Annotated in this window: 61 protein-coding genes, 1 pseudogene and 1 riboswitch (1 of these 63 running past the window's edge); of the genes and pseudogenes, 36 read left to right on the top strand and 26 right to left on the bottom strand. The window is 35.0% G+C overall.

The annotated features are described in order from the left end of the window. A protein-coding gene (locus tag ACNQGH_RS14815; protein WP_417956801.1) for a DUF2892 domain-containing protein crosses the window boundary here: on the bottom strand, nucleotides 1-452 show its 5' portion. 64 nt of this gene lie to the left of the window's left edge; 452 of the gene's 516 nt are visible here — the first part of the coding sequence; it begins with the start codon at nucleotides 450-452; its stop codon lies beyond the left edge, outside the window. Nucleotides 453-615: 163 nt separating this feature from the next. Between ACNQGH_RS14815 and rpmH the strand changes: the two genes are divergently transcribed. Together rpmH and carB are read left to right on the top strand one after the other, a co-directional pair. Next, nucleotides 616-777: a 50S ribosomal protein L34 gene (rpmH, locus tag ACNQGH_RS14810; protein ID WP_007136275.1), complete on the top strand. Its 162-nt coding sequence runs from the start codon at nucleotides 616-618 to the stop codon at nucleotides 775-777. 156 nt (nucleotides 778-933) lie between these two features. Further along, nucleotides 934-3786, top strand: a complete 2853-nt coding sequence (carB, locus tag ACNQGH_RS14805; protein ID WP_417956800.1) for a carbamoyl-phosphate synthase large subunit — start codon at nucleotides 934-936, stop codon at nucleotides 3784-3786. Between the two features lie 150 nt (nucleotides 3787-3936). On the opposite strand, the gene ACNQGH_RS14800 is transcribed toward carB, so the two are convergent. The 6 genes from ACNQGH_RS14800 to ACNQGH_RS14775 all read right to left on the bottom strand — a co-directional run bounded on the left by ACNQGH_RS14800 (nucleotide 3937) and on the right by ACNQGH_RS14775 (nucleotide 8197). Then, nucleotides 3937-4392, bottom strand: a complete 456-nt coding sequence (locus tag ACNQGH_RS14800; protein ID WP_417956799.1) for a DinB family protein — start codon at nucleotides 4390-4392, stop codon at nucleotides 3937-3939. A 52-nt stretch (nucleotides 4393-4444) separates the two neighbouring features. Next, complete coding sequence (locus ACNQGH_RS14795; protein ID WP_417956798.1) at nucleotides 4445-5338, bottom strand: dienelactone hydrolase family protein; 894 nt, start codon at nucleotides 5336-5338, stop codon at nucleotides 4445-4447. A gap of 114 nt (nucleotides 5339-5452) precedes the next feature. Further along, nucleotides 5453-6055 carry a YkgJ family cysteine cluster protein gene (locus ACNQGH_RS14790; RefSeq protein ID WP_417956797.1) on the bottom strand — a complete coding sequence of 201 codons (603 nt, stop codon included), beginning with the start codon at nucleotides 6053-6055 and terminating at the stop codon, nucleotides 5453-5455. A gap of 264 nt (nucleotides 6056-6319) precedes the next feature. After that, the gene (locus ACNQGH_RS14785) at nucleotides 6320-6757 is read right to left on the bottom strand and encodes a VOC family protein (RefSeq protein WP_417956796.1); all 438 of its coding nucleotides are present in this window, start codon (nucleotides 6755-6757) and stop codon (nucleotides 6320-6322) included. Nucleotides 6758-6878: 121 nt separating this feature from the next. Beyond that, nucleotides 6879-7523, bottom strand: a complete 645-nt coding sequence (locus ACNQGH_RS14780) for a dienelactone hydrolase family protein (RefSeq protein WP_417956795.1) — start codon at nucleotides 7521-7523, stop codon at nucleotides 6879-6881. A gap of 44 nt (nucleotides 7524-7567) precedes the next feature. Then, nucleotides 7568-8197, bottom strand: coding sequence for a phosphoribosyltransferase (locus ACNQGH_RS14775; RefSeq protein WP_417956794.1), 630 nt, complete (start codon nucleotides 8195-8197; stop codon nucleotides 7568-7570). Between the two features lie 284 nt (nucleotides 8198-8481). Here ACNQGH_RS14775 and ACNQGH_RS14770 point away from each other — a divergent pair, with 284 nt between their 5' ends. The 7 genes from ACNQGH_RS14770 (at nucleotide 8482) to ACNQGH_RS14740 (ending at nucleotide 15160) form a co-directional block, all read left to right on the top strand. Further along, a complete protein-coding gene (locus tag ACNQGH_RS14770; protein WP_417956793.1) occupies nucleotides 8482-9444 on the top strand; it encodes an ion channel in 963 nt (320 codons plus the stop codon). A gap of 74 nt (nucleotides 9445-9518) precedes the next feature. Further along, on the top strand, nucleotides 9519-10415 hold the full coding sequence (locus ACNQGH_RS14765; RefSeq protein WP_417956792.1) for a MerR family transcriptional regulator: 897 nt from the start codon (nucleotides 9519-9521) through the stop codon (nucleotides 10413-10415). A gap of 35 nt (nucleotides 10416-10450) precedes the next feature. Continuing rightward, nucleotides 10451-11920 carry a phytoene desaturase family protein gene (locus tag ACNQGH_RS14760; protein WP_417956791.1) on the top strand — a complete coding sequence of 490 codons (1470 nt, stop codon included), beginning with the start codon at nucleotides 10451-10453 and terminating at the stop codon, nucleotides 11918-11920. A 2-nt stretch (nucleotides 11921-11922) separates the two neighbouring features. Further along, a complete protein-coding gene (locus ACNQGH_RS14755; protein ID WP_417956790.1) occupies nucleotides 11923-12762 on the top strand; it encodes a phytoene/squalene synthase family protein in 840 nt (279 codons plus the stop codon). A 47-nt stretch (nucleotides 12763-12809) separates the two neighbouring features. Then, on the top strand, nucleotides 12810-13250 hold the full coding sequence (locus tag ACNQGH_RS14750) for a sterol desaturase family protein (protein ID WP_417956789.1): 441 nt from the start codon (nucleotides 12810-12812) through the stop codon (nucleotides 13248-13250). Nucleotides 13251-13403: 153 nt separating this feature from the next. Beyond that, the gene (locus ACNQGH_RS14745) at nucleotides 13404-13865 is read left to right on the top strand and encodes an SRPBCC family protein (RefSeq protein WP_417956788.1); all 462 of its coding nucleotides are present in this window, start codon (nucleotides 13404-13406) and stop codon (nucleotides 13863-13865) included. After that, nucleotides 13865-15160 carry a cryptochrome/photolyase family protein gene (locus tag ACNQGH_RS14740; RefSeq protein WP_417956787.1) on the top strand — a complete coding sequence of 432 codons (1296 nt, stop codon included), beginning with the start codon at nucleotides 13865-13867 and terminating at the stop codon, nucleotides 15158-15160. Before ACNQGH_RS14745 ends, ACNQGH_RS14740 begins: the two co-directional genes overlap by 1 nt. A 182-nt stretch (nucleotides 15161-15342) precedes the next feature. Here ACNQGH_RS14740 and ACNQGH_RS14735 read toward each other — a convergent pair whose 3' ends face one another. Together ACNQGH_RS14735 and ACNQGH_RS14730 are read right to left on the bottom strand one after the other, a co-directional pair. Next, nucleotides 15343-16650, bottom strand: a complete 1308-nt coding sequence (locus ACNQGH_RS14735) for an ABC1 kinase family protein (protein ID WP_417956786.1) — start codon at nucleotides 16648-16650, stop codon at nucleotides 15343-15345. Next, nucleotides 16650-17309, bottom strand: coding sequence for a TetR family transcriptional regulator C-terminal domain-containing protein (locus tag ACNQGH_RS14730; RefSeq protein WP_417956785.1), 660 nt, complete (start codon nucleotides 17307-17309; stop codon nucleotides 16650-16652). Before ACNQGH_RS14730 ends, ACNQGH_RS14735 begins: the two co-directional genes overlap by 1 nt. Before the next feature lie 119 nt (nucleotides 17310-17428). On the opposite strand from ACNQGH_RS14730, the gene ACNQGH_RS14725 reads away from it, so the two are divergent. After that, nucleotides 17429-18343, top strand: coding sequence for a TIGR01777 family oxidoreductase (locus ACNQGH_RS14725; protein ID WP_417956784.1), 915 nt, complete (start codon nucleotides 17429-17431; stop codon nucleotides 18341-18343). Between the two features lie 2 nt (nucleotides 18344-18345). On the opposite strand, the gene ACNQGH_RS14720 is transcribed toward ACNQGH_RS14725, so the two are convergent. The 4 genes from ACNQGH_RS14720 to ACNQGH_RS14705 all read right to left on the bottom strand — a co-directional run bounded on the left by ACNQGH_RS14720 (nucleotide 18346) and on the right by ACNQGH_RS14705 (nucleotide 21367). Beyond that, entirely contained in the window at nucleotides 18346-18885 is a 540-nt protein-coding gene (locus tag ACNQGH_RS14720; RefSeq protein ID WP_417956783.1) for a YceI family protein, read from the bottom strand. Between the two features lie 186 nt (nucleotides 18886-19071). Continuing rightward, nucleotides 19072-19620, bottom strand: coding sequence for an acyl-CoA thioesterase (locus ACNQGH_RS14715; RefSeq protein ID WP_417956782.1), 549 nt, complete (start codon nucleotides 19618-19620; stop codon nucleotides 19072-19074). Nucleotides 19621-19625: 5 nt separating this feature from the next. Further along, the gene (locus tag ACNQGH_RS14710) at nucleotides 19626-19991 is read right to left on the bottom strand and encodes a 6-phosphogluconate dehydrogenase (RefSeq protein ID WP_417956781.1); all 366 of its coding nucleotides are present in this window, start codon (nucleotides 19989-19991) and stop codon (nucleotides 19626-19628) included. Further along, nucleotides 19988-21367, bottom strand: coding sequence for a DNA recombination protein RmuC (locus tag ACNQGH_RS14705; RefSeq protein ID WP_417956780.1), 1380 nt, complete (start codon nucleotides 21365-21367; stop codon nucleotides 19988-19990). Before ACNQGH_RS14705 ends, ACNQGH_RS14710 begins: the two co-directional genes overlap by 4 nt. 207 nt (nucleotides 21368-21574) lie before the next feature. Here ACNQGH_RS14705 and ACNQGH_RS14700 point away from each other — a divergent pair, with 207 nt between their 5' ends. The 3 genes from ACNQGH_RS14700 to ACNQGH_RS14690 all read left to right on the top strand — a co-directional run bounded on the left by ACNQGH_RS14700 (nucleotide 21575) and on the right by ACNQGH_RS14690 (nucleotide 23758). Further along, the gene (locus tag ACNQGH_RS14700) at nucleotides 21575-22453 is read left to right on the top strand and encodes a protease complex subunit PrcB family protein (RefSeq protein WP_417956779.1); all 879 of its coding nucleotides are present in this window, start codon (nucleotides 21575-21577) and stop codon (nucleotides 22451-22453) included. A gap of 11 nt (nucleotides 22454-22464) precedes the next feature. Then, nucleotides 22465-22866, top strand: a complete 402-nt coding sequence (locus ACNQGH_RS14695) for a hypothetical protein (RefSeq protein ID WP_417956778.1) — start codon at nucleotides 22465-22467, stop codon at nucleotides 22864-22866. A 238-nt stretch (nucleotides 22867-23104) separates the two neighbouring features. Continuing rightward, nucleotides 23105-23758, top strand: coding sequence for a Pr6Pr family membrane protein (locus ACNQGH_RS14690; RefSeq protein ID WP_417956777.1), 654 nt, complete (start codon nucleotides 23105-23107; stop codon nucleotides 23756-23758). 66 nt (nucleotides 23759-23824) lie between these two features. Here the strand turns inward: ACNQGH_RS14690 and ACNQGH_RS14685 are convergent, their stop codons facing one another. Continuing rightward, entirely contained in the window at nucleotides 23825-24190 is a 366-nt protein-coding gene (locus ACNQGH_RS14685) for a hypothetical protein (RefSeq protein ID WP_417956776.1), read from the bottom strand. A gap of 170 nt (nucleotides 24191-24360) precedes the next feature. Between ACNQGH_RS14685 and ACNQGH_RS14680 the strand changes: the two genes are divergently transcribed. The 3 genes from ACNQGH_RS14680 (at nucleotide 24361) to ACNQGH_RS14670 (ending at nucleotide 27184) form a co-directional block, all read left to right on the top strand. Then, nucleotides 24361-24936, top strand: a complete 576-nt coding sequence (locus ACNQGH_RS14680) for a pseudouridine synthase (RefSeq protein ID WP_417956775.1) — start codon at nucleotides 24361-24363, stop codon at nucleotides 24934-24936. 76 nt (nucleotides 24937-25012) lie between these two features. Further along, nucleotides 25013-25468, top strand: a complete 456-nt coding sequence (locus ACNQGH_RS14675; protein WP_417956774.1) for a tRNA (cytidine(34)-2'-O)-methyltransferase — start codon at nucleotides 25013-25015, stop codon at nucleotides 25466-25468. Between the two features lie 105 nt (nucleotides 25469-25573). Then, complete coding sequence (locus tag ACNQGH_RS14670) at nucleotides 25574-27184, top strand: class I SAM-dependent methyltransferase (protein ID WP_417956773.1); 1611 nt, start codon at nucleotides 25574-25576, stop codon at nucleotides 27182-27184. 66 nt (nucleotides 27185-27250) lie between these two features. Here the strand turns inward: ACNQGH_RS14670 and ACNQGH_RS14665 are convergent, their stop codons facing one another. The 4 genes from ACNQGH_RS14665 to ACNQGH_RS14650 form a co-directional block, all read right to left on the bottom strand. Continuing rightward, nucleotides 27251-28102, bottom strand: a complete 852-nt coding sequence (locus tag ACNQGH_RS14665) for a DUF5602 domain-containing protein (RefSeq protein ID WP_417956772.1) — start codon at nucleotides 28100-28102, stop codon at nucleotides 27251-27253. Between the two features lie 307 nt (nucleotides 28103-28409). Continuing rightward, on the bottom strand, nucleotides 28410-29192 hold the full coding sequence (locus ACNQGH_RS14660; RefSeq protein WP_417956771.1) for an ABC transporter ATP-binding protein: 783 nt from the start codon (nucleotides 29190-29192) through the stop codon (nucleotides 28410-28412). Next, nucleotides 29192-30223 (bottom strand): iron chelate uptake ABC transporter family permease subunit, encoded by a 1032-nt coding sequence (locus tag ACNQGH_RS14655; RefSeq protein WP_417956770.1) that lies wholly within the window; start codon nucleotides 30221-30223, stop codon nucleotides 29192-29194. Before ACNQGH_RS14655 ends, ACNQGH_RS14660 begins: the two co-directional genes overlap by 1 nt. Nucleotide 30224: 1 nt before the next feature. Further along, complete coding sequence (locus tag ACNQGH_RS14650; RefSeq protein ID WP_417956769.1) at nucleotides 30225-31367, bottom strand: ABC transporter substrate-binding protein; 1143 nt, start codon at nucleotides 31365-31367, stop codon at nucleotides 30225-30227. Between the two features lie 202 nt (nucleotides 31368-31569). Here ACNQGH_RS14650 and ACNQGH_RS14645 point away from each other — a divergent pair, with 202 nt between their 5' ends. From ACNQGH_RS14645 to ACNQGH_RS14610, 8 genes are all read left to right on the top strand, one after another. Further along, nucleotides 31570-32493: an ABC transporter substrate-binding protein gene (locus ACNQGH_RS14645; protein ID WP_417956768.1), complete on the top strand. Its 924-nt coding sequence runs from the start codon at nucleotides 31570-31572 to the stop codon at nucleotides 32491-32493. 2 nt (nucleotides 32494-32495) lie between these two features. Further along, a complete protein-coding gene (locus tag ACNQGH_RS14640) occupies nucleotides 32496-32876 on the top strand; it encodes a DUF5522 domain-containing protein (RefSeq protein ID WP_417956767.1) in 381 nt (126 codons plus the stop codon). Between the two features lie 25 nt (nucleotides 32877-32901). Next, entirely contained in the window at nucleotides 32902-33417 is a 516-nt protein-coding gene (gene cobU / locus ACNQGH_RS14635; protein WP_417956766.1) for a bifunctional adenosylcobinamide kinase/adenosylcobinamide-phosphate guanylyltransferase, read from the top strand. Then, nucleotides 33414-34061 carry a Dph6-related ATP pyrophosphatase gene (locus ACNQGH_RS14630; RefSeq protein ID WP_417956765.1) on the top strand — a complete coding sequence of 216 codons (648 nt, stop codon included), beginning with the start codon at nucleotides 33414-33416 and terminating at the stop codon, nucleotides 34059-34061. Before cobU ends, ACNQGH_RS14630 begins: the two co-directional genes overlap by 4 nt. A gap of 18 nt (nucleotides 34062-34079) precedes the next feature. After that, nucleotides 34080-35762, top strand: a complete 1683-nt coding sequence (gene cobT / locus ACNQGH_RS14625) for a nicotinate-nucleotide--dimethylbenzimidazole phosphoribosyltransferase (protein ID WP_417956764.1) — start codon at nucleotides 34080-34082, stop codon at nucleotides 35760-35762. A gap of 53 nt (nucleotides 35763-35815) precedes the next feature. Further along, nucleotides 35816-36613 carry an adenosylcobinamide-GDP ribazoletransferase gene (locus ACNQGH_RS14620; RefSeq protein ID WP_417956763.1) on the top strand — a complete coding sequence of 266 codons (798 nt, stop codon included), beginning with the start codon at nucleotides 35816-35818 and terminating at the stop codon, nucleotides 36611-36613. Further along, nucleotides 36598-37134: an alpha-ribazole phosphatase gene (cobC, locus tag ACNQGH_RS14615; RefSeq protein WP_417956762.1), complete on the top strand. Its 537-nt coding sequence runs from the start codon at nucleotides 36598-36600 to the stop codon at nucleotides 37132-37134. Before ACNQGH_RS14620 ends, cobC begins: the two co-directional genes overlap by 16 nt. A 40-nt stretch (nucleotides 37135-37174) precedes the next feature. After that, nucleotides 37175-37438: riboswitch (cobalamin riboswitch) on the top strand. A 77-nt stretch (nucleotides 37439-37515) separates the two neighbouring features. Next, entirely contained in the window at nucleotides 37516-39426 is a 1911-nt protein-coding gene (locus ACNQGH_RS14610) for a TonB-dependent receptor plug domain-containing protein (protein ID WP_417956761.1), read from the top strand. A gap of 80 nt (nucleotides 39427-39506) precedes the next feature. On the opposite strand, the gene ACNQGH_RS14605 is transcribed toward ACNQGH_RS14610, so the two are convergent. Together ACNQGH_RS14605 and ACNQGH_RS14600 are read right to left on the bottom strand one after the other, a co-directional pair. Then, nucleotides 39507-40121, bottom strand: a complete 615-nt coding sequence (locus ACNQGH_RS14605; RefSeq protein ID WP_417956760.1) for an N-acetylmuramoyl-L-alanine amidase family protein — start codon at nucleotides 40119-40121, stop codon at nucleotides 39507-39509. Nucleotides 40122-40194: 73 nt separating this feature from the next. Continuing rightward, a complete protein-coding gene (locus ACNQGH_RS14600) occupies nucleotides 40195-41640 on the bottom strand; it encodes a S41 family peptidase (RefSeq protein WP_417956759.1) in 1446 nt (481 codons plus the stop codon). 126 nt (nucleotides 41641-41766) lie between these two features. Here ACNQGH_RS14600 and ACNQGH_RS14595 point away from each other — a divergent pair, with 126 nt between their 5' ends. The 5 genes from ACNQGH_RS14595 (at nucleotide 41767) to ACNQGH_RS14575 (ending at nucleotide 44188) form a co-directional block, all read left to right on the top strand. After that, entirely contained in the window at nucleotides 41767-42276 is a 510-nt protein-coding gene (locus tag ACNQGH_RS14595; RefSeq protein ID WP_417956758.1) for an RNA polymerase sigma factor, read from the top strand. After that, entirely contained in the window at nucleotides 42263-42712 is a 450-nt protein-coding gene (locus ACNQGH_RS14590; protein WP_417956757.1) for a hypothetical protein, read from the top strand. Before ACNQGH_RS14595 ends, ACNQGH_RS14590 begins: the two co-directional genes overlap by 14 nt. 13 nt (nucleotides 42713-42725) lie before the next feature. Next, complete coding sequence (locus ACNQGH_RS14585; RefSeq protein ID WP_417956756.1) at nucleotides 42726-43253, top strand: DUF4252 domain-containing protein; 528 nt, start codon at nucleotides 42726-42728, stop codon at nucleotides 43251-43253. A 1-nt stretch (nucleotide 43254) separates the two neighbouring features. Continuing rightward, on the top strand, nucleotides 43255-43788 hold the full coding sequence (locus tag ACNQGH_RS14580; RefSeq protein ID WP_417956754.1) for a DUF4252 domain-containing protein: 534 nt from the start codon (nucleotides 43255-43257) through the stop codon (nucleotides 43786-43788). A 271-nt stretch (nucleotides 43789-44059) separates the two neighbouring features. Further along, complete coding sequence (locus ACNQGH_RS14575; RefSeq protein ID WP_417956753.1) at nucleotides 44060-44188, top strand: hypothetical protein; 129 nt, start codon at nucleotides 44060-44062, stop codon at nucleotides 44186-44188. Nucleotides 44189-44364: 176 nt separating this feature from the next. Here ACNQGH_RS14575 and ACNQGH_RS14570 read toward each other — a convergent pair whose 3' ends face one another. The 4 genes from ACNQGH_RS14570 to ACNQGH_RS14555 form a co-directional block, all read right to left on the bottom strand. Next, nucleotides 44365-44613, bottom strand: coding sequence for an Ada metal-binding domain-containing protein (locus ACNQGH_RS14570; RefSeq protein ID WP_417956752.1), 249 nt, complete (start codon nucleotides 44611-44613; stop codon nucleotides 44365-44367). 3 nt (nucleotides 44614-44616) lie between these two features. Beyond that, nucleotides 44617-45321 carry a 2OG-Fe(II) oxygenase gene (locus ACNQGH_RS14565; RefSeq protein WP_417956870.1) on the bottom strand — a complete coding sequence of 235 codons (705 nt, stop codon included), beginning with the start codon at nucleotides 45319-45321 and terminating at the stop codon, nucleotides 44617-44619. Nucleotides 45322-45442: 121 nt separating this feature from the next. Then, a complete protein-coding gene (locus tag ACNQGH_RS14560) occupies nucleotides 45443-46291 on the bottom strand; it encodes a bifunctional helix-turn-helix domain-containing protein/methylated-DNA--[protein]-cysteine S-methyltransferase (protein ID WP_417956751.1) in 849 nt (282 codons plus the stop codon). 159 nt (nucleotides 46292-46450) lie between these two features. After that, entirely contained in the window at nucleotides 46451-47284 is an 834-nt protein-coding gene (locus tag ACNQGH_RS14555; protein WP_417956750.1) for an AraC family transcriptional regulator, read from the bottom strand. A gap of 89 nt (nucleotides 47285-47373) precedes the next feature. On the opposite strand from ACNQGH_RS14555, the gene ACNQGH_RS14550 reads away from it, so the two are divergent. From ACNQGH_RS14550 to ACNQGH_RS14525, 6 genes are all read left to right on the top strand, one after another. Further along, on the top strand, nucleotides 47374-48540 hold the full coding sequence (locus ACNQGH_RS14550; protein WP_417956749.1) for an MFS transporter: 1167 nt from the start codon (nucleotides 47374-47376) through the stop codon (nucleotides 48538-48540). A 557-nt stretch (nucleotides 48541-49097) separates the two neighbouring features. Next, a complete protein-coding gene (locus ACNQGH_RS14545) occupies nucleotides 49098-49466 on the top strand; it encodes an alpha/beta fold hydrolase (protein ID WP_417956748.1) in 369 nt (122 codons plus the stop codon). 34 nt (nucleotides 49467-49500) lie between these two features. Further along, nucleotides 49501-50037, top strand: a complete 537-nt coding sequence (locus tag ACNQGH_RS14540) for a hypothetical protein (protein ID WP_417956747.1) — start codon at nucleotides 49501-49503, stop codon at nucleotides 50035-50037. 36 nt (nucleotides 50038-50073) lie between these two features. Continuing rightward, nucleotides 50074-50826, top strand: coding sequence for an SDR family oxidoreductase (locus ACNQGH_RS14535; protein ID WP_417956746.1), 753 nt, complete (start codon nucleotides 50074-50076; stop codon nucleotides 50824-50826). A gap of 68 nt (nucleotides 50827-50894) precedes the next feature. Then, nucleotides 50895-51476: a TetR/AcrR family transcriptional regulator gene (locus ACNQGH_RS14530; protein WP_417956745.1), complete on the top strand. Its 582-nt coding sequence runs from the start codon at nucleotides 50895-50897 to the stop codon at nucleotides 51474-51476. Between the two features lie 551 nt (nucleotides 51477-52027). Next, the gene (locus ACNQGH_RS14525) at nucleotides 52028-52240 is read left to right on the top strand and encodes a hypothetical protein (RefSeq protein WP_417956744.1); all 213 of its coding nucleotides are present in this window, start codon (nucleotides 52028-52030) and stop codon (nucleotides 52238-52240) included. A 411-nt stretch (nucleotides 52241-52651) separates the two neighbouring features. Here the strand turns inward: ACNQGH_RS14525 and ACNQGH_RS14520 are convergent, their stop codons facing one another. Next, a complete protein-coding gene (locus ACNQGH_RS14520; protein WP_417956743.1) occupies nucleotides 52652-53029 on the bottom strand; it encodes a hypothetical protein in 378 nt (125 codons plus the stop codon). Between the two features lie 696 nt (nucleotides 53030-53725). On the opposite strand from ACNQGH_RS14520, the gene ACNQGH_RS14515 reads away from it, so the two are divergent. Continuing rightward, the gene (locus tag ACNQGH_RS14515) at nucleotides 53726-54454 is read left to right on the top strand and encodes a hypothetical protein (protein ID WP_417956742.1); all 729 of its coding nucleotides are present in this window, start codon (nucleotides 53726-53728) and stop codon (nucleotides 54452-54454) included. 586 nt (nucleotides 54455-55040) lie between these two features. On the opposite strand, the pseudogene ACNQGH_RS14510 reads toward ACNQGH_RS14515, so the two are convergent. Next, nucleotides 55041-55571, bottom strand: a pseudogene (locus tag ACNQGH_RS14510) (hypothetical protein); the annotation flags it as partial.

Here is a 55571-nt window from a genome sequence, read left to right as displayed (position 1 = left end):
AATTTTTTAGCTTCATTCAATAGGGAAGTAGCTTCTAATTTTCGGCGACGGGTCATTGCCACTCCTGCTAAATTTAATTTAGCTACAGCCAAATCCATATCCATTGATAAGCCTAACTCAATCGCTTTCTTGAAATATTTTTCTGCCTGATTGATATTCGTTTGTGAAAGCATGATTCCGTGTAAGTAATTAAAGTATCCTTGTTGTTTTCTTACTAAAGCAGTTTCTGGGTTTTTGATGTAAGCCAACCATTTTTTAGCCCCTTCAAAATCCTGTTTTCTTAGTTTTAAGAAGGCAAGTAAGATGAATTCGTTTTTGAAGTAGAGAAAAATAGGAATTGCGGTCAATAAAATAAGGAATATTCCGTTACCGATATTTCCTTCTGTAAATTGCCAAATGCCAGTAGCTATAATAAGTCCGGCGATAATAAGTTTAATATTTCTGTGAAACATAGTGTGTTTATTTTAAGATCACAAATATAGTAAAAGGAATTGAAAATATTTTTACAAAACTGCTTGTGAGAAAAAAAAGTCTTTGTATATTTGCACTCGGTTTTAGAATAACAGTTATTCAAAATAGGAAGACATATAAATAAGATTTTAAAGATACAAAGCAATGAGCAAAAGAACGTTTCAACCATCGAAAAGAAAAAGAAGAAATAAGCACGGATTTATGGACAGAATGGCTTCTGCTAATGGAAGAAAAGTTCTTGCGCGTAGAAGAGCTAAAGGAAGACATAAATTGACTGTTTCTTGTGAACCAAGACACAAAAAATAGTGTTTCTATAAACATCAACAAGGCGTTACTTTCTTTAGTATCGCCTTTTTTTATACCTTATCGTTAAAAAATGTTAAGTTTTAATGCTAAGGGGTTAAAGTTGAGTAACTTTGAACTTTTAAAAAAAATAACTACACAACACAATAATACCATACAATGCCAAAAGATACATCCATAAAATCGGTTTTAATAATAGGTTCAGGCCCAATTGTTATTGGTCAAGCATGCGAATTTGATTATGCAGGATCACAATCTGCACGTTCTATTCGTGAAGAAGGAATTGAAGTGATTCTAATCAACTCCAATCCGGCTACGATTATGACCGACCCAACGATGGCCGATCACGTTTACTTGAAACCATTAACGACCAAATCAATTATTGAAATCCTTAAAGCACATCCTCAAATCGATGCCGTTTTACCTACTATGGGTGGACAAACCGCTTTGAACTTGTGTCTGGAAGCGGATGAAAAAGGAATTTGGTCTGATTTTGGAGTAAAATTAATCGGGGTTGATGTCAATGCCATTAATATTACTGAAGACAGAGAGCAGTTCAAACAATTGCTTGAAAAAATAGGAATTCCTGCTGCACCGGCAAAAACTGCTACTTCTTACCTTGAAGGAAAAGAAATTGCCCAAGAATTTGGTTTTCCACTAGTTATTCGTCCTTCGTTTACACTTGGAGGAACCGGAGCTGCTATTGTTTATAAAAAAGAAGATTTTGACGAACTTTTAACCAGAGGTTTAGAAGCATCACCGATTCACGAAGTTTTAATTGATAAAGCTTTGATGGGTTGGAAAGAATACGAATTGGAACTTTTGAGAGATAAAAACGACAATGTTGTGATTATCTGTTCTATCGAAAATATGGATCCAATGGGAATTCATACCGGAGATTCAATTACTGTTGCGCCTGCAATGACATTATCTGACACCACTTTCCAAAAAATGCGTGATATGGCCATCTTAATGATGCGAAGCATTGGGAATTTTGCTGGAGGTTGTAACGTGCAGTTTGCGGTTTCACCTGATGATAAAGAAGATATCGTTGCGATTGAAATCAATCCTCGTGTGTCCCGTTCATCAGCCTTGGCATCAAAAGCAACGGGTTATCCGATTGCAAAGATTGCTTCCAAACTAGCTTTGGGGTACAATTTAGATGAATTGCAAAATCAAATTACCAAATCAACTTCCGCTTTATTCGAACCTACTTTGGATTATGTGATTGTTAAAATCCCACGTTGGAACTTTGATAAATTTGAAGGAGCTGACAGAACGTTGGGACTTCAAATGAAATCCGTTGGTGAGGTAATGGGAATTGGACGTTCGTTCCAAGAAGCGTTACATAAAGCGACTCAGTCATTGGAAATCAAAAGAAATGGTTTAGGAGCTGACGGAAAAGGATATAAAAACTACGAACAAATTATCGAGAAACTGACTTTTGCGAGTTGGGATCGTGTTTTTGTGATTTATGATGCTATCGCGATGGGAATTCCATTGAGCCGCATTCATGAAATCACTAAAATCGATATGTGGTTCTTGAAACAATACGAAGAATTATATACTTTAGAAAAAGAGATTTCAAACTATAAAGTAGAATCTTTGCCAAGGGAATTGTTATTGGAAGCGAAACAAAAGGGGTTTGCAGACAGACAAATTGCACATATGGTAGGTTGTCTGGAAAGCCAGGTTCACAATTTACGTTCAGAAATGAAAATCAATCGTGTATTCAAACTGGTTGATACTTGTGCTGCTGAGTTCAAAGCAAAAACGCCTTACTATTACTCGACTTTTGAAGCTGAAATAGAAAAAGCAAACGGAGAACGTTATGTTGACAACGAAAGTATTGTTACTGATAAAAAGAAAATAATTGTTCTTGGGTCGGGCCCAAATAGAATTGGGCAAGGAATCGAATTTGATTATTCTTGTGTGCATGGGGTGCTTGCCGCGAAAGAATGTGGTTATGAAACCATCATGATCAACTGTAATCCAGAAACGGTTTCGACTGATTTTGATACAGCCGATAAATTGTATTTCGAACCGGTTTTCTGGGAACATATTTACGATATTATCCAACATGAGAAGCCGGAAGGTGTTATTGTACAATTGGGTGGGCAAACTGCCTTGAAATTGGCCGAAAAACTGTCTAAATACGGAATAAAAATACTTGGAACTAGTTTTGATGCTTTGGATTTAGCCGAAGACAGAGGACGTTTCTCAGAGCTTTTAACTGATTTAAAAATTCCTTTCCCTCAGTTTGGAATTGCTGAAACAGCTGACGAAGCTTCTGCTTTGGCTGATACTTTAGACTTTCCATTATTGATTCGTCCTTCTTATGTGTTGGGTGGTCAGGGAATGAAAATTGTCATCAACAAACAAGAATTAGAAGAACACGTAATCAATTTATTGAAAACGATTCCAGGAAATAAATTGCTTTTAGATCATTATTTGGCTGGTGCAATCGAAGCCGAAGCTGATGCGATCTGTGATGGGGAAAATGTGTATATCATAGGAATCATGGAACATATTGAACCTTGTGGAGTGCATTCTGGAGATAGTAATGCAACTTTGCCACCGTTTAACTTAGGCGAATTCGTAATGCAACAAATTAAAGACCATACCAAAAATATTGCGTTGGCTTTGAGAACGGTTGGTTTAATCAATATTCAGTTTGCGATAAAAGACGATATTGTATACATCATTGAAGCGAATCCAAGAGCATCCCGTACGGTTCCATTTATTGCAAAAGCATACGGAGAGCCTTATGTAAACTATGCTACCAAAGTAATGTTAGGTCACAATAAAGTAACCGACTTTACTTTCAACCCACAGTTGAAAGGATTTGCGATCAAGCAGCCGGTTTTCTCTTTCAGTAAATTTCATAATGTGAATAAAGCATTGGGGCCAGAGATGAAATCAACAGGAGAAAGCATCTTGTTTATTGATGATTTGAAAGACGATCAATTCTACGAATTGTACTCTAGAAGAAAAATGTATTTGAGTAAATAAACACTTAAATTTAGTATAAGTAAAAGCCCCGTTTGGGGCTTTTTTTACGGAGTTAATTTTATTTTTTGGATTTCTTATCACTAATCCGACACAAAACTATTTTTTTTGAATTAAGGTTAAAATTCAAATCGTTGTTAGCGGCTCATTGTTTTAGATAAACTTTCGAATGTTCATTATAAATCCAAGGTGAAGCGCTTCATGATAATTATTATATTCTATTGCCTCTTTTACTGATGATAAATGAAATCCGATTCCTGTTGTAAAGGCATCATAGGAAATGAATTTTTCGTTTTTAAAATCGATTTTTGTTTTTTCAACTAATGAAATTAGCAGTTTTTTGAGTTCGTCAATTTCTATTTGCGTTGTTGTACCTGTTGGTTTTGTTCCGTTTTTGTAACGCTCAAATAATTCTTCAGAAATACATACCGGTACTTTTGATCTTCTGTAAACTAATCCTTGTTGTGATACGACAACGTGACCAATGTTCCAAATTATATTGTTACCAAATCCCTGAGGGATAGTATTTAATTGTTCTAATGAATATTGTTCTAAAAAGGTTAAGAAAATAGTTCTATTTGCAGTCCAAATTTTGAAAGTTGATTCCATTTTTTATTGATTTTATTTTTCCCGCTCTTTATCAAATCGCGCGATTCTGAAATTATTTTTTTTTGAGTTTCTCTTTGAAAAAGTCGATAGTGCGTGTCCAGGATAAAGTAGCGGCTGTTTCGTCGTATCTTGGAGTGGTATTGTTGTGGAAACCATGATTGACTCCGGGATAGAAATAGGCGGTATGTCCTACTTTATTCTTTTTAAGTATTGCTTCAAAAGCGGGCCAGCCCTCGTTTACTTTGGTGTCTAAACCTGCATAGTGCGCCATGATGGGCGTGGTTATTTTTTCGGCTTCTTCAGCAGTGGGTTGTCCTCCGTAATAAGGTACCGCAGCAGCTAAAGTAGGAATCGTAACCGCCATCATATTAGCGATCCAACCTCCAAAACAAAATCCAACAACACCTACCGAGCCATTACAGTCTTTGTGTGATTTTAGGTAGTTATAGGCTGCAATGAAGTCTTCGAGCATTTCTTCACGGCTGCGTTTTTTTTGTAACTCTCTTCCGGCATCATCATTTCCCGGATAACCGCCTAAGGGCGATAATGCATCTGGTGCCAGAGTGATGAATCCTTCGACTGCAGCTCTTCTTCCTACATCTTCAATATAAGGATTCAGCCCGCGGTTCTCATGCACTACAATGATTCCAGGTAATTTTTTTTTGGTTTCGGTTGGTCGGGACAAAAGCGCTTTGATGGTTCCTCCTCCTTTGGGCGATTCGTAAGTGATGTATTCTGATTTTAATCTGGGATCTTCGGGTTTGATTATAATAGAATCCAGGTAGTTAGGCGTCATAAAGCTAAGAAGTGAGGGAAGAGTAACGCTGCCTATAGCAAACAGGGATAACTTTTCAACAAATTGTCTTCTTTCTATTTTATTATGGGCATAGTCGTCATACAAATCAAAAATCTCCTGACTGATATCTTCTTTGGTTAGCTTTTTCATAAAATTTATTTTTATGCAACTAATTTAGGAAAAAAAGTGATTGCTTCAGTAGCAGTAGCAGTAGCAGTAGTATTTGTATTGTTCAATCCGTGCGTGCAGTGCTTTACTTTTATTCTAATTTGCGAGATCTCCGGGAAACGGTCTGTAGGCATAATAATGCAGGACTTCTTCAATGGCCATTTTTAAGGCTTCGTTTATTGGGAGTAAAATAGTGGCTAGCCTATTGTCTATTTGTGTGAGTTGCATATAATAATCAGAAAAAATGGGTACATATAATCCTTTGCGGATGGCCTCTTCAGTATCATTATAGTTTTTTTGTTGTTCTTCTTTTATTATTTTGCAAGTGGCCAATCGTAGTTTGCCATATTTGTCTCTGCTGGCGGCATACCCAAAAAGCCTGCAAATTAATCCGCGATAACGATAGTTACTACAGCTTCCGTTGTTACGGTCCAAAACAGCAAGAGGTCGGTATAAATGGCAGTTTCTGTCGGATTTGTTGTTTAATTGCACTACCATTTCTTCGGCTTTGCCGTTTAAAAATAAATACAAGGCCCACGGCAAAAACTCCAAAGGTGAAGCAACTATGTCTGGGGTGGAACAGCACTTGCCACAGCCAGTACGACAATGTAAAGTAGTTTCTGATTTGAAAGTGGTAATTTCATTTTCAAGACGGCCAAATATTTCTTCAACCAATCGAACCTTATGCGCTATAGACATTAATTTTTGTCTAATGTACGCTATTAAAAAGGGTTAACTGCATAATCCAGTTTTTCTTCAATTTGTGAAGCTGTTTTTATTTCAGAGACTATATCCTATTGATTCAAATCCCAGTTTAAAGAGACAGGTGTTTGTCGAGAGTCACTAATTTGCAAAGCCACACGGTCTGGATTACTACATCATAGTCCCTAAAATAGTTTGCCGCTAAACATAAAAAAGGCCCCTAATTTGGGGCTTTTCTAACGGGATATTTTAAAATTGGTTTTATGCTGCTTTATTTTTTTCAAAATTCACCATCCAATTCACACCAAATTTATCAGTAAATGTTCCAAAATAGCCGCCCCAAAAAGCGTCATCCATTGGCATTCCCACTTTTCCACCTGCGGAAAGCGCATTGAATAGTTTGTCGGCTTCTTCTTTACTTTCTGCAGTGATGGAAAGCGAAAAATTATTCCCATACACGGTTTTAGCTCCAAATGATGAGAAGCTGTCACTTCCCATTATCGCTGTTTCCTTACTGATGGGTAAGGAAATATGCATTATTTTTTCGGCGTCTCCGGGAGGACAGGTTTTACCCTCTACCACGGGCATATCCTTAAATTTTCCCAAATAGGAAAATTCACCGCCAAAGACGGATTTGTAAAAATTGAACGCTTCTTCGCAATTCCCATTGTAGGTGATATACGTATTTACTGTTGCCATAGTACTTGTATTTAAATGTTAGAGTGTTTGTTTTTTAATTGATTTGAATGCTAATAAAATAAATAAACTGATTTTAAATGTTAAATTAAAATTTAAATTGGGGACTTTGAGATGGCAATAATTAGTCCTCTTTTTTTATCAAATGTCTCTTGTACCAGACGATCGCCAGATTGGCGACTTCTTGCAATTTTCCTGGTTCTTCAAACAAATGGGTTGCTCCAGGAATTATTTTCATTTCTTTTACGGATTGCAGTTCGTCATAAGCCATTTTATTCATCCCAATAACCGGAACATCTTCACCGCCGACGATGAGTAGCGTAGGAGCGGTTACTAATGGCAGTTCATTAAGGACTAAATCAGGACGTCCGCCTCTTGAAACTACCGCTTTTATTCTTTTTCCAAAATGGGCTGCCGCCCCCAATGCTGATGCTGCTCCCGTGCTGGCTCCAAAGTAGCCTATGGGTAAGTTTTTAGCGCCTTTATATCCCATTAACCATAAGGTAGTTTCGATTAATCGGTTGGTCAGTAAATCAATATTAAACCTGTTTTCATAAATACGATCTTCTTCTTCGGTAAGTAAGTCAAAGAGGAATGTGCCTATTTTTTGTTGCTGAATCAATTCTGCTACCATTCTGTTCCGGGAACTGAACCGGCTGCTGCCACTTCCGTGTGAAAAGACAACAATCCCAATTGCGTTTTCAGGAATCACTAAATCCCCTTTCAATGTCATAGATGACAAGGGGATATCCAAATCTAATTTCTCCATGATTAATTTTTTAAAATAAACAATAAGTAGATTTGTAGTGCTATTCAGGGGCTTGCAGCACTTAAGATTTTAATTACTTCGTCATCTTCGACTTGATCAAATTCTTCGTAGAATCCACCTACACCTCTAAAAGATTTGGCGGCAATCAAGCAGACAAATTCATCCGTATTTTTCTCAAAGGTGTTTACGGTATCATAGGGTATTACAGGTACTGCAACAATAATTTTTGCAGGATTTTTTTTTCGCAGCATACTTATGGTGACCAGCAGGGTATTTCCAGTTGCTATACCATCGTCTATTATGATTACGTTTTTGCCTTTTATATCAAGAGGTATGCGATTGCCCATATAGCGTTCGTAATTTCTACGTAACAATTTTCGCAGACGCACAATTTCTTCTTCTATATACTCATTGGGAACACCAGGATGTTCGTCAATAATTGTGGAATCTACTGATACGGCACCTATGGCAAATTCCTTATTGTAGGGATGTCCAATCTTTTTGGAGAGGACAATGTCTAAAGGAAGATGTAAACTTTTGGCAATTATAGCTGCCACAGGTACTCCGCCTCTGGGGACAGCAAGAACAACGCTATTGGTATTCTTGTATTTTTGTAATTTTTCTGAAAGCAATAAACCAGCTTCAATTCTATCTTTTAATATCTCGTTATACATAACATTGGGTTTTATATAATAAAAGAAAAATTTAACATAAAGATACTGATTTTCAGTTAGTTTGATTTGTTTTGCAGCATTATTTTTTTATTGAATTTTCAAATTAAATTTGAAAATATTTCCTGCCCTCCTTATAAAATAATCCCTTTAAAAATGGATCCATAAAGCAATAGTTGTGCTATAAAATGATTTTTTTTCGAATTAAAGACGCATTTGAAAGCTAAAGGAGCCCTGTTTTTATAAAAAGATTTTAACTAATTTTACTCACAACTAATTGAAATGAAATGGCCTCTTTGAGAAATATCAATTTAAAAGCTAAAGCAGATAAAAATACTGGCTTTGGAACAAACGCCAACAGTTATGGAGGGCGTTTTGTCAATAAAAACGGAACTGCCAATATAGAGAAACGAGGCCTGTATTTTTTGCATCGGATCAGTTGGTATCATACGATGATTGATATGTCAATATGGAAATTCATGCTTATTATTTTATCTTTCTATGTTGGAATTAATTTTGTGTTTGCTACCATTTATTATGGAATTGGCATAGAACATTTGGACGGCATCAGTCCTTCAGAATCGAATTGGGTACAGTTTGGTCAGGCCTATTTTTTTAGTGCCCAAACTTTTACCACAGTAGGGTATGGGCATATCAGTCCTTCAGGGTTCATGGCAAGTCTCGTCTCTGCTGCTGAAGCGTTAATTGGCTTGTTGAGTTTTGCTATTGCTACGGGTTTATTCTTCGGGCGATTTAGCAAACCCACCGCATTTTTGAAATTTTCCGATAATGCCCTGATTGCACCTTATGGAGAAATCAAGGGTTTAATGATTAGAACCACACCTTTCAAAAACACGAATTTCACTGATGCTGAAGCAAAGATGACTCTTGGAATGAGTATTGAAGAAAATGGTATAATGACTAATAATTTCTACTCTTTAGAGCTGGAATTGGATAAAATAAATGCGTTAACCTTAAGCTGGACTTTGGTGCATCCAATTACCGAAAATAGTCCCCTTTATAACTTTACTAAAGAGGATTTTGAAAATACTCACGGTGAAATTCTTGTATATATCAAAACCTTTGATGATATGTTTAGCAATACGGTTGCAATTCGAACTTCCTATACATTTAATGAGGTTGTTTATGGAGCGAAATTTGAGCCGATGTACGCGCGAAGTACCGATAATTCTAAAACAATCTTGAATTTAGACAAATTGAATGCCTTTGATAATGTCACTTTAGAATAAAACAATAGTTTGCAGCTTATTTCAAATTTATAGGGAAAAATATTTTATATTTGTTTATTAAATTTACATAAACAATGAACAATATAAAAAGCATTTTTAGTATAAAAGATCTTGAAAATCTTTCTGGAATAAAAGCGCATACCATACGAATCTGGGAGAAAAGATACAATATACTGCAACCAATGCGTACCGATACGAACATTCGATTGTATGATTTGGGTAGTTTGCAAAAGCTTTTGAATATTACTTTGTTGCATGATTATGGTTATAAAATATCAAAAATTGCTACGTACCCTCCCGAAAAAATACCCTCCCTTGTAAGAGAGATTATTTCTGCAAAAAACACAAAAAATCATGCTATCAGTGCCTTTAAAATGGCAATGATGAATTTTGATCAGGAGTTGTTTTTTAATACTTACAATTGGTTGATTGCCGACAGATCTTTCAGGGAAATGTTTCATGAGGTTTTTATTCCTTTGATGAATGAGTTGGGATTGTTGTGGCAAACCGATACGATTACTCCGGCACATGAACACTTTATCAGTTATCTGGTGAAGCAAAAGTTATTGGTTAATACCGAAAAGCTTCAGGTTTTGAAACAAACCAAATTTGATAAGGTATTTGTCTTATCACTTCCAATGAATGAAATACATGAACTAGGTCTGATGTATTTGAATTATGAAATCCTTTTGCAGGGATATAAAACGATTTACCTGGGGGAGAGTATGCCAATTGAAAATTTGAAAGATTTAAAAAAATATTTTAATCCTATTGTTTTCATATCCTACCTGACAGTTCAGCCTGAGCGCGATTCCGTAAATGAATATGTCGCGGAAATGACCGCTGAATTGGTAGACGATAACACGGAGTTGTGGTTTGCCGGCAGATTGGTCGAATGTATTAATAAGGAAGGCCTATCTAATAAAGTTTCAGTTTTCGATTCCATTTCGGAATTAATTGATCAAATTTAATTTTTGTTTAATATTTTAGTATATTTGTTGAACAAATGAAAAAGAAAATTACAATTATAGGTTCGGGATTTTCAGCTTTGGCAGCATCTTGTTATTTGGCTAAAAGTGGTCATGACGTGGCTGTTTTTGAAAAAAATACCACTATTGGCGGAAGAGCCCGGCAATTAAAAAGCGATGGATTCACTTTTGATATGGGACCGAGCTGGTATTGGATGCCAGATGTATTTGATCGTTTTTTTGCTGATTTTGATAAAAAAACAACAGATTACTATGAGCTCATAAAATTATCGCCTGGGTATCGAGTCTACTATGGTATTGCTGATTTTATCACCATTGCAGATAATTTACCGGATATTACAATCGCTTTTGAAGCCATTGAAAAGGGCAGCGGTACAATATTAAATGAATTTATCGCGGAAGCCAAACGCAATTATGATATTGCCATTAAAGATTTAGTATATCGTCCGGGACTTTCACCATTGGAATTGGTAACGGTGGAAACGGCTAAAAAAGTGGGGCAGTTTTTTAGTAACATCAGTAAAGATGTGCATAAGAAATTTAAGAATGAAAGACTAATTCAAATATTGGAATTTCCAGTATTATTTCTTGGAGCGAAGCCGTCTGACACACCGTCTTTTTATAGTTTTATGAATTATGCCGATTTTGGTCTTGGAACCTGGTATCCTAAAACGGGGATGTACGACGTAGTTCGTGCGATCGAAAGTTTAGCAAAGGAATTAGGAGTTGCGTTTCACACGAATTCAACTATTGAAAAAATAATTGTTGCCGATAAAGTGGCAAAAGCGATAGTTGTAAATGGTGAAACGATTGCGTCCGATTTGATTTTAAGCGGAGCGGATTACCATCACACCGAAACGTTGCTGGATAAGGAATATCGGGCGTATTCAGAGCAATATTGGGACAGCCGTGTTTTTGCTCCGTCATCACTATTGTTTTATTTGGGTTTTGATAAAAAAATAGAAAACATGTCCCATCACGCATTATTTTTTGATGTTGATTTTTATCGGCATGCAAAGGATATTTATGATGAACCGCAGTGGCCAAAGGAACCTTTGTTTTATGCAAATTTTCCTTCGTTGACCGATAATACGGCTGCTCCTGAAGGAATGGAAACCGGATTTTTTCTTGTTCCGTTAGCGCCTGGGATTACAGATACCGAAGAATTGCGAGAGCAATATTTCAATATTATAATAGATCGTTTTGAAACTTTAACGCAACAAAGCGTAAAAAACAACATTGTATTTAAGCAATCGTTCTGTAAAAATGATTTTGTTTCGGAATACAATTCGTATAAAGGAAATGCCTATGGAATGGCGAACACCTTATTACAAACCGCTTTTTTAAGACCGAAATTAAAAAGTAAAAAAATAAAGAATCTATATTTTACGGGGCAATTAACCGTTCCTGGACCGGGTGTTCCGCCGGCATTAATCTCGGGAAAACTGGTGTCGGAGTTAATAAATAAGCAATTTTTAGCACAATAGCCATGAAGCAATTATTTGATGACGTATCTTTCAAATGCAGTAAACTGGTTACCAAAAACTACAGTACTTCATTTTCATTGGCGGTTTATATGCTGGCACCAATCATTAGAGATGCCATATACAGTATTTATGGGTTTGTTCGTTTTGCTGATGAAATTGTAGATTCATTTCACGGTTTCGACAAAGAAAATTTGATTAATGATTTCGAAAAAGAATATTACAAATCGTATCATTCCGGGATAAGTATGAACCCGATTTTGAATTCTTTTCAGCAAACCGTGAAGCAATACAATATTACTGATGACTTGATTCAGGCTTTTTTGAAAAGTATGAAATTGGACCTGGTGAAATCAGATTACAATAGCAGAGCGGAATATGAAGCCTATATTTATGGCTCTGCAGATGTAGTTGGGTTGATGTGCCTTAAAGTATTTGTAGCCGGAAAAGAACAAAAATACGAACAGTTGAAAGACGAAGCCATGCGATTGGGTTCCGCTTTTCAAAAGGTCAATTTTTTGAGAGATTTAAGGGACGATAATCTAATTTTGAACCGGAATTATTTTCCAGGTGTCGATTTGAATTCATTCGATGAAAAGACGAAGCAGATTATTATAAAGGAAATACAAGAAGATTTTAATGTGGCATATAAGGGGATTTTAAAACTGCCGATTGAGGCTAAATTTGGGGTTTACACGGCATTTGTCTATTATAAAAAATTGTTGAAAAAACTAGAAAACACGCCTTGCCATGAAATTGGGAATTCGAGAATTCGGGTTTCTAATTATACTAAAGCGGGCCTGTTGGCTCAATCTTTTGTGACCTATAAATTAAAATTAGTGTGAACGTTCAGTTGTTTTGAAAAAGTATAGTTTAATTAAATAAAAAAATAATGGTTTCTTTTTTAATCTTTTTCGGAGTTTTCCTTTTTATGGAATGTGTGACCTGGCTTACGCATAAGTATGTTATGCACGGTCTGATGTGGTATTTTCATGCCGATCATCACCAGCCTAAATACACTGCTGTTTTTGAACGAAATGATGTGTTCTTTGTGATTTTCGCGATCCCCAGCATCGTTCTTTTTTACTATGGTGCAGCAGCCGGAATGAATTATCTCTTTTTCATTGGACTCGGAATAACATTGTATGGATTTTGCTATTTCATGATTCACGATGTTTTGATTCACCAACGATTTAAGTGGTTCAAAAACACAAATAATAAGTATCTGATTGGATTGCGCAAAGCACATAAAGTGCATCACAAACATTTGGGTAAGCAACATGGAGAATGTTTTGGGATGCTGTTTGTACCTTTCAAATATTATAAAATTTAGAAATTCTATTGGGATCTGATCGCTAAAAAAGGGGTTTGAGCACTATATTCCTTTTATCTTATCCCTGGCAAAAAAAGCAAGACTTTATAAGGGTTCGGTCATGCCTCACGCGAGTCCAGCGTCTACTATTTCAATTTAAAATTATTAGAACTAATGAAACTTTATAAAAAAGAAACCATTCAGCATATAAATGCAAGTATAGAAGAATGCTGGGCTTTTTTTTCCAGTCCAGGAAATCTTCAGAAAATTACGCCAAAGACAATGGGTTTCGAAATTACCGATTTCGATAATAAATCCATGTATGAAGGACAGATTATTCAATACAAAGTGGCACCTCTTTTCGGACTTAAATTGCCTTGGGTAACCGAAATTACATTCGCGAAGGAAAATAGTTATTTTATTGACGAACAGCGTTTTGGGCCTTATGCGCTGTGGCACCACAAACACTTTTTTGAAGCTACTGAAAACGGTACTACAATGACCGATTTAGTTCACTATGCTTTGCCTTTCGGTTTTATCGGCCGTATCATCAATACTTTGGTGGTGAAAAATAAATTGAAAGCCATTTTTGATCACAGACGCATCATGGTGGATCAACTGTTTAATTCTAAATAATGAGCAAACAAGAAATAACTTTTTTTTGGTTCAGACGGGATTTACGTCTGGAAGATAATGTGGGATTATTCCATGCTTTACAATCCGAATATCCTGTTGTTCCTTTGTTTATTTTTGATGATTCCATCTTGGACAGTTTGCCAAAAAACGATGTCAGAGTAGGTTTTATCCATGAGAATCTTGCGATAATAAATACGCGGCTGAAAGAAATAGGAACTTCATTTTTGGTAAGAAAAGGCAATGCCAGTGCTGTTTGGCAAGCACTCCTTCAGGAATTTGACGTTAAGAAAGTCTTTTTCAATAAAGATTACGAGCCGTATGCAATAAAACGGGATGCTGCAATTTGTGAATTATTGCAGGCAAACAATACAACCTGTGATTCTTTTAAGGACCAGGTTATTTTCGAAGAGAAAGAAATCACAAAAGCCGATGGACTGCCTTATACTGTTTATACTCCTTATAAAAATAAATGGCTGGAGCAATACAAATCCATAACGCCGATTCCGGAATATAAAACAACCCCTGTGTTTTCTAATTTCCATAAGAGTGACTTTCTTTTTCCAACTTTAGCGCAGATAGGATTTGCCGAAAGTCCTGTGAAAGTCAAGTCTTACAACTTAGAATGGATTGGTAATTATCAGGATATAAGAGATTTTCCAGCGTTGGACAAAACATCTTATCTTTCACCACATCTGCGTTTTGGTACAGTAAGTGTCCGAAAAGTAGTGAATTGGGCCTTTGATAAAAACGACGTTTTTTTGAGTGAACTCATTTGGAGAGAATTTTTTATGCAAATACTATTTAGCTTTCCAAAAGTAGTTACCCAAAACTTCAAATCGGCTTATGATGGGATTCAATGGCTGAATAACGAAGAAGATTTCAAACGCTGGTGTACCGGAACTACCGGATATCCGATGGTTGACGCCGGAATGCGTCAGCTCAATGAAACAGGATACATGCACAATAGAGTCCGAATGGTTGTGGCAAGCTTTCTATGCAAACATTTATTGATCCAATGGCAATGGGGTGAAGCCTATTTTGCAGAAAAATTATTGGATTATGAATTGTCTGCCAATGTAGGGAACTGGCAATGGGCTGCAGGAACGGGTTGTGATGCAGCGCCTTATTTCAGAGTTTTCAATCCTGAAATTCAGCAAAAAAAATTCGATGAAAAAGGAAGCTACATCCGTAAATGGATTAAAGAGTTTGATTTTGGATATGGAGCGCCTATGATTGATCACGCTATGGCCAGAGATCGGGCGATTGCAACTTATAAAGCGGGAATTTTGAAATAAAACAGTACTTTTCTCTGGTGTTTTGGCATTTTAAAAGTCACGATTTCATAATCCATTCATAATCCATTCATAGTCCGTTTCAAAATCATTTCAAAGATCAAGGTCAGGATGTATCGTGCGTACGCTTAAATCTGAAATCACCGCAACCTGTCTTTTAAAATCTTGGCCCTTCTTTTTTTTTACTATTGGTATTTTTGAAAATGATTCACTACAATTTTTGCTTTCAAATCAAACATCAGATTGTACAATCCAAAAAAGGTTCTGTTCATATAGATAAAATGTTTAGAACCCCGATTGCCATTCATTTTTCTAAGATTGGTGTCTTTCGAAAATCGTTCGCCCAATTGTGCTATACTTTCAAAAAAGGTTTCATCAGAGAAATCGAAGGTCTGCCCCTGAAATGGTTTCGTGAACAACGATAGTAAATCATGAAACATTTCGGTGAAGTAGTTCACTTCTTCTTCGGAATCGTCTTTTCTGAGGATTTCTAATTCAAATAGTTTGGCATTAAATAGTTTGGAATCATTAATGACCTTTTTATCAATCAATTCAAAATAGGGGATGTAAAAATCATTTGGAATTTGTTTCATACAGCCAAAATCCAATGCAACCAATTGGTTTTCCTTATTGATTAGGAAATTTCCCGGATGCGGATCAGCGTGTACTTTTCTCAAAGTATGAATTTGGTACATATAGAAATCCCACAGTGCCTGACCAATTTTGTTGGCGATTACCTGATCTGTATTTTTATCCGTAAACTCCGAAAGATGGATTCCCGTCATCCAATCCATCGTTATGATCTTCTGTGAAGAATAATCAGAATAGTAATTGGGGAAAACCAGATTGTCTATTTTTTTACAGGCTTCAACTACCTCCTGGCTTTGTTTCAGTTCTAATAAATAGTTGGTTTCTTCTATCAGTTTGTCTTCTACTTCCTTGAAATACTTATCGGAATCTTTTCCTTTAAGGTTAAACATTCGTATGGCAATTGGTTTAACCAAGGCCAAATCAGACGAAATACTATTGGCTACGCCAGGATATTGAATTTTTACAGCCAGTTTTTTTCCATCTTTTACGGCGACATGAACTTGTCCAATACTTGCCGCATTAACAGAGGTAGCATTGAACTGATCAAAAATCTCATAAGGCGTTTTGCCAAAATTTGTTTTGAACGTTTTCAATACCAATGGAGCTGAAAGTGGTGGGACAGAGAATTGTGACAGGGAGAATTTCTCTACATAGGCCTGAGGCAAAAAGCTTTTGTCCATACTTAGCATTTGTGCAACTTTTAGTGCGCTTCCTTTCAAACTTTTTAGCGCGTCATATATATCCTCCGCATTATCTTCATTCAGTTTGTCTCGGGTCAAATCGGAATTAACCATTTTTTCACCATAATATTTGAGATAATTAACGCCAACTTTTGCTCCGGTGTGAACCAATTTAGTCGCCCTTTCAATTTTTGATGTAGGGATGTAGTCTATGGTTTTCATTATTTTTTGTATATTTTTTCTTTGAAAATAAACTTTCCAAAATCGATTAAGCTGTCAATTGGTGTAATATCCATTAATTCAAAAGTCGCTTTTACTGATTTCTCAATGTAGAGGTCTGTTTTTTCAAATGCAGGCGAGGAGTCCTCCAGCCAAAACTTGATTGTAAATAAAAGTTGTATCCATGACATTTCCTGAATTGCTTTCTCCTGAAAATTTTGAAATTTTTCCAGTTTGATTCGGTATTCATCTGAGATAATCGCCGCGACATAGTTTTTAAAACTGTTTCTTAAACTGGAAAGTTGCATTAAATTTTTCAGTTCATTTCGGTGTTGTTTCAAACTTAGGGTCACATAACTTCGATTTGCAGCCAATAGTTCGAAGAAAGTAAAGTAAAAACTGAGTATTTTACTTTTCATATCGTACGTTGCATAGTCTTGATCTTTCTGAAGTAATTCAACGGTTTTTTCCAGAAATATTTTGAAGATTTCTTGCTCCACACTTTCCATGGTTCCAAAATAAATGTAAAATTCAGCTTCCGAAAAGTGATTCATCTTTGCGAAATGATACACCGATTTAGGTTTGTCATTATTTTCCAATGCATAATTCATATACATAGAAACTATTTTCTCTTTTGTTATTGTTGATTTTTTAGTAGCCATTTCTAGTGCATTTGTAATTAGTCCATAAAGATAATGAATGTTTAAACATAATTTAATAATGTTAAACAAAAATTAATGTTAATGTTTTTATCACTCAAAATGACTAGATTTGTTTTGTTATGAAAAAAAATATACTAATAAGCGGAGGTTCAGGATTTATCGGTAAACACTTGACTGATTTATTAATTGAGAAAGGATTTTCAGTTTCTATATTGAGTCGTAGTGATAAAAAAAATACGGACAATATTTCTTATTTTAAGTGGGATGTTTTGAATCATGTTATTGAGGAAGCGGCGGTATTGAATGCTGATTACATAATCCATTTAGCGGGTGAAAATATCGCAGCAAAAAGATGGAAGGCAAAACGTAAAGCCCTAATTGTTGATAGCAGGGTACAATCAGCACAACTGCTTTATTCTGTTTTAAAAAAAAATAATAAAAAACTGGATGCCTTTATTTCAGCTTCTGCTGTAGGTATTTATGGTGCTGTAAACGGAGAAGAAATTTGTACTGAAGAAACAGCTCCTGCCCATGATTTTGTGGGTTCTGTTTGTCAGAAATGGGAAGGTGCAATCGATTTTATTGAAAATTTGCATATTCGCACCGTGAAAATCCGCACGGGGATGGTATTAGGAAAAAATGACGGTTTTTTGAAGAAACTGATTCCTGTATTTAAATATCGATTGGGTTCAGTATTAGGTTCGGGGAAACAATATATGCCATGGATACATATCGATGATTTGTGTAGGGTGTACCTTGAGGCAGTTGTAAATGAAGAGATGAATGGTCCTTATAATGCGGCTGTCAATGATAATAGCACTAATGCTGTTTTTTCCAAAACGCTGGCCCGTCTTTTGGGCTACTCTATATGGTTACCACACGTTCCTGCTTTTGTGTTAAAATTGGCAATGGGTGAAATGTCCAAAATAGTATTGAACGGGCGAAGAGTTTCCTCAGAAAAACTTGAAAAACGGGGATTTCAGTTTAAATATAAAAATTTGGAAGAGGCTCTTAGGAATTGTTTAACTAATTAGCTTTAATGTAAAACACAATAAAGCTGAGTATTCACGTTTTTGGATATTTTGCTGCGGACTATAAAAGGAATTTCGATTTTGAAATCGTCGGTATTTAACGGAAAATTAGAAATTAATTCGATTCCTTGATCTCCCTTTCTGATCATACCCATTACTATAATTTTTTTTGATTTTCCATGCATCGTAATTTTCCCCCTAATTTGATATTCATTTGCATTTGAATCTATGTTTTTCAGATTAAATTTCTCAATTATGCCTTTGAAAATGGCTTTGGGAAAGCGATGACTCTGCATGTAATTTTGATTAAAATGTTCCTCCATCAAACTTCTTTCAAATTGAAAATTTTTGATAATGGCAAAACAGGTAATCTCCCCGGTTTTGGTAATCAAAACACAGGACGCTTTTTTATTTATTGCTTTTACTTCTTCGAAAAAAGGTACTGAAGCCTCAAAATTTATAATTCCTTTATCAGTCGTCATTTTTTCTTGCGCAATACCGTTATTAGCAATAAAAATCAGGAAAAGGAGTGTAATTATTTTCATAGCCTTTTATGAATTAAACTACTTAAAGTTACGAAATTTTAAGGAAATATTTTTACGATTACGGATTAAATAATCGTATTAATATAAATTTTTAAAGATTTTTTTTTGACCAAAAGTTATCATTAAGTTTTGATTTTTTAAATCTTAAATCGATTGCTTTAAGCTGAAAAATCCAACTGAAATAAGCTAGGGTAAGTCGAGCTGCACCTTATATTTTTCTAGGCTGGCGAGCGATTCAGGAGAACTGTAATCAAACGCTTCTTCATGCAGGTCTTTTTCCTTTTTTAAGGCAATTTGCTTGATGCAATTACAAAAACGGCGCACTTCATTAAGGCTGGACAGGATTAAGCCGGGAACCAGAACGCTTTTGCCTTCCTTGTCTTTTGCAACCATAGTAAAGTAAGAGGAATTGCAATGTTTTATTTTTCCTGTTTGGATATTTTCAGCCTCAACTCGAATGCCTATAATCATGGAACTATTACCGACATAGTTCACACAGGCTTTCATCGTTACCAATTCACCCACTTCAATTGGTTTAAGGAAATTTACTGTGTCCACTGAGGCAGTCACACAATAATTTCCTGAAAATTTTGAAGCGCAAGCGAAGGCGATTTGATCGAGTAAAGATAAAATATAACCACCGTGAATTTTTCCGCTAAAATTAGTGTGAGAGGGTAACATCAATTCTGAAATACTGATATTCGATGAAGCGACCGTTTTAAAAGTAGTGTTCATAAAAATTATTTTTGATTAAAAGGGGACGTTTCTTTTTGAACGGAGGTGACAAAATATCTCGTTTCTCCCCACCAGGGAAATGTTCTGTACCTTTCTATATAAGTCAATTTAACATAATTCCCCTGAAGCCCTTTCAAATCATCAATCACTTTTTTATCGCTGTCCAAAACGGAAAAACTAAAAATCTGGGCTCCGGAAATTCCCTGGCTTAATTCGCCCTCCCATGTTTTTATAGCCATTCCTTTATGACTCAGTTTGATTAGTTCACCAGAACGAATACCTTCGCTGTAAGGAACGTAATAGAGAAATGCAAAATAGCAAATCAGGACAAGCGTACCGACTCCTAAAATAATTCCTAAAATTCGTTTCATTTTGTTTCGTTTAATAATTGATTTTCGTCTTTCTCTGCTCGGTTTAATATGCTTTCTGGAAGCGCTTTCTTCGCTTTAGCTCCCATTTTTTTCAATTTCTCTACGCTTACAATAAGATTTCCTTTTCCTTCTACGAGTTTATTCATTGCGCCACTGTATTCAATTTTGCTTTCATCGATCTTCTTTCCAATTTTGATTAAATCACCTACAAAACCTTCAAATTTATCATATAAGGCACCAGCTTGTCTCGCAATTTCCAGCGCATTTTCCTGTTGCTTTTGATTGGTCCACATGCTGTCAATAGTTCGTAAAGTAGCCAGAAGCGTAGCTGGTGTAACAATAACAATGTTTTTCTCGAATGCTTTGTTGTATAAAGTAGTATCCTCGTTAAGCGCCATAGCAAAAGCGGGTTCAATAGGGATAAATAACAATACAAAATCAGGGCTTTCTATTTGATATAAATCCTGGTAATTTTTATTCCCTAATTGCTCAACGTGACGTTTGATGGAGTTAACATGTTCTTTTAAAAATCCAACTTTTACATCATCATCGTCTTCATTGATGTATTTTTCATAAGCGGTCAAAGAAACTTTAGAATCGACAATCATCTTTTTGCCGTCAGGAAGGTTAATGACAACGTCAGGAAAAACGCGATTTCCGTCTTCAGTGGTGAAAGCTTGTTGCACTTCATATTCACGGCCTTTCTCTAATCCTGATTTTTCTAGAACGCGCTCCAATACAAGCTCACCCCAATTTCCCTGCATTTTGCTATCTCCCTTCAAAGCTTTGGTCAGGTTAATAGTTTCCTTGCTCATTTGAATATTCATTTCTCGTAAGCCTAGAATTTGTTGGCGCAAAGCGGCATGATAGTCAATGCTTTCTTTGTGCGTATCTTCTACTTTCTTTTCGAACAAATGAATTTTATCCTGTAAAGGTGTCAGGATGTTCTTCATGTTTTCTTTGTTCTGTTCTGTAAATTTATTGGACTTTTCTTCTAATATTTTGTTGGCGAGATTCTCAAATTCCTTGGTGAATTTTTCTTGCAGTTTCTCGACTTCTTCTTTTTGTTCTTTGTTGCGCTCCCAAAGATTCTCGAAATCAACTTCTTTTTTAGAAAGCTGAATGGCCAGACTGTCTTTTTCGCTTCGAATGCTTTCTTTCTCAGTATTGGTGTTTTCTAATTGCTTTTCAAAGGCTATTTTATCAACAACAATTTGCTCTTTCAGTTGATTGAATTGGGAGGAAAATGCAATCAGCTTTTCTTCTAAACTAATTTTTTCCGACTGAAATCTGGCAGAGAAAATGAGTTTTCCAATGAAAATACCAATAGCGAGAGCGACGATAAAAATCAATAAAAACGGGAGCATATTTGACATAGAAAAGTATTGTTTTTGTAAAAAGTAAAAGTAAACATAAATACCTAGCACTTAAATTTAAAATATAAATTTCATTAATTATTCTTAATCATTTGATAAACAGACAGACTAATTTTAGTTGCCCCCGGAAAAAAAAAACAGGGACGCAACCATTTTAAAACAATAACATCTATTAAATGTAACCTTTTAAAAAAAAATGTACCAATTATGAAAAAATTAATAGTAAGCTTAATTATTGCCTTTGGCTTTAGTGCGTGTTCTCTCAATGCTGGGAGGGATACTGTTTCATGCGGGAGCACCACCAACGTCGATTTTACGGGTTTTCCGCTGAATTGTAATTATAGTGTAAAAAATGCAGCGGATAAGCCAGTTGCAATTGTACTAAATACACAGGAGAAAATGGACTCCTATTTTATAAAACATGAAAATACTTGTTCAGCTCCAAATCCAATTATCGATTTTAATAAAAAATTTCTTGTTGGGATATTCTCGGGTGCTAAGCCTACTGGTGGCTACAGTATAAAAATTATGTCTATTGTTGAGAATAGTTGTGAAATGGTGGTGAATTTTTATGAAAAAACACCTCTTCCCGATGAAATGGTAACAGAAGCAATAACCTATCCTTCTGATTTTATTTTGATCCCTAAAACAGATAAGCCAATCTATTTTAACAAGGTAAATCAAAGTCCTGACACGATTATTATTGGAGGTTTTTATGGTCATTGTACGGGCAGCGACTGCCTGAATTTTTATCAGATAAATGATTATAATGTACTTGGTTTTTTAAACGTTAATTATGGAAATTATGATTTTAGTCAATACAGTTATAATGCATTACCCAAAAAAGGAGAATATACGTTGTTTTTAAAGAATGTTCCTGTTGAAATTTTAAATTTGAAAGGACAAACAAAAACGTATGGTAACCCTGATTCGCACGATCAAGGTGGAGTGTATTTTGAACTTCATCAAGGAATAAATACGACCAGAATTTATTTAGACAACGATAACACGACCGATCAAAGTTCAGAAATTTTACTTTTCAAAAAAGCAATTCAAGATAGAATTCTAGGATTTAAAACAAGTTAATAGCTGAAATCATGAAAAAAATATTCTTTATTCTTATTGCAGTTAGCCTGCTGTCTATCTCCTGTTCAGAATCGTCACCTTGCAATGATTCCTATTCGAATCTTATAGGTACTTGGATTTGGGAAAGTTCTTCAGGCGGAATTGCAGGAGTAACCGAAACACCCGCAAGTACCGGAGGCCATAAAAAACTGGTATTTATCAAAGAAGGAAGAATGATCTCCTACAATAATAATGTCGAGACTGGAAATTATTCTTATGAAATAAGAGTTGGTAAAAGTATTTATGACGGATCTAATCATTATTTAATTTATGCAGAAAACGAGTTTAGTTATGTGGTTTTAGCAGTAGATCCCAGCAATTTGAAAATAGGTGATAATAATTATGATGGTCTTGTTTCATCTTATAAAAAATAAAAAGTATCCTATTTAAGATCGTAAGTTTACTTTACTTCTATTTAGAAACACCTATAAGAAAAGACACTAATGATGAAAATCACTGAAAAACGAAAGCCTATTTGATGTCGAATTTCTTTTTATATGTTTGTAAAAAGAAAGAAAAGTTTCCTTGTTTCTTAATGGAAATCAAAATGTTGTCTCAAATTTCAGTAATTGTAAATTTAGTTACCAATTAATTTTTATACTTTTAATTAATATGAAGGATAAATCTGTAAAATTAAATTCTCTTTTTATAGTTATAGCTGTTGTCGGTTGGTTTGCTGTTGTATTGCAATTGTATCTTATTATTTTGAATCGTATGGCTTCACTTTCGGAAACGATTGTTCGATTTTTTAGTTTTTTTACCATTCAATCTAATATTTTGGTGGCAATATGTTTTTCTTTTCTTTGGTTAAAGCCAAAATCCAAATGGGGATTGTTCTTTTTGAAACCTAAAAATGCAACTGCAATTACTTTATACATTACAATTGTTGGAGTTGTTTACAATGCGATTCTTCGGTTTTTATGGGCACCGACGGGTACGCAAAAAATAGTGGATGAGTTATTACATTCGGTCATTCCAATATTGGTTTTTGTGTTTTGGATCGTATTTGTTCCTAAAAAAGAATTGGAATTCAAAAATATCTTTCTATGGTTGATTTTTCCTTCTGTATATTTGGGTTGTACTTTAATTCGAGGCGCCTTTTTCGGTTTTTACCCTTATCCGTTTCTCGATGTAAATTTTTTAGGATACAGCAAGGTGTTTGTCAATAGTTTTTATATGTTGCTGGCTTTTCTTTTTATTGGAGCGTTGTTGATCAGTTTTGGGAGAATTAGAACTGGAAAATCGAATGAAAATCAGGTGATTTAATTTTGTTATATAAAAAAGCCAATAAGAAACGATGCACTTATTGGCTTTTTAAAAACGGATGAATTCCTATTCGTCCAGTTTTATATTTCCTCTGTCTTCCTGATTATCCGGATGTTCATTAGGATATCTGTTTGGGATTATATCAGAGTTATGATCTTTATTTTCCACCATTTTTTTAGCTTGTTCCTCGGAAACAATCCCTGCATCAGAACTTGGATTTTCATTGCTGACGGCATCATTTTGATCCGGTATCCCATCTACATTACGAGCTCTTTGAACAATTTTTTGATTTCCATGCGCATCCGTTTCTACTTCTGCTTTAAGATTTGATGCGGCAGGATTATAATCTTCAGGTAAGTTTTCTCCGCTGAAACCTTCGTTTACATTTTGCTTATTGTTTGTCTTTTTTGATCCTAAATCATTGCTTTCCATAATCTTTAATTTAAAGTTAATACCATTAACTTCTATAATAGTACGTCTTTTATAGTAAGGAATTCAATCATTTAACATAGCTTTTGGTTTGTTTGGGTAAATGTATCATGCTCTATTTTAAATCTTGCTAAAACAAAACTATCTTTGCAATCATTAAAAAACAGAACAAAATGACTCATTCCCATTTCATCATTCACAAGCCTTACGGTTATCTGAGTCAGTTTATTTACGAATTGAAAAGGAAAAAGAAATTACTGGGAGAATTGTACGCTTTCCCCAAAGGAACGATGGCAATTGGTCGTCTAGATGAAGATTCCGAAGGATTATTATTGTTGACCACGGACGGAATGATGAGCGAAATTATTAGAAGTAAAAAAGTCGATAAAGAATATTATGTGCAAGTCGATGGAATTATTCATCAGGAAGCTATTGAGCAACTAAAAAAAGGTGTTGAAATAGGTTTCAATGGCACTAAATACATTACCAAACCTTGCAAAGCATTTTTGATAAATGAAATTCCTGCTTTTGGAACGAGAGGAAAAAAGATACGGGATGAGCGGCATGGTCCAACTTCCTGGGCTTCCATTACTGTAAATGAGGGGAAGTTTCGTCAAGTCAGGAAAATGACTGCCGCTGTTGGTTTCCCCACTTTACGCTTGGTTCGTGTTCGAATAGGAAACGTATATCTCAATAATTTGCAGGCTGGAGAAGTCTTGGAAGTTGCCACTTTCGAAATAGAAAAGTAATGAATTCTGAATATCAAAACGCAAAACGCAAAACGCAAAACCCAAAACGCAAAACCCAAAACCCAAAACTTCAAATATGTTAAACATCGTTTTAGTAGAACCTGAAATCCCAAACAATACTGGAAATATTGGCCGATTGTGCGTGGGTACCGAAAGCCGCCTGCATTTAATTCATCCTTTTGGTTTTGTCATCAATGATAAAAATCTGAAACGTTCCGGTTTGGATTATTGGGTGCATCTTGAGGTTACGGAATATCAAAATGTAGGGGAATGGAAAGCACAGGTTCCGGATTTGTCACGCGTTTTTCTGATGAGTTCCCACGCGGAAAAATCGTATTTAGAGAATGATTTTCAAGATGGGGACTGGTTGGTTTTTGGGAAAGAAAGTAAAGGTTTGAGCGTAGCTGTTTTAAGCGAATTTCCCAACCATTTGACAATTCCGATGTCACCACTAATTAGAAGTTTTAATATTGCTAATGCTGTTGCGTTTGTCATTGGCGAAGCAAAGAGGCAAATAAGCAATCAATTGTAAGTTGTTAATTGTAAAAAGTAAGGTGTTATTGTGGTTGAAATTTCATATATTTGAGAAGGTCATTCCGGTTCTAATTGTTTTTTTTCTTCTTTAAAACTTACTTTTATGATTGACAAAGTTATCCTTAGAAGTACCATTTTTAAGCATTTGGATGGTTTGGTTACCGCTCCTGTGGCCTATGTTTTGCTTGAAAAAGGAGTGCTGTCTTATATAGTCGAGAAAAAAGAAGTTACACTTGCGGAATTGAGCTCCCATTTCAAAGCCAATGAAGGTTATCTCAATGTGGGTTTGCGTGTTTTGTGCTCTCAGGGATTTCTAAACTATCACATTAATCATACCACAGACCAAATTAAATTTAGCATAAACGATAAAAGTGCGATTGCTTTTTCGATGTTCTACCTGTACGAAGACGTGCTTGATTTACTACATTTTTCGATGCAATTTCGCACGCGATTATTAGACGATATTCCATTTATCCGGTTGGGTTTAATTTTCGAATTATATAAAAATAATTATGGAATTTCATTTTCGGACGATACGCTGACCAATGAAATTCAACATCAGATTTTAACGCATATTGAAGGTTCTTTGGTGGGACCGCTATTAGTGAGGTTGGGCATGAGTGGGATGTTTCATAAGTACTTTATGGAGATTTCCTTCCGTCCTGAAGAATTTCATAAATCGCCTGATCATTTTAAAATCGTACTGGATTTTTTTGTGGATTTAGGTTGGTTTACTCGAAAAAAAGACAACTATCAATTTACTGAAAAAGGTTTGTTTTTTGCCAAAAGAGCGGCTGCATACGGGGTGACAGTTTCTTATTTACCGACTTTCAGTAAAATAGGGGATTTGCTTTTTGGGAACCCTGATATACTTAGAACGGTTGCTGAAGGGGAAGATGAAATTCATGTGGATCGAGAAATGAACGTATGGGGAAGCGGAGGTGCACATGATACTTATTTTAAAGTCGTAGATGAGATTATTATTAAATTGTTTAATTTACCAATAGGAGACCAACCCAAAGGAATTCTCGACATGGGTTGTGGCAATGGAGCATTTATAGAACATATTTATACTGTAATCGAAAGGCAGACTTTGCGAGGAAAAATGTTGGATGATCATCCTTTATTCCTTGTAGGTGCCGACTATAACCAGGCGGCGTTGAAAGTAACCCGCGCCAATTTAATTAAAGCCGATATTTGGGCCAAGGTAATATGGGGAGATATTGGTCAACCAGATTTGTTAGCCAATGATTTATTAGAAAATTACACCATTGATTTGAAAGATTTGCTCAATGTGAGAACTTTTTTGGATCATAACCGAATTTGGGAAATGCCTAAACAGATCACCAAAGACAGAGTAAGTCACTCAACAGGAGCATTTGCGCATAGAGGAGAGCGAATCCGCAATAGTTTAGTAGAGGATAATCTCTTGGAACATTTTAATAAATGGTCGCCTTATGTTCGGAAATTTGGATTGTTAATGATTGAATTGCATACAATTGCTCCAAATTTGACTGCTGCTAATTTAGGGAAAACGGCAGCTACTGCCTATGATGCCACACATGGTTTTTCGGACCAATATATAGTAGAAATTCCTGTTTTACACAAAATTGCAGCTGAAGCGGGATTGTATCCAGATACTAATTTCTTTAGGAGATTTCCGGATTCTCCTATTGCAACAGTGAGTATAAATTTATTGAAAGGAAATGGGTGATATGATTTCGCACTGAAAAATAAAAAAATGAAAATGAGGAAGTCCATTCGACTCCCTCATTTAGTTTTAATTTCTGGCTACAAAATCACTTAAGGTAACATACGTATTTCCACTTATCGCGTCGTGATAAATGTTATATTTCGTTGGATAATTTCCCGCTTTTTCAAAATGTTCCGGTTGGGAATAGCTGGCACTAAAATCAACATTGGAAAGCAGGTATTCTAAAGTGATCATTGGTTCAACAAAAGTAAATTTACCATTATAGGAACCGTAAATCATAATTTTAGAAAATGGAAGGTAAGCTCCTAAATTTATAGGTAGCCAGTGTTTTCCCATTTGGGGTTCGGCAGTTGCCGGGCCAGGAGGAGTGAAATAATCGGCAGGCATGTAACCTATAGGGGGATAATTATTAAAAGAAGCGTCCGTTTCAGGAGACCATGCAGGAATTGCCAATTGTTCTTCAGCAGGAATCATGTAAAAATGAATATCAAAATGGGGTACATCAAATACGCCAACAGGTTCGTGACCATGAGGATTCCAGTTAAGTCCGATGTGATCGAAAGGAGTTAATTCTGTTGCTTTTAATTGTAAGGGTACGACAATAGTTTCACCTTCAGGAAGAAGTGTTTTACTGTTAGTTGTTAGATTATTAAAGGCTTCAGGAGTGATTTCAATTCCTATTTCGGTAGGATGGCCGTTTGAATCCACACTTATCCAGGAACGAACTTTTCCGTATCCCAAGGCGACCTGGGGTCCTTTAAATACAGTAAGTTTGGTGGCACTCGTTTTAGCACTAAGCATTTGTACCGAATTTTGGAGTAAATCACCACTAATCATTTCATCCTGACTACAAGAAAAAAGAAAAAATAATGATACCAAACCAATAATTTTTTTTTGAAATGTAAACAAATTTTCCATAATTAAAATTTTAAAAGATTGTTTTTAATGATGTAGATAAGTAGCGCTTTTGGGGGGGAAATAAAATGAATAACAAAAATACAATATTTATTGTAATTGACTGGTATTCAGTATTGTATTTGTTTTTATTGATGCAATGATCTGTATTGTTTTGCGATGGGAATGGCTTTCAATACCGTGAATTTATAGATAGGAAAGACGTTCGTTTTTTTATAGCAGATTCATAAAGAAGAATTGCTGCTAAAAAAAATGTTACTCTTAACCGGTGGTACTAAAATGAATTGACTTTGTAGTAAAATTGCAAAAACTATACAATGATGAATTTTCCTTTATCAGCGTCAAAAACAATATGCTCGTCTTTGAATAAGGTATTGAAACTTCCTTTTGAAATAAAATTGCAAGGCTCGTCCTGAAGGACGGTTTCAGGTGTCATGATAATCATTTCGTCACTCAATTGTATCGCCATATCAATATCATGAGTGGAAAATAAAATGCACTTTCCGGTTTCATGAGTGAGTTTTTTTAAAAGTTTGAATAAGGCAACTTTATGTAATAGATCCAAATGGGTTGTCGGTTCATCCAAAATTATTAATGGAGTATCTTGTGCCAAAGCTCTTGCAATAAGTACTTTTTGTAATTGGCCATCACTAATCTCATAATATTTTTTTGCTGCCAAATGACTGACTTGGGTCAATACCATAGCCTCATTAACTTTAACAAGATCAACATCAGATAAAGTCCCAATCCAATTGGTGTAGGGTTGTCTTCCTAAAGCAATGAGTTCAAAAACGGTTAAATTACTTGGAGGCAATTTTTCAGTTAAAACCATACTTAGGTGTTGGGCTAAGTCCAAAGGTGCATAAGAAGTGATTTTCCTTCCATTCAAAAAAACATCTCCGAACAGCGGTTTCTGGATTCCGGTTATTGTTTTTAAAAGCGTTGATTTTCCTATACCATTTGCGCCGATCAAAGCGATGAGTTTTCCTTTTTTTAAGGCAATGGAGATATTTGAAGCCACTAGGGTTTTCTCTTTTTTATGAGCATAACCGATGCTAATTTGTGAAGCTTGTAAGATGATTTTGTTTTCCATTAGGCAATCATTTTTCGTTTTTTGACCAATAGCCAGATTACCACAGGAGCACCAATTATTGAAGTCACAGCATTGATTGGTAAAGTGATCTCTAGTGCTGGTAATTCTGAAATCACATCACAAATAAGCATAATCGAAGCGCCTAAAAGTAAAGTACTCCAATACAAAACCGAATGGTTGCTGGTCTGAAATACTAATTTTGCTATATGAGGAACTGCCAGTCCTATAAAGGCAATTGGACCAGCGTAAGCGGTGATACTTCCTGCTAAAATACTTGTTGCAAAAATGATAATTAATCGTGTTTTTTTGAAATTTAAGCCTAAACTGCGTGCATAATTTTCACCCAGCAGCAGTGCATTAAGCGGTTTGATGCTAAAGAGACTTAATAACAAACCAATCGCCACACAAACAGCTAGAATTAATATAGCGGACCACGACAAGTTACCTAAGTTGCCCATGGACCAAAAAGTGAATTTTTGCAATTGTTCTGCCGAACTAAAATAGGTAAGGACTCCCACGATTGCACTGGTAAAACTACCAAACATTAATCCTACAATTAAGATGGCCATTGTATCGCGTAACTGTTGAGAAACCATTAAAACGGCGAGCAATACTACGGAACTTCCCAAGGTAGAGGCTAAAACCACTCCATAAGATGATAACAAAATTGTACTTAAAAAGGGGGGGAGTAAGCTCGCTCCCAATATTACAAAAGCAACACCTAAACTGGCACCGGAACTCAGTCCTAAAACATAAGGCCCCGCTAATGGATTTCGAAATAAAGTCTGCATCAGTAAACCACTTATAGAAAGTCCCATTCCAACGAGAATAGCTGTAATGGCTTTGGGCAAACGATAATTGATGATGATATATTCCCAAGTGGATTTACTGGCTTGACCACCAGTTAAACTCCTGTAAACTTCTTTAAAAGGAATCGTAATGGAGCCAAAACTAATGTTTACAAAAAACAAAAGAACGAGCACCAAAGCAAGCAGGAAAAATAGAATCGTATTTCGTTTTTGATTGGCCAATTTAATTTAGTTTTTGTGCAAAGGTAAAAGTATAGTTCGGAAGTAATTCGGGATGGAAGATCTTAATGTAATCTTTCAGAACCAAGTCTGGTCTGCTTGGTGCCAATTCATAATAAATGGTTCCTCCCGTACTGCCTAATTTGCTTTCAAAAGTGTACACATTTTTAGATTTTAAGGCATCAAACTGACTGTAATGCGGGTTGCTGTTTTCGAATTCAGCGATACTTTTAAAAGAACCTGTTGCAATCCAGTATTGAGCAGTTTTTGCTTTCTCTAACGTTTTTTCAAAAGATAAACTTAGACTTCCCGTCCCTTCCACATCAGCCCACAAATAATTCGCTTTGGCATCTTTCATAAATTGGGCTACCCAGCTATTTCCTCTTGCCACATACCATTGATCTTGATACATCGATCCGTACAAAACGGTAGCTGTTGGTTTTTGGCTTGCAACCAATTTTATAGCGTCATTGTAATTTGTAACGATTTTATTAAAAAGCGTTTTGGCTTCTTTTTCTTTTCCAAATAACGCACCATAAAGCTTGATCCATTCTGCTTTGCCCAATGGCGTTTGTTCCATCCAGTCGGCTTGAATGAGCACTTTAAGGCCGCTTTTTTGTAAATTATCAATCATTGGATTGTTGTTGTCAACTCCAAAGGACACAATTAAGTCAGGTGCCAATTCAATGAGTTGCTCCATATTTAATTTTTCGTTTTGTCCGATGTTTTTAACAGTACCGGCGTCAATTAGTTTTCTGGTTTTTTCAGAAGAAACATAATCGGTATGAGGGAAACCCACCAATGATTTTTCAACTCCAAGCATTTCCAAAAAAGGAATATTGGTAGTTGAGGTAACTACAATCGATTCCAGGGGAACTGGAATTGTTGTATATTTTTGCAGACTATCAGGAATGCTGCCTTTTTTTTCTTTTAGTATATAGGTGAAGCTTTTATTGGCTTCAGGCCAAGGATTTGAAACTTTTACCACCGAATATCCATCGTACTTAAAGATGGCTAGGCTTTTTGAATAGGTTATGGAATTCCCAATCGCCTCGTTTTTCTTGATTGTAGCCTGCTCGTTTTTTTTGCATCCAATTAGCATCAAAAACAATATAAAATAAGATAATTTCAGAATGTTTACTTTCATATTTTTTTGCAAATTTGAAGACAAAGGTAAATTATAATTTTTTTATAATAAGAATCAAATTTTTAAATTGACTTGGGTAGTGTAAAACATAAAATAAGATTTATACTAATAGTTAGCTGCATACCTTTATATTTGTATTTCGTATTTTTTCTGTTTTTATTAAAAAAAGCAAGCAAAAACAGCCTCTAAATTGATAACTACAATGATGAAAATTTGTTCTTTCCTGCCGGCGGCTACTTCTATGATTTACGAAATGGGATTAGAAAATCAATTGGTTGGTGTTACTTTTGAATGCCAATCGGATAAACCAAAAGTAGTTCGTTCCTATCTGGAAGGCACCAGTCACACGAGCAAAGAAATAGATCAAATGGTCTCCCAATCCAAGGCTCAGGGAAAAAGCCTGTATTATATTGATGATGCTTTATTGGAATCAATTGCTCCGGATATTATTTTTACCCAGGATGTTTGTGATGTATGTCAGATAGATACCAGTCATGTGGCTCGTTCTATTTACAAATTATCGAAAGTTCCCGAATTAATTCCACTTATTCCCAGGAATTTAGAGGATATTTATCACAATGCGATAACTATCGCGAAGGCCTTCTATAAGGAAGAGCGCGCCTCCGAATTACTTGCAAAACTTAAAAAACGAACCGATTTTATTTTGGATACGCTTCGCCAAAATAACGCTCCGTTAAAAAGGGTTATGGTTATGGAATGGCTGGACCCTATTTACAATTGCGGGCACTGGATACCGTATCAAATCTCGCAGGCTGGAGGAGTTGATATGCTTTCGAATCCATCGGGCTATTCTATTGTTACAGACTGGGAACGTATTTTACGTTACAATCCGGAAGTGCTGGTGGTGGCACCGTGTGGTTTTAATGTCAGCCGTTCAGGCCAAGAACTGGAAGCATTGAAAAAATTAGAAGGGTGGGATACCTTGAAAGCAGTTCAGGATAATGCTGTTTTTCTTGCTGATGCCGATCTGTTTACACAACCCAGCACGACTGTTGTGGACGGAATAGAATTGCTAGCAGCCTTATTTCATCCTGATCTTTTTGAAGTTTCCAGTAAATTAAAGCAGAAATATTTGTCTTTTCATTCTAATGAAAAAGTGAAATAATAATGACGGATAATTTTTCAAACAGTATTCGAATAAAAAACTGTTCTACTTGCGGAGCTCCTTTTAATTGTGGAGATACCCTGGAAGGGAGTAGCTGCTGGTGCAATGATTTTCCGCCAATTTTTGCACCATCAGAGTCAGTTGATTGCCTTTGTCCAAGTTGTTTCGCAACAGCTTGTTCTGTGAAAATAGAAGCGTATGTGGAGACTGTAACTCCCGAAACCGCAACAGTTAATAAAGCCAAAGAGTTGCCAAAAACTACTAATCCGATGGAAGGAATTGACTATTATTTAGAAAATGGGAATTATGTCTTCAAGGCTTGGTTTCATCTTAAAAGGGGATATTGTTGTACCAATGGATGTCGGCATTGTCCCTATAAATAAGTAATAATTTACAATTAATATTACAATGATATACCTAATAACAGGAGGCGAACGCTCTGGAAAGAGTAGCTATGCCGAAAATTTAGCAAAAGAATTGTCGGATAAACCGATGTATGTGGCTACAGCCAGAAAATGGGATGATGATTTCCAAAAGAGAATCGATCGCCATCAAAAAGACCGTGATGAACGATGGATTAATATCGAAAAAGAAAAAAATTTAAGCGAAATTGATTTTTCGGGAAAAGTTGCTATTGTTGATTGTGTAACACTTTGGTTAACGAATTTTTTCGTCGATACTAAAAATGATGTTCCCTTATGCTTAGAACAGGCTAAAGCCGAATTTGATGCTATTGCCAAACAAAAAAAGGCAACAATTATAATCGTAACCAATGAAATAGGGATGGGTATTCATGCCGAAACTCCCATTGGTAGAAAATTCACCGAACTTCAGGGCTGGATGAATCAATATATTGCCAGAAATGCCGATACCGTTGTGCTGATGGTTTCTGGGATTCCTGTAACCATAAAAGAAAAAATATGAATTTTGTAACTTCTTGGAGTGGCGGAAAAGACAGTTGCTACGCAATGATGCAAGCAATTCAACAAGGATTTATTCCAAAGGCGTTACTTAATATGATGAATGAAAATGGAAAAGTCTCCCGTTCTCACGGATTGCCTTTGTCTATTTTGAATAAACAGGCGCAAAAAATGGAATTACCTATAGCAGCAATTCCTGCTACTTGGGGAGATTATGAAGAAAAGTTTATTAGCGTTTTAAAAATGCTGAAAAGCAAGTATGATTTAGAGGCAGCTGTCTTTGGGGATATCGATTTGCATGCGCATAAAGATTGGGAAGACAAAGTATGTAAAGCAGCTTCACTAAAAGCAATTTTGCCTTTGTGGCAACAAAACCGAATTCATTTAGTAAACCAAATGCTTGAAAACGGGATTGCAACGATGATTGTTTCTTGTAATATAATGATGGGAGAAAGTTATCTGGGTAAAATTTTGACCAAAGAGTTAGCACAGGAATTACTCGAGAAAGGGATAGATCCTTGTGGTGAAAATGGTGAATTTCATACTTTGGTAATCAATTGTCCATTGTTTTCAGAAGCGATTGCGCTGCCTGGATTTACTAAAATCACCTATGAGAATTATTGCTTCATTGTTTGGGAGGCCGCATAATAATAAAATCGTTTTAAGATGACTTATTTAGATGAAATTTTAAAATCCCGTCGCGACACGCGTCATTTTACGGATGATCAAATACCGGAAGGTGTTCTTGAAAAAGCGCTGCAGGCAGGACATTGGGCACCGTCAGTAGGTTTGACTGATGCTACAAAATATTATCTTGTAAGAACCGCTGAAGTCAAAAAAGCCATTAAAGATTTGTTTTTGGATTACGATAAAAAAGCAATTTCACTAACGGATAATGAACGACAAAAACAAGAATACAAAGCCCTTAAGCTAGAGGCAATAGAAGAAGCGCCACTCGGATTAGTCATTTGCTATGATCGTTCGGTTTTGAATAATTTTACGATTGGAACTGTCGGAAGTAATGAAGCGGTAAAGTTTAGTACGGTTTGTGCGGCACAAAATATTTGGCTGTCATTAACCGAGCAGGGTTATTCTATGGGATGGGTTTCAATATTAAACTATTATCAGTTCAAGCAATTATTAGGTTTGCCTGAAAATATGGAGCCGTTGGGGTATTTTTGTGTGGGAAAACCAGCTACTAATTATGGTAATCAACCCATGTTGCAACAACTGAATTGGAAGCAAAAACAAGAAATTCCATTAGTTGAGGAAATTACTATTTTGCATGAAAGTAAAGTGGGGAAAGGTCTTTTTGCTATTGAAAAGGAAAGCGATTCTGGTGCTTTTGCACATGCGCTGCAGCATAAAATAGATCAAAAAACCAAACCAACCGGTTCTCTGGGGATTTTAGAGGTACTCGCCAAACAAATCGGTATGGTCTTTCAGACGTTGGAACCTAAAATCACAAAACCTAATATGGTTGTTTTTGCGGCTGATCACGGAATTGCAAATCATGGAGTAAGTGCCTATCCGCAAGATGTAACCAGACAAATGGTGAATAATTTTTTGGCAGGAGGAGCAGCAATCAATGTGTTTTGTAACCAAAACAAGATCCAATTAGCTATTGTGGATGCGGGTGTGAATTATGATTTTCCTATGAATACAGATTTAATTTCGGCTAAAATAGGGAAGGGAACGCACTCTTTTTTACATGGAGCCGCAATGAGTAAAACGGAAGTTGAATTGTGTTTTATAAAAGGAAGCGAAATTGTTGCAACTATTGCAAAAAAGGGTAGTAATTGTATTGGTTTTGGTGAAATGGGCATTGGCAACACAGCGACAGCTTCGGTTTTAATGAGTATTATTTTAGAATTACCAATTCAAGATTGTGTTGGAAAAGGAACTGGAATAAATGATGAAAAGTTAAGTCAAAAAATTAATATCCTTAAAAGATGTCTTGATAATTACCATGGCTCAGATGATTTAGAAAGCAAATTAGCCTATTTCGGGGGATTTGAAATTATGCAGATCGTAGGTGGAATGCTTCAGGCAAAAGAAGAGAATATGCTGATTCTTGTTGACGGCTTTATTTGCACTATCGCTTTTTTAATTGCCTTTAAAAAGAATCCATCCATTACTGAAAATGCTATTTTTTGCCATTCTTCCACTGAGCAGGGACACCAAAAAATATTAGATTACCTTGGAGTTCGTTCCTTGTTGCAACTCGATTTGCGATTGGGTGAAGGTACAGGTTGTGCTATTGCTTTTCCTATAATTGAGTCGGCTGTAGCTTTCTTAAATGATATGGCCAGTTTTGAATCAGCAGGAGTGAATGGCCGTGCGCTTTAACAATGCGACTATTAATGAGTAGATGAATTGGCCTTAGCCAAAATAATATAAAAATGAAAAAAGAACTCCATATATTTTTTACGGCACTAATGTTTTATACCAGGATTCCCTGTCCTAAAAATATCGATCATAATCCGGATTATTTAAATAAAGCGTCCCGTTATTTTCCATTAATTGGTTGGATTGTAGGTAGCGTGGCTTTTGGAGTATATTGCGTTTTTAATTATTTAGTTGCTCCTGAAATTGCAGTAATCTTCTCTATGATTGCCTCCGTTTTAGTTACAGGAGCTTTTCATGAAGATGGTTTTGCCGATGTTTGTGATGGTTTTGGCGGCGGTTGGACCAAAGAGAAAATCCTGATGATTATGAAAGACAGTGCTATTGGTGCTTATGGAGCGATCGGTATTGTTTTACTGTTGTTAGTAAAGTTAATGTCCACAAACATGCTTTTTCGAAATGTGCAAAATACGAACCTTAATGTGTATTTTCTTTGTTTCTTACTGCTTGTTTCAGCGCATGCTATAAGTCGATTAGCGGCCATTTCCATAGTGTTTACACATGAATATTCTCGAGAGGATGCTTCGAGTAAAAGCAAACCCATTGCACAAACCCATTCTTGGAGGGAAGTGCTTGGCGCATTATTTTTTGGATTACTTCCATTAGGTATTTTGTGTTGTTTTGTGTGGCAGGTATTTTTGGTTTTAATACCTGTTTTTCTGACTCGTTTTTTTTTAGTGCGTTATTTTCAGAAATGGATTCACGGGTATACTGGGGATTGTTTGGGCGCTACCCAACAGGTTTGTGAAGTGGTTTTTTATATATCAGTTATTGCATTATGGAAGTTTATTTAGTACGGCACACGGAAACGGTTTGCGAAAAAGGAATTTGTTACGGACAATCTGATGTAAAAATAGCAGCGCCTTATGATGCTGTTTTTAAGTCTGTTTTGAATCAATTGCCTAAAGAAGCAATGTTATATTCCAGCCCGCTACTTCGCTGTGTCCTTTTGGCAAATTATATAAAAGAAAATTCAGAAATTGCTACGGTAAATAAAGATTGTCGTTTAATGGAAATGAATTTTGGAGATTGGGAAATGAAAAAATGGGATCAAATTGAAGCGGAAGAACTAAATCTTTGGATGACTGATTTTGTAAATGTTCGTGTTTCCAACGGAGAATCATTTACTGATTTATATGGCCGGGTAGTTGATTTTATAAATAATGAACTTCAGACAGTTGATTCCAAACCAGTAATTATTGTTGCACACGCTGGAGTGATACGTAGTTTTTTATGTAAAATTTCAGATTTGCCTCTTGCAGATGCTTTTCAGAATAAAGTTGATTTTGGAGCGGTAATTAAAATTCAATTATAAAATTCGCAATAGTATAGGTTGTTTTCTTAATATAATTTTATCTTTGCGGCCGTATTGAGGTTGAGGTTTGTTTTTTCAAACCACATTAAAAGGGAATCAGGTGAAAGATTTCAAGTTTTAGATTTCAGATTTTAGGTTTAAATCCTAAATCATGAATCCTAATCTTAAATCATGAATCCTGAGCTGTACCCGCAACTGTAAGCTATCAAGCTTGTTGTTATCCACAAACCACTGTTCGCTTTCGCGAATGGGAAGGTAAACAACAAGACGCAAGCCAGGAGACCTGCCTATTACGTCGAGTATCAAACTTTCGGGAAAAAAGGTTTGGGTATGGGTCATTCTGTGCTTTTCTCCCACTTTATTAAATTTTACATTTTTAAAATGAACAAAAAATTCATTCGCTTTAGCGCGATTGCATTATTATTTGCAATGAACACTTATGCACAAGACCAAGAGCCGGAACAGCTTAATGAGGTTGTAGTTTCTGACTCTAAATTTGCGTTGCCAAAGGAGAAATCAGGGAAAATTATCGTGAAAATTACTGCTGAAGATTTAAAGAGAAAATCAGGACAATCAGTGGCTGCGATTTTAAGTACGGTAGCAGGTGTTGAAATAAACGGGAATCAGAGTCGCAATGGTAAAGATTTGGGCCTTTATGTTCGGGGAGGAAGAAATCATCAACTTTTAATCTTGATTGATGGGATCCCGGTAACGGATGCTTCTGGAATTAGCTTATCGTATGATTTGAGATTGCTTCCGGTGGAACAAATTGAAAGTATTGAGATTATGAAAGGGGCTTCAAGTACTTTGTACGGTTCTGGAGCAGCAACAGGTGTTATTAATATTACACTAAAAAAAGCGGGCAAAAAAGCTATTGCAGGAAATGCATATATGAACATCGGTACGCAAACAATTGCTAAAAAAGCAAATTATAGCATACAGGATTACAATCAGGGTTTTGCTGTAAATGGTGGTTTTGAAAAAGTAAATTATTTTGCTTCTTTAAATAGTACTGAAACTACAGGAATTTCCGAAGCAAAACCATTAAGTTCAAATACTAAATTTGAAAACGATGATTTTTCAAGAGTAAATTCAGTAGTGAAAATTGGCTTTACTCCAACTAAAAAATTAACGTTGAATTTCTTTGCTAATTATGATCGAATGAAAAATGATTTTGATGCAGGTTCGTTTGCAGATGACCTCGAAAATTATAGTCTTTCGGAGCAATATAGAGTTGGTTTTTCTTCAAAATACAAATACAAAAAAGGGGAATTGGTAATTAATACCGGTGCAAACGTAATTAATCGAGATATCTTTAGTTATGGATCTTTATTCCAAGCGAAGTCAAGAAGTGTCGATGTTGATGCTTTTAATAAATACGAACTTTCATCGCAGTTTTTTATAGTGACCGGAGCACAATTTCAATTTCACGAAATGGCTAACGAGAGTCAGTATGATGTTATTACAAACGAAGTGGCAAAATTCAATATGATTGATCCTTATGTTACTGCCGTTTATAATTCTGGCTTTGGATTAAATTTAAATGTCGGTTCGAGGTATAATATTCATAGTAAATACGGGAATAATTTAGTTTATAATATTAATCCATCCTATAGCTTTTCAGAATCATTAAAAGTATTGGCTTCTTATAGTACCGCTTTTATTACTCCAAGTTTGTACCAATTATACTCTCCATACGGTGATTTGAATTTATCTCCAGAGAAAGACGCGACAGCTGAAGCTGGTTTTGAAGTAAGTCTGGTAAATAAAAAAGTGGTTTTAAATACAGTTGTTTTTCAAAGGGAAGAGCAAGATGCTATCGGATTTGATTTGATGACGTATAAATACTATAATGTTAGTGGTAAAAATAAAGCAAAAGGTCTTGAAACAATGATTTCTTATGCTTTTAATGATAAAGTAAAATTCAATGCAAATTATACCTTCACTGAATTAGAAAAACAATCTCGTATTTTAAATCCAAAACATAAAGTCAATGCTTCGATGGACTTACAGGCAACAACACGCCTTGCTTTTAACCTGGCGTATCAATTTGTGTCGGATAGATATTTTGAGTATACCACTTATCCTGCGCCTACGTATGATCCTGTTTTAAACTCAGAAGTTTTGAAAGATTACCAATTGGTTAATGCGAATGTGCGTTATGAATTAATCAAAAAAAGAGTAAATATTTTTGCTGCGGCAGATAATATTCTGGATAAAGATTTTGTTGAAACCAGAGGATATAGTACCAGAGGAAGAAATTTTAAAATAGGTTTAAATTTCTTATTCTAAAAAAAATAAAAAAAAATATTTTAGTTTTAGTCTTAATTCCCGTTCCCCAGTTTGGAACGGGTTTTTTGTACCCGTTATTTTTATTTCATTTCTGAAATGAATTCTGAAATGGATTTAGCCATTTTGTTTTGTTCTTTGTCGTCAATTAAATATTTTTTGTCATCCTCATTGGTTAAATAGCCAAGTTCAATAATTACTGCAGGGACCTCTGATTTTTTAAGAATGTAAAAAGGACCGGTTTTTACACCTAGTGTTTTTAATTTGGTATTCTCTGAAAATTTATCATTTAATCTTCCTGCAATTTCATTTGATTTTTCAAAAAATTCGGTCTCTTTTGCTACATAAAATTCCAGCCCCGATGTTTTATTATTTAAACTTGAATTCACATGCAGCGATAAAACTAAATCCGGTTTAATTCTATTGATAAAATCAGTTCTTTCTTCAAGGGATAAAAATTTATCTTCATATCTGGTAAGATGAATCACGACATTACTATTCGAAGATTTTATTTTGTTAGTGATTTGCTCTACAATTTGCTTTTCAGTAATGGAATTAGAAGTGACTCCAAAATCATTTCCGCCATGACCGGGATCAATAACTATATTTATTTTCTTTGGTTCTAATCGGTTAGGCCTTATAAAGGAAAATGAAACAAGTATAATCAAGAATAGGAATGCTTTAGTTATATTTTTCATGCGCTTTATGTTTAAAGTATTGACTATTAGGTATTAACTTGAAAAACGTTGTTTTAGTATGTAACTTTTCAAGTTATTTCAAAGCTTTCAAAAGGCCTTCCGGTGCTTTCTCAATATACATTTGGTTTTGCAGCCCATTTATAGATTTTGTGTCTTTAAAAAATTCAAAACCTTTTTCAGTATTCTGTTTCAGCATTTTGGCAGTTCCTGTGATTTTACCAATTGCAGTACTCAGTAACGGTTCTGAAGTGTCTCCAAGAATACCAAAAGTAGTCACAGTTTCTTTTAACAGGTAATCCGGTTGTAATCCATTAAAGTAATCACCGAAACCAACCGAATTTACTATTTTTAATACAATTGGTTGCATTGCATATCTGTGATTTGGGTTTCTGTTTTCAGCGCCAAAAGTAGGTGAATCATATAGTGTGACTGATCCGACATTTTTTCCGGTTGTCACATCGCCAATTTGTACAACCGTAATATGAGGTTTCAATCCGTTAATCACCAATTCACTTGCTGATGCAGTGCTTTTGGTTGTTAGAATATAAACTTTGGTCAAATTCAAACTGTTGATAGCCGTTGTTCCAATTTTATCAGTGAAGTTGTTTTTTAAAGATTCAGGACTATTCGTTTCAAAATAGCTGTTTATTTTAGCATTCCATTGTTGCTTTGCAAATATCTGCCCTGTAAATTGTCCTGTTATCATACTCGCCAATCGTGTTGCTGTAAGAACAGAACCACCACCATTGTAGCGTAAATCTAAAACCAAATCAGTAATTCCTTGTGATTTTAGAGAAGCAAAAGCATCATTCAATTGAGTATCATAATTAGCATAAAAACCGTTGTACATTAAATATCCTATCTTATGTGAACCGGAAACTATTACTTTGTTGATTAATATGGGATTTTCGGCTAAGACTGTTTTTGTCAATTCCACTAATTTTCCATTGGAAACAATCGTCGTTCCATTGTAGTCAGCCATATTTAAGGTATAACTGTCAGCCGCTAATAGTGATTGGTAATTGCTGATGGTAAGTTGTGTCCCGTTTACGGCAGTAAAAAAATCGCCACGCTTGATGCTTTTAGTCGAAGCATCTGAATTGGCAATAATATAGCGCACATATCCAAATATTTCGGTAGTGCTTCCTGGTTTGTAACTTAAGCCAAAATCGACACCATCATTTTTTGTAGTACCCTGAAGCGCTCCCTCTAGTTCTAAATAATCATTTACAATCCAACTGAATCTATCAATGGTTTTATCGACTCTCAAAGCATTAAATAGATTTTCGGGAACAGGATATGCTTTCAAGAAATTATTTAATTCTGTTTGATTTGCAAATCGGTCATCCGCTAAGTTGGGCACATCCGCTTGCCATAAATAATATTGATTTAATCCTTTCCATATGAAATCCTGAACGTCTAAGTTTACAGGTGCCGCTACGTCATCATTGTCTTGACAACTTTGAAATGTAAAAATGGATAGCAGCAATAAAAGCGAAAGTAGGTATGTTTTTTTCATGTTTGGGGATGCGATATCTTTTATGAACGTAAAAATACTAACTTTAGTTTTTATTTTAAGTTTTTTTTGTAACAAAAAGAAACATGAATCGTCTTGATTGTATAACCGCTTTAATAAATACTCTTTATGAACCAAAATGAGTTTGTGCAGCTAATCTTACCATTCAAGGACAAAGTCTTTCGGCTGGCAAAGCGACTGCTCATAAGTACGGAAGAGGCAGAAGATGCGACACAGGAAGTTTGGGTTAAGTTATGGAGTAAAAATAAAAATTTAAATGGCTTCAATAGTGTCGAAGCTTTTGCAATGACAATGACAAAAAATTATTGTTTGGATCAGTTGAAATCTAAAAGAGCAGGGAATATCAAAATCGTGCACAATAATTTTACGGATAGCCAAGCTAGTTTGGATAAAAAAGTAGAAGACATCGATAGTTTGAATTGGGTTGAAAAAATAATAAACCAGTTACCGGAACAGCAGCGGTTGTTAATACAAATGCGGGACATCGAACAATATGAATTTGCAGTAATCGCGGAAATAACAGATATGAATGAAACCGCAATCCGCGTGGCACTTTCAAGAGCGAGGAAAACGATACGGGAAAGCATGACAAAAACACACAGCTATGGAATTAAATAAAATAGAAATACTTTTAGAAAAATACTTTCAGGGAGAAACCAGTATTGCCGAAGAAAATGAATTGCATAATTATTTTTCTTCACAGGATGTTGCGCAGCATTTAGAACAATACAAGCCTATGTTTGGTTATTTTACTCTCGCAAAGGAGCAAATGTTGAAGCAAGAAATTCCACTCCAATCTAAGAAGCGGTATGTAGCGTGGTTATCTATTGCGGCTTCGGTAGTTGTTTTGCTGGGAATTGGGACGTACGTATTTTATAATTATGGTAAGGCAAATGAGAAACAGGATTTAGGAACTTATGATGATCCTGAAGTTGCCCTGAGAGAAACTCAAAAAGCATTGGCATTATTATCGAATCATGTAAACGTTGGCATAGAAAGTGTATATTACATTAAGGAATACCAGGATTCAAAAGAATTAATTTTTAAACAATAATAATAAAAAAAAAATGAAAAAATTTTTAATAACAGTAGTGGCAGTATTAGTTTCAAGTCCATTTTTTGCGCAGTCGGCCTTCGATAAATTCGACGGGCAGGATGATGTTACTTCAATCATTGTTAACAAAAAAATGTTTGACCTGATGAGTAAAGTAAAAGTGGATACTTCCGATAAAGAAACACAACAGTACCTGAATTTGATAAAAAAATTAGACAACTTAAAGGTCTTTACCACTAAAAGTACCAGAGTAGAAGGCGAAATGAAAGTGGCCGCTGATAAGTACATTAAAACAGCAGGTCTTGAAGAATTGATGCGTGTAAGTGACAGCGGAAAAAACATCAAAATTTTAGTAAAATCAGGAGCGAAGGATTCTCAAATAAGGGAGTTGCTGATGTTTATTGAAGGCGCTAAAAATGACGATACGGTTTTAATGTCGTTAACAGGGGATTTTGATTTAAGTGAGATTTCGATTCTTACGGATAAAATGCGGATTCCTGGAGGTGATGATTTGAAGAAAGCAACAAAAGGTAAAAAATAAAATGAAATCTGTTTATAGTATTGCACTGCTTTTTAGTTTGTTTTTATTCAGTTGCAATTCAGAGCCAACATTACAGAAATACTTTGTTGAAAATACAGAAAACAAAAATTTTATAGCATTAGATGTTTCTCCGGAAATATTGAATGTGGATAAAACAAAATTGTCATTGGAGCAAAAAACAGCTTTGCAATCTTTTGATAAGATGAATGTTCTGGCTTTTAAATTAGATGATAAAAATAAAGCGCAATTTGAAGTAGAACGCGCTAAAGTCAATTTGATTCTCAAGGATAAAAAGTACCAGCAACTGATGAAGTTTGGATCCGGAAAAGAAGGTGCTTCGGTAAGTTATGTCGGTTCCGATGAGCACATTGAAGAGTTTGTTTTTTTTGCCAATAAGAAAGAAACTGGTTTTGCCATTGTTCGTGTTTTGGGAAAAGATATGAATCCAACCAATATCATGACCATGATAAGCGTTTTGCAAAAATCAAATATTGATTTACAGCAGCTCAAACCCTTGCAGCAATTATTGAAATAAGCAGATTTATATTGAAAAAAAGCGTCTTGATGTAGTGTCAAGACGCTTTTTTTATGATCAAAGTAATTTTAAGGCTGTTTAATTGATTAATTTCTCTTACTTGTCTCCTTAAATTATTTAAAGGAGAAAATCACTAAATGTTGGTATTGTCAAAGCGAGTGAATACTTGTTACTTTGATATAAAAAATGCCTCCAGTATGAAAATGTTTATAAAATTGAATACAGTAAAAAGAATAGTTAAACTGAGTAAAGAAATTAAAAGAACAAACTAATGAAAAAAGAAGATAAACAAAGTACGCTATTTTTCTATTTGGGAGCTTTTTTTATTATGGCAGCGAGTTTGTCGATAGGAGTTCTGATAGTATTGTGGTTTTTAATTAAACTCGGAGGTCCTTTTTAAAATGGCAGCAAATCAAAATAAATCAAGATTTGAATTTACATAACGGGGTTTGATTTGCATTTTTTTTATTTCTGTTGTTGCTTTATCGCCTAACTGGCTGTATAGGTGTACTATAATGATACGTTGAAAAAAGGCTAATTTATACCTTACGTTTTTTATAAAATTATTTTGGACATCTATTTCGGTGTTAAAGAAATCCATTTTTTATATTCTGTTTTCATACAATGCCCACAAGGTCGAAAGCCGTTTTTAACAGCTTCGTTTTCCGATGTAAAGAAAACTCTGTTCTCACGTTTCATTCGTTTACCAGAGTTACATTGAAGTGTTCCGTATATGTTTAGTTTCAGATTTCCACCGAAGCAAATTTCTTTTCGTCTAATTATATTTCTTAAATCGCGGTCGTTTATTTTAAGATGTTTTATCATTTTCTAACTCAAAGCATCGTGAAAGATAATTCCCAAAGTATGTCGTTCGCCACTTTGAATTTCGCTCACGCCGTGTTTCATATTTACGCGATAGTAACCTTTAGTGCCTTTAACTGGTCGAAAGTTGGTTGTGAAAATTAACAGGTCTCCTTTCTTAGGTTTTAATACAATTGCTTTTGATTGCGCTCGTGGCGTTTGTTGAGTTAACACAAATTCGCCACCTGTAAAATCTTGGTCTTGTTCGTTTAGAAATAAAACAGTCTGAATTGGAAAATACACATCTCCATATAGGTCTTGGTGCAAGGTATTGTGTCCGCCTTTCCCATATTTCAAAATCAAAACGGTTGCCTTTTGTTGATTATTTTCAATATACTGTTTCAGAAAGTCTTGATGTGACTCAGGAAAGGTAGTGGGAATATTTAGCACTTTCATCCAGGCGTTGGCAATCGGAGCAAGTTTTGGATATACACCTTCTCTAATGCTTTGAATAAGATTTGGTAGTGGATAATTGAAATATTTATATTCTCCCAAACCAAAACGGTAGCGTTCCATTACTACCGTTTTTCGGTAAAGATTAGGATTGCCGTAGCATTTTATCAATTCGGTGCATTGTTCATTTGTTATAAGTTTTGAAATTATAGCAAATCCCTTTTCGTGCATTTCTTTATCTATGTTTTGCCAATTTATTGATGCTGTGGCAAACCCCATTCCGTTTGTTCCTCCCGTAATTGAGGCAACTTTGTTTTTACATTTTTGCATTTTTATTGGTTTTAAATTTGATGCAAAGATTCACAAAGGTGATTAGAGATAAAACCCGAAACTTGCTAACTTAAAATTCGGAATGTATTTTTGTTCCCTCCCAACCAATAATCGCTGTTTTTCTTGTGTCACCCCACATATAGCCTCCAAATATTCCTGTTGACAGAATAACGCGATGACAAGGAATTAAAAAAGCAACTGGATTGCTTCCAATAGCGGTACCTACTGCTCTTGAAGCATTCGGGTTTTCAATTTTATTAGCAATAGCTCCGTAGGTCGTAAGCTGTCCCAACGGAATTTTTAGAAGTGTTTGCCACACTTTTAGTTGAAAATCTGTTCCTTTTAAATGAAGTTTTATTTGGTTGAGTTTTGTCCAATCGTTAGTAAAAATTGAAATTGCATTTTTCTGAATTAAATCTACCATTTGTCTGAAATGAGCATTTGGAAAATGGTTTTGCATTGTTAAAAATGAAACAGACTCATCGTCAGTAAATGCCATATAACAAATTCCTTTTTCTGTCGACGCCACCAGAATGTTTCCAAATGGACTTGCTGCGAAACTGTAATTGATAATCAAGTCTTTCCCTCCATTTTTGTATTCGGCAGGCGTCATTCCTTCTATGCTGATAAACAGGTCATGCAATCGGCCTGTGCCTGAAAGTCCTGTTTCGTGGGCAGTTTCAAACAGTGTTGCTTGATTTTCTTTTAATAATGTCTTGGCATATTCTACGGTGGTGTATTGCAGTAATTTTTTTGGGCTAGTTCCTGCCCATTCGCTAAAAAGGCGCTGAAAATGAAAAGGACTTAAATTAACTTTCTTTGCTACTTCGTCAAGATTTGGTTGGTCTTTAAAGTTTGTTTTGATATACTCGATTGCCTCTGCAATTCGTTTATAATTGATATTTTGTTGTTCGTTCATTATATTCAAATTTTATAAGGCAAAGGTCGAAAGAAATTTGTCGTCATAAAATCCGAAACTTGCTAATGTTCAGTTGTGCTGAATGCTTGGGCTGTTGCCATTATTTGTCGATGAGATCTCCGGCACTTGTCGAGGTTGCAGATATGGAAAGACTAAAGGTTATAGCTTCTTAAATTGACTTGGGCTGCTGTTTTTTTTCTTTTTAAAGTAATTAGATAAATGACTGTCATCAGAAAAACCAAATTCATAAGCAATCTGTTTGATTGGCATTTGGTTGTTTGAAATTCTTTTTTCAATCAATTTGATTCGTAAATTATTGATGTAATCTCGATACGTAATCGAAAAATTTCTCTTGAAATAAGCGCTAAAATAGGTTTGGGCAATGTTAAAATGGTTTGAAATCGACTTAATCTGAATCAACTTCGGATCGTAAATATTTTGATGAATATAAGATATAATCTGTTTGTTATCAATATAATTCCCTTTGATTTGTAAGTTCATACAGCGCATTGTTTCTTTGATTAATCCAAAGATGGAAAGAATTTGATAAAACACAATTGGAGAAGTGGAGATGTCAGTTTCACAGTTGTAAGTCGTTATATTTTCAATCGTATTTTTTAAAATTGTCTTACAAGGATCGTCTAATTTCAAAACTGTTTCCTTAAGTAATTTATCGCGCATAAAATTTTCGGGCGTATTCAGCAAAAACTCATCGCAGGAAAGTTTTTTATTGGAATTAAAATAATTGTCAGTGAATTTTATAAAGACAAATCGCGTATTTTTTCTTATGTCAAAATAATGCTCATCATCTGGTGAAATCACAAATAAATCACCTGCTTTGTAGTGAAGCAGGTTGCTGTTTATATGGTGAATTCCATTGCCTTTTATGATATAAATAATTTCATAATAGGTATGGCTGTGAGCCGGCAGATGAAATTTCTCTTCTTCAAATTCATCAATGACAAGCGTTTCAAACTGATTTAACGTAGACATGTATTATAATTACAATTATATATCACAAAAATACAACTTTTTAGAATTTGTTAGTAATAAATTTGTACCATAAATTTTTACAAATTAAAATGAAAAAAAGTCTCTTTGCGCTCGCTTTAGGTGGTTTAACAATAGGAATTACTGAATTTGTGATGATGGGTTTACTACCAGACATCGCTTCTGATTTAAAAGTATCAATTCCGGTCGCAGGATATTTAATTTCTGCATATGCTTTAGGGGTTGTAATTGGCGCTCCATTATTGGTGGTTATAGGCAGAAATTCTCCTCCAAAAAAAATACTTTTGATTTTGGCGGTGATGCTTACTGTTTTCAATGCGTTATCGATTATTGCACCAACATATAAAATTTTATTTGCCTCGCGCTTGCTTTCGGGTTTGCCTCACGGCGCATTTTTTGGAGTTGGAGCCGTTGTAGCAAGTCGGTTAGCCGATAAAGGAAAGGAGGCACGAGCCGTTTCCATAATGTTTGGGGGTTTGACTTTAGCGAACCTAATTGGAGTTCCTATAGGAACTTATATTGGGCATTACTTCTCATGGAGGTATACTTTCATTTTGATAACGATAGTCGGTTTGTTTACGCTTGTTTTTCTTTATTTATGGATGCCGAATTTGGAAGCAAAAGGCAATGAAAGTATGAAAATTCAATTAAAATTTTTTAAGAAAACGGAGGCTTGGCTGATTATTGCAATCACGGCAATTGGTTCTGGGGGATTGTTTGCATGGATAAGCTACATCGCCCCTTTGCTTACGGAAGTTTCCAAATTCTCTGCAAAAAATGTTTCTTATATATTAATTCTAGCTGGTTTAGGTATGGTGGTAGGGAATTTTGCAGGAGGTAAATTAGCCGATAAATTCTCGCCGGAAAAAACAGTGATGATCTTACTTTTGTTTATGGGAATCGATTTGCTTTTGGTTTTTTTCTTTTCATCAAATCAATATGTTTCGTTGCTCTTGGTCTTCCTAACAGGTTGTACTTCCTTTTCGATTGTGGCGCCAATCCAGATGTTGATGATTCAGACCGCGAAGGGTGCAGAAATGATAGCTTCGGCTGCCATTCAGGCAAGTTTTAATATTGGAAATGCATTGGGAGCATTCTTGGGGGGACTGCCTTTAGTGGCAGGCTACAGTTATGCATCGCCAAATTTGGTTGGAGTTATCATGACTATTTTCGGAGTAATTTTCACATTGGTTTTTATACGAAAAAGGAAGAATAGTTTAAAATATTCCTTTGCATAATTCTTGAAAAGCTATGGTTGAATTAGTGAGCAAGGTATTGGCTCAACAAAGTGAGATGGTGTTTGATTGATAGCACTGAATAGATGAATAGGATGGTAGCCTGTTTAAAGTATGAACAGATTAGCTGATAAAAAAATAAATTCAAACATTCCAAATTATCAAAGTACTATTTAAGGAAAGGAAAAATTTAATCTTTCCGCTTTTTTAGCGACTCGGATACATGATCTGAAAAGATTTGGAATTAATATAGTATCGCAACCATATAGATAGTTCTTTCTTTAAGGATTTTGCAATAATTTGGACGGGAAAGGTCTAAGTTCCTTCTTTTGCCTGGTTCCTATTTACTTCTATTTTTAATTTTTTGTATCGATTCAAAGCGAGTAACTCGGGAGTTAATTAGCCCATTTTGATTGCGTAAATTGTTTTGTTGTTTCCTGTTCGGAATCAATCAATTGACATGCAAATCTTAAGGTTGAATAATTAACTAAAGATTAACAATAATAATAACGGAACGTTCGTTCCGTTATTATATCTTTGTCGAATAAATAAATATACTGATGAAAAAATTAATTAAAAAAGTTTCATTGCTATCACTGGTGGTTCTGTTTGGGATTTCTTCTGAAGCGCAAAGTCAAAAAGTTAAAGCTGCTAATCCACCATCCAACTTTAAGCATGAGATTGTGAATGTCAATGGTGTGGACATTCATTATGTAATAGGCGGAAAGGGAGAGCCATTAGTATTGGTTCATGGATTTAGTCAAAACTGGTATATGTGGAACAGACTGTTACCGGAACTTTCGAAACATTTTACAGTTATTGCGCCTGATTTGAGAGGAGTGGGTGAGTCGGGTAAACCGGTTGGAGGGTATGACAAAAAAACTATGGCTACCGATATCCACGAGCTGGTAAAAAAATTAGGGGTATAAAAGCATTAATCTGGCAGGACATGATATTGGGTTGATGGTTGCTTATGCTTATGCGGCGCAGTACCCAGGTGAGGTTAAGAAACTTGCCTTAATGGATGCTTTACTTCCAGGAATTGAGCCAGTTTGGTCTCAGGTCTCAGCCTCTGCATGGTGGTTTGGCTTTTTTGGATGGTCTGCTTCTGGTGATATTGTAGTTGGTAAGGAAAAGGAATTTTTGACTAATTTTTGGCCTGTAGTTGCTTATGTAAAAGATTCTTTCACAAAAGAAGAAACGGCTGAATTTATTCGCGCTTATTCCGTAAAGGGAGCAACGACTGGAAGTTTTCATTGGTTTGGTGCTTTCCCGCAGGATGGAAAAGACAATGTTGAATTGATGAAACAAAAACTGAATATGCCTGTATTAACTATGGGAGGCCAGTACTTTGCTGCTTCATTTTTAAAAGAGCACACTAAACTTGTAGCGAATGATGTGAGCGAAACCAACATATCTGATTCAGGTCACTGGTTAGTTCAAGAAAATACACCTGCCGTTCAAAAAGGATTGTTAGATTTCTTTTTAGAAAAAAAATAATTTAAAATAATTAATTAGAATTTAAAAAATAATAAGATGACTAAGTTAGAAAATAAAGTTGCCCTGGTTACAGGGGGAAATAGCGGAATTGGTTATGCAGCTGCCGCAGAATTAGTCGCACAAGGCGCTACCGTTATTGTTACAGGAAGAAATAAAGAAGCTTTGACAAATGCTGAAAATGAATTGAACATAACTGGAATTGTTGCTGATCAAGCAGATTTAAAATCGATCGACAATTTAGTAAATGAAGTAAAATCTAAATTTGGTAAATTAGATATTGTTTTCCTTAATGCAGGTATAGCGTCTTTTGCTCCAGTAGAGTCCGCTTCCGAAGAACATTACGACAGCATAATGAACGTTAATGTAAAAGGGGTTTATTTTACGGTTCAAAAATTGCTTCCCATTTTGAATGATGGTGCTTCCATAATCTTTAATACCTCTATTAATGCTAGTATTGGAATGCCGAATTCAAGTGTTTACGCTGCCAGTAAAGGTGCGGTTTTGTCTTTCAACAGGGTATTTGCAACTGAACTTGCACCGAGAAAAATTAGAGTTAATGCAGTTTCTCCTGGTCCTGTTGAAACGCCGCTTTATGGGAAACTAGGACTGAGTAAAGAAGAAGTAGAAGGTTTTGGGGCTGTTTTAGGGGGCAAAATTCTTTTGAAACGTTTTGCCCAGCCTTCTGAGATAGCAAAAACAGTAAGCTTCTTAGCTTCGGATGACTCTTCATTTATAACAGGAACTGAAATTGTTGTAGATGGTGGACTTACCGTAAACTCAGTAGTTTAATTTTTGTTATAATTTCGGAATGAATGTTCTCGTGCATTACCTTTACAAAAATATAATAATGGGTTTTTATGGCAAGATTACGAGAGTTTAAAGAAGAGGATGTTTTAGATAAAGCAATAGAAATTTTCTGGCATAAAGGATACAATGGAACTTCTGCACAAGATTTAGTAACGCATTTAGGTTTAAGTCGCTCCAGTCTCTATGATACATTTGGTGATAAACGGTCCTTGTTTATTAAAGCTTTGCAACGGTATCAAAAACAATCATTGGATGAGGTCAGCAGTATTCTGGAAAAATCAGATAACATAAAAGAAGCCATAAAGCAAATCTTTGCACAAGCAATTATTGAAAGTCTTCAGGATAAGATTACCAAAGGATGTTTTGTAGTTAATACAACTGTTGAATTGGCGATGCACGATAAGGAAATTGCAAAAATAGTAAATGAAAACAGAAAAAGTATAGAAGATGTTTTTTATATGGCCGTTAAAAGGGGACAGGATTTAGGTCAAATTTCGACATCAAATGATGCGCGATTATTAGCTCGATTTATATTTAATAATTACTCGGGTATAAGAGTTTTAGCTCGTTCTGGCGAAACTGAAAAGGAAGTTTTTGACGATGTGGTGAAAGTTGTATTATCCGTTTTTTAGTATTTCCATACTATTGCAAAAACCACTCTTACATTAGGAGTGGTTTTTTGCAATAATACGGTTTGGGGAAATAATATGAGATCTTTTGTCTCTTCAGTGGCTTCTTATTGCCTTTTATTTTCTGGTGCCCTTTTGCTGGGATAAAGAATCTGTTAATAGAAGTTTACCACTAGAATTTCATCGTTTTTAGATGTAGATAACGTTTAAGTCAAATTTATTATAATTCATTTAAATCTAAATATCATTTACATCCGATATCATAGTACCTTTAATTAACTTTCTCCAATTGAAAAGATTTTTTTATACTATATGCAGCAATAAATACACTGATCATCATAAGAGTTGCTCAAAGAACATGTTGTTTTGTTACTTGCATTATATCAACATGGAGAGGAAGTTTTTGCGACAAGTGAGAATTTTGATAAATGGTTAATTTCTCCCAATTTTATTTATATAATAAAGCCCCTAAAGATTATTTAGGGACAATCACAGGAATTAAAATAATTGACGATCGTCTAACTGCTATAGAATTTGGCGATAACATTTAGACTATGAATGTATATAGAATAAGTAGCGCTAAATATTCGAAAAAATTGACTGCATCAGGAACAGAAAACAGATGGAATAAGGAAAATGAATATGTAATTTATACAGGTTGCAGTCGTTCGTTATCAACACTTGCGCTTGTCGTTCATAGGGCAGCAATAGAAATCACAATACCTATAAGCTTATGGTTATTTCTATTGCAGATGAAGCAGGATTAATAAAAGAAGTCAGGGAAAGTAATTTGCCTAGCGATTGGAGAAAGGCTGCTGCTTATAGCGTTCTTTAAGAACTAGGATCAAAATGGTATCAAGAAAAAGAAACCTTAGTTTTTAAAAATACCATCAGCATTAATTCCACAAGAAAGTAATTATGTAATAAACACAAATCATCGCTTATTCTCTTCCAAAGTTATTTTACTAGAACAAGAGGATTATATTTGGGATGGCAGAGTCTTGTAAAAAAGTTTTACTTAACCTAGTTGTCAATTTGCATACGTTATATAAATCTAAATAAGATAGGTAATAGTTGATCCAAAATATTCTAATTATAAGTGCTGGAATATTGATCTTAAAAAAAAGACCTTAAAAAATAATCTAAGGTCTTAATAATATTACGATTTTTGAAAATATCTAATTAAAATATTTCGTAATGTATGCTACAAGATTTTCATCATCCATTTTATTAGACGTACTTTCAGTTGATACTGCGTTTTTATATTGTGGACTTTCAGTTAAAAAATTGATAAACTGTTCTTGGATTTGTCCCGTTCCGGTTATATGAATTTGATCAATGTTAGGCATCTTACTTGCAATCTCTTTAAAAAATTTGTGCGTTAAGCTAATTTCTTGATTGTTTGAAGTTTTTTCATTCGAATTATTATCTGGTCCTGCATTTTTTACATGTCCGAGTATAACAAATTCTCCATTATCAATATTTTCTTTTCCTACGATTGTTGCGTTCTGTGAATCCATCCAAACTCCGAACGACTTTTTGTTTTTATCTGACATATTTTTATATTTTCATAAAGATAACCTTCTGTGAACCAAAACATCAGTTTTTGTGTAAAGATTATGATTTACTGCAATATTGGTAAGTAAAAAAAAATGCTTCCCCACAGGTTTTCGTATTGATCCTATTATTTAGTAATTTTCAATTTGGATTGAAAATAAAATAGAAAAAAAAGATAGAAACTTTATGAAAAGTTCTATCCTTTTTTGTGACCCTGATGGGACAATTTTCGAACCATTTTATGGATGATTTAAAAAAAATAGCTCTGGAAAATTCAGTTTAAATTAAAAGCCCCAATTAACAGTGCTATGGAGGCCTGAGGAATACCATAGTAAAATTTGCCGGACATTTAGGTGAATTTTATAATTTGCACGCCCACACCGCTAGGAAGATATTCGAATCTAGTGTTTTGCTTTACCAATGATATTTCAATGGAAATTGTTTCAGAATTACTAGGTCATTCAAATATGACTATTACTTAGGAAGGCTATGGTAAAATTGTTCAGAAAAAGTTAGTGAAGCAATAAAGAATCTCGTTGAAAATTAAAATGAATTATTATTCCCGACTAACTCTATTTTTTTTGTTAGTCAGATTATGCATATTCAAAATAAACAATCCTTTTATGGGAAGCCGTAAAGCAAATGAATATCGATAGATTACATTTATATATTATTAATCCAAATCTTACTACTAAATGAAAAAATTGACTATTGTTTTAATTATTATTGCATTATTAGCTCCCAAACAATCAAAAGCGCAAAGTAATGGTGCTGCGGCAGCAGTTGCAGTCGGCACTGGTCTTTTAGCCATAGGAGCAGGAATTGCTGCCGTTGAGGATATGAAAGAAAGAGCAGAATTGACTGCTACACAATGGGTTTTAGCCAATCATCCTGAGTTAAATAGTTTTTCATTAAAAACACTTGACTTTAATGGCAAAAAAACAAAAGATATGTCATCAACGTCTGTTATTTCTTTTAAAATACAAGAATTTAGTCCAACAGATAATCCAGTTCTTGATGGTGAAAAGCAAGTATTACTCGCTTTTACTAGCTACGGTTGGATTAGCGATCAAGGCATTGACTTTAACAAAGTAAGTTGGTACTTGATTGATAGTGCCGAATGGATGAATATGATGTTAGCCTATGCAAAAGTAGCTTCAAAAGAAAAAAATGAGACAGTTCTAAAGGATGTATTAACTAATGGTGTTGTCGTTAATAAAGGAATAAAAGCAAAAGGTAAATCAGAAATTACTTTTTTTAAGTTAGAAGGAGATATGTATTTAGTTACAGATTATTCTTCGGAAATGAAATTGATTTATAATGAAAAAACTCTAGGCATATTTTTAAAAAACACGGGGAATTTAGTTCAGATGGGAAGGACTGCTGTTATAGATACTCATGAGTTCTTTTTTCAAAAAAATTAGGTTTGGGAATAATGATTCAAAACTAGACCCGCAAAAGTAGTTTAGCTTTATGCTATAAATCCCAGAAATAGTCACTTTAAGACACAATTGACAGTACGGATAAAGACTTTATAAATGCCAATTCCTAAATCATCAATGAAGAAATGGTCAATTAAGACCGGAATAAAAGAGAGTAGAAGTGCCTATCGTCTGGACACATCTCTGAAGAGTATTCAACCTTGCATAATTGGAAAATTTTTGAAGACCAATCCAAAAAGTTGTAATGCCAGGTTTTCTTTCAGAGAGATAGCCCTTTCTACCCACCTAACCTAGCAATAACCCATATATATCGTTTTAAATCATACTTTTTATATGGATTTTTAGATTTGAGAAAACAGGATTAGTCCCATGCCTGATACAACAATACTCAGCAATAGGATCATTTTTAAATTTTTTGTTTGCACTTTGTACTGCCTATTCGTTGTCACGATAAAATTACCGCGACAAAAATTGATTAAAAACGGGCGCTATTTGCAATATTGTGACAATAAGCCAGGTTTAAAAGATTCTCCGCAGAGCTCCAAACTTTAACCCAAGTTGCAGGTCTTTAGCCCGAACTGCCACTGTCTATAAGTGATTCACTTTTTTTTATTTCCAGTTTGTGTACTACAGACTTTTTAGTAAACGGATAATATTTCAATTTTAAGACTTTATAAATGTGTAGCAATTTATCGCTTGGTTCGCTACATTTTTTGATTTCTATCAGATTGTCTTTTTTATTGTGGGCTGAGCTGTAAACCACTTTTTGAACATTTGCAATGCGAACGATTTCTCTCCAATCACAATTTATTTTTTCTTTTTTTAATTGATGCCGTATGGTGTTTACTAGCCAATATGCAAGGATTCCAAGATGAAGATGTGCCATTGAAGCATCATCGTTTTTATGATAAATTGGTCTCAAATCAAGATCGGATTTCAGGCACCTGAATGTGCCTTCAATTTCTCTTATCGTATTATATATCGTCCAAAGTGTTTCTTCGTCTGTCGTTTTTAAACTTGTCCGTATAAAATACGTCCCCATTTTTTCTTGTTCTTCTAGATTTCGTACTTCATTTTTTTGAAATACTATTTCTGTGGC

The sequence above is a fragment of the Flavobacterium kochi genome, from assembly GCF_048286715.1.
Lineage (GTDB): Bacteria > Bacteroidota > Bacteroidia > Flavobacteriales > Flavobacteriaceae > Flavobacterium.
This window is presented reverse-complemented; position numbering and strand designations above follow the sequence as displayed.

Excerpts from the sequence above, each read along its gene's own strand:
- ACNQGH_RS14755 (WP_417956790.1), top strand. The coding sequence starts at position 11,923 with ATGAAGCAATTATTTGATGACGTATCTTTCAAATGCAGTAAACTGGTT.
- ACNQGH_RS14610 (WP_417956761.1), top strand. The coding sequence starts at position 37,516 with ATGAACAAAAAATTCATTCGCTTTAGCGCGATTGCATTATTATTTGCA.
- ACNQGH_RS14710 (WP_417956781.1), bottom strand. The coding sequence starts at position 19,991 with ATGAAACGAATTTTAGGAATTATTTTAGGAGTCGGTACGCTTGTCCTG.
- ACNQGH_RS14735 (WP_417956786.1), bottom strand. The coding sequence starts at position 16,650 with ATGAAAACCATAGACTACATCCCTACATCAAAAATTGAAAGGGCGACT.
- ACNQGH_RS14545 (WP_417956748.1), top strand. The coding sequence starts at position 49,098 with ATGAAAAAATTAATTAAAAAAGTTTCATTGCTATCACTGGTGGTTCTG.
- ACNQGH_RS14570 (WP_417956752.1), bottom strand. The coding sequence starts at position 44,613 with ATGATAAAACATCTTAAAATAAACGACCGCGATTTAAGAAATATAATT.
- cobU (WP_417956766.1), top strand. The coding sequence starts at position 32,902 with ATGATATACCTAATAACAGGAGGCGAACGCTCTGGAAAGAGTAGCTAT.
- ACNQGH_RS14640 (WP_417956767.1), top strand. The coding sequence starts at position 32,496 with ATGACGGATAATTTTTCAAACAGTATTCGAATAAAAAACTGTTCTACT.
- ACNQGH_RS14675 (WP_417956774.1), top strand. The coding sequence starts at position 25,013 with ATGTTAAACATCGTTTTAGTAGAACCTGAAATCCCAAACAATACTGGA.
- ACNQGH_RS14685 (WP_417956776.1), bottom strand. The coding sequence starts at position 24,190 with ATGGAAAGCAATGATTTAGGATCAAAAAAGACAAACAATAAGCAAAAT.
- ACNQGH_RS14540 (WP_417956747.1), top strand. The coding sequence starts at position 49,501 with ATGGTTGCTTATGCTTATGCGGCGCAGTACCCAGGTGAGGTTAAGAAA.
- ACNQGH_RS14700 (WP_417956779.1), top strand. The coding sequence starts at position 21,575 with ATGAAAAAATTAATAGTAAGCTTAATTATTGCCTTTGGCTTTAGTGCG.
- ACNQGH_RS14725 (WP_417956784.1), top strand. The coding sequence starts at position 17,429 with ATGAAAAAAAATATACTAATAAGCGGAGGTTCAGGATTTATCGGTAAA.
- ACNQGH_RS14600 (WP_417956759.1), bottom strand. The coding sequence starts at position 41,640 with ATGAAAAAAACATACCTACTTTCGCTTTTATTGCTGCTATCCATTTTT.
- ACNQGH_RS14765 (WP_417956792.1), top strand. The coding sequence starts at position 9,519 with ATGAACAATATAAAAAGCATTTTTAGTATAAAAGATCTTGAAAATCTT.
- ACNQGH_RS14525 (WP_417956744.1), top strand. The coding sequence starts at position 52,028 with ATGAATGTATATAGAATAAGTAGCGCTAAATATTCGAAAAAATTGACT.
- ACNQGH_RS14800 (WP_417956799.1), bottom strand. The coding sequence starts at position 4,392 with ATGGAATCAACTTTCAAAATTTGGACTGCAAATAGAACTATTTTCTTA.
- ACNQGH_RS14715 (WP_417956782.1), bottom strand. The coding sequence starts at position 19,620 with ATGAACACTACTTTTAAAACGGTCGCTTCATCGAATATCAGTATTTCA.
- ACNQGH_RS14515 (WP_417956742.1), top strand. The coding sequence starts at position 53,726 with ATGAAAAAATTGACTATTGTTTTAATTATTATTGCATTATTAGCTCCC.
- ACNQGH_RS14590 (WP_417956757.1), top strand. The coding sequence starts at position 42,263 with ATGGAATTAAATAAAATAGAAATACTTTTAGAAAAATACTTTCAGGGA.
- ACNQGH_RS14580 (WP_417956754.1), top strand. The coding sequence starts at position 43,255 with ATGAAATCTGTTTATAGTATTGCACTGCTTTTTAGTTTGTTTTTATTC.
- ACNQGH_RS14780 (WP_417956795.1), bottom strand. The coding sequence starts at position 7,523 with ATGGAGAAATTAGATTTGGATATCCCCTTGTCATCTATGACATTGAAA.
- ACNQGH_RS14770 (WP_417956793.1), top strand. The coding sequence starts at position 8,482 with ATGGCCTCTTTGAGAAATATCAATTTAAAAGCTAAAGCAGATAAAAAT.
- ACNQGH_RS14520 (WP_417956743.1), bottom strand. The coding sequence starts at position 53,029 with ATGTCAGATAAAAACAAAAAGTCGTTCGGAGTTTGGATGGATTCACAG.
- ACNQGH_RS14720 (WP_417956783.1), bottom strand. The coding sequence starts at position 18,885 with ATGAAAATAATTACACTCCTTTTCCTGATTTTTATTGCTAATAACGGT.
- ACNQGH_RS14775 (WP_417956794.1), bottom strand. The coding sequence starts at position 8,197 with ATGTATAACGAGATATTAAAAGATAGAATTGAAGCTGGTTTATTGCTT.
- ACNQGH_RS14620 (WP_417956763.1), top strand. The coding sequence starts at position 35,816 with ATGAAAAAAGAACTCCATATATTTTTTACGGCACTAATGTTTTATACC.
- ACNQGH_RS14645 (WP_417956768.1), top strand. The coding sequence starts at position 31,570 with ATGATGAAAATTTGTTCTTTCCTGCCGGCGGCTACTTCTATGATTTAC.
- ACNQGH_RS14595 (WP_417956758.1), top strand. The coding sequence starts at position 41,767 with ATGAACCAAAATGAGTTTGTGCAGCTAATCTTACCATTCAAGGACAAA.
- ACNQGH_RS14565 (WP_417956870.1), bottom strand. The coding sequence starts at position 45,321 with ATGGGGTTTGCCACAGCATCAATAAATTGGCAAAACATAGATAAAGAA.
- ACNQGH_RS14670 (WP_417956773.1), top strand. The coding sequence starts at position 25,574 with ATGATTGACAAAGTTATCCTTAGAAGTACCATTTTTAAGCATTTGGAT.
- ACNQGH_RS14695 (WP_417956778.1), top strand. The coding sequence starts at position 22,465 with ATGAAAAAAATATTCTTTATTCTTATTGCAGTTAGCCTGCTGTCTATC.
- ACNQGH_RS14660 (WP_417956771.1), bottom strand. The coding sequence starts at position 29,192 with ATGGAAAACAAAATCATCTTACAAGCTTCACAAATTAGCATCGGTTAT.
- ACNQGH_RS14605 (WP_417956760.1), bottom strand. The coding sequence starts at position 40,121 with ATGAAAAATATAACTAAAGCATTCCTATTCTTGATTATACTTGTTTCA.
- ACNQGH_RS14705 (WP_417956780.1), bottom strand. The coding sequence starts at position 21,367 with ATGTCAAATATGCTCCCGTTTTTATTGATTTTTATCGTCGCTCTCGCT.
- ACNQGH_RS14665 (WP_417956772.1), bottom strand. The coding sequence starts at position 28,102 with ATGGAAAATTTGTTTACATTTCAAAAAAAAATTATTGGTTTGGTATCA.
- ACNQGH_RS14630 (WP_417956765.1), top strand. The coding sequence starts at position 33,414 with ATGAATTTTGTAACTTCTTGGAGTGGCGGAAAAGACAGTTGCTACGCA.
- cobC (WP_417956762.1), top strand. The coding sequence starts at position 36,598 with ATGGAAGTTTATTTAGTACGGCACACGGAAACGGTTTGCGAAAAAGGA.
- rpmH (WP_007136275.1), top strand. The coding sequence starts at position 616 with ATGAGCAAAAGAACGTTTCAACCATCGAAAAGAAAAAGAAGAAATAAG.
- ACNQGH_RS14550 (WP_417956749.1), top strand. The coding sequence starts at position 47,374 with ATGAAAAAAAGTCTCTTTGCGCTCGCTTTAGGTGGTTTAACAATAGGA.
- ACNQGH_RS14750 (WP_417956789.1), top strand. The coding sequence starts at position 12,810 with ATGGTTTCTTTTTTAATCTTTTTCGGAGTTTTCCTTTTTATGGAATGT.
- ACNQGH_RS14760 (WP_417956791.1), top strand. The coding sequence starts at position 10,451 with ATGAAAAAGAAAATTACAATTATAGGTTCGGGATTTTCAGCTTTGGCA.
- ACNQGH_RS14575 (WP_417956753.1), top strand. The coding sequence starts at position 44,060 with ATGAAAAAAGAAGATAAACAAAGTACGCTATTTTTCTATTTGGGAGCT.
- ACNQGH_RS14745 (WP_417956788.1), top strand. The coding sequence starts at position 13,404 with ATGAAACTTTATAAAAAAGAAACCATTCAGCATATAAATGCAAGTATA.
- ACNQGH_RS14785 (WP_417956796.1), bottom strand. The coding sequence starts at position 6,757 with ATGGCAACAGTAAATACGTATATCACCTACAATGGGAATTGCGAAGAA.
- ACNQGH_RS14650 (WP_417956769.1), bottom strand. The coding sequence starts at position 31,367 with ATGAAAGTAAACATTCTGAAATTATCTTATTTTATATTGTTTTTGATG.
- ACNQGH_RS14555 (WP_417956750.1), bottom strand. The coding sequence starts at position 47,284 with ATGTCTACGTTAAATCAGTTTGAAACGCTTGTCATTGATGAATTTGAA.
- carB (WP_417956800.1), top strand. The coding sequence starts at position 934 with ATGCCAAAAGATACATCCATAAAATCGGTTTTAATAATAGGTTCAGGC.
- ACNQGH_RS14730 (WP_417956785.1), bottom strand. The coding sequence starts at position 17,309 with ATGGCTACTAAAAAATCAACAATAACAAAAGAGAAAATAGTTTCTATG.
- cobT (WP_417956764.1), top strand. The coding sequence starts at position 34,080 with ATGACTTATTTAGATGAAATTTTAAAATCCCGTCGCGACACGCGTCAT.
- ACNQGH_RS14680 (WP_417956775.1), top strand. The coding sequence starts at position 24,361 with ATGACTCATTCCCATTTCATCATTCACAAGCCTTACGGTTATCTGAGT.
- ACNQGH_RS14740 (WP_417956787.1), top strand. The coding sequence starts at position 13,865 with ATGAGCAAACAAGAAATAACTTTTTTTTGGTTCAGACGGGATTTACGT.
- ACNQGH_RS14530 (WP_417956745.1), top strand. The coding sequence starts at position 50,895 with ATGGCAAGATTACGAGAGTTTAAAGAAGAGGATGTTTTAGATAAAGCA.
- ACNQGH_RS14690 (WP_417956777.1), top strand. The coding sequence starts at position 23,105 with ATGAAGGATAAATCTGTAAAATTAAATTCTCTTTTTATAGTTATAGCT.
- ACNQGH_RS14795 (WP_417956798.1), bottom strand. The coding sequence starts at position 5,338 with ATGAAAAAGCTAACCAAAGAAGATATCAGTCAGGAGATTTTTGATTTG.
- ACNQGH_RS14560 (WP_417956751.1), bottom strand. The coding sequence starts at position 46,291 with ATGAACGAACAACAAAATATCAATTATAAACGAATTGCAGAGGCAATC.
- ACNQGH_RS14535 (WP_417956746.1), top strand. The coding sequence starts at position 50,074 with ATGACTAAGTTAGAAAATAAAGTTGCCCTGGTTACAGGGGGAAATAGC.
- ACNQGH_RS14790 (WP_417956797.1), bottom strand. The coding sequence starts at position 6,055 with ATGTCTATAGCGCATAAGGTTCGATTGGTTGAAGAAATATTTGGCCGT.
- ACNQGH_RS14585 (WP_417956756.1), top strand. The coding sequence starts at position 42,726 with ATGAAAAAATTTTTAATAACAGTAGTGGCAGTATTAGTTTCAAGTCCA.